Origin of the sequence: Propylenella binzhouense (assembly GCF_009866965.1) — a bacterium.
GTDB lineage: Bacteria > Pseudomonadota > Alphaproteobacteria > Rhizobiales > Afifellaceae > Propylenella > Propylenella binzhouense.
On the sequence record NZ_SPKJ01000026.1, the window covers coordinates 1 to 45111 of the forward strand.

47 protein-coding genes are annotated in these 45111 nt (G+C 70.4%); 27 read left to right on the top strand and 20 right to left on the bottom strand.

Annotated features, from left to right (window positions below; all coding sequences use genetic code 11):
- From E4O86_RS09640 to E4O86_RS09655, 4 genes are all read left to right on the top strand, one after another.
- Window positions 1-181 (top strand): hypothetical protein (locus E4O86_RS09640; RefSeq protein ID WP_161140324.1); only part of this gene is annotated, 181 nt, incomplete at its 5' end.
- Complete coding sequence (locus tag E4O86_RS09645; RefSeq protein ID WP_161140325.1) at window positions 178-630, top strand: periplasmic heavy metal sensor; 453 nt, start codon at window positions 178-180, stop codon at window positions 628-630. The genes E4O86_RS09640 and E4O86_RS09645, both read left to right, overlap by 4 nt.
- A gap of 100 nt (window positions 631-730) precedes the next feature.
- On the top strand, window positions 731-1543 hold the full coding sequence (locus E4O86_RS09650; protein WP_246206321.1) for a glycosyltransferase: 813 nt from the start codon (window positions 731-733) through the stop codon (window positions 1541-1543).
- Window positions 1540-2475, top strand: a complete 936-nt coding sequence (locus E4O86_RS09655; RefSeq protein ID WP_161140327.1) for an NAD-dependent epimerase/dehydratase family protein — start codon at window positions 1540-1542, stop codon at window positions 2473-2475. Before E4O86_RS09650 ends, E4O86_RS09655 begins: the two co-directional genes overlap by 4 nt.
- On the opposite strand, the gene E4O86_RS09660 is transcribed toward E4O86_RS09655, so the two are convergent.
- Window positions 2456-3175 carry a helix-turn-helix domain-containing protein gene (locus tag E4O86_RS09660; protein WP_161140328.1) on the bottom strand — a complete coding sequence of 240 codons (720 nt, stop codon included), beginning with the start codon at window positions 3173-3175 and terminating at the stop codon, window positions 2456-2458. The two genes, E4O86_RS09655 and E4O86_RS09660, sit on opposite strands and share 20 nt — an antisense overlap.
- 137 nt (window positions 3176-3312) lie before the next feature.
- Between E4O86_RS09660 and E4O86_RS09665 the strand changes: the two genes are divergently transcribed.
- Window positions 3313-4059, top strand: a complete 747-nt coding sequence (locus E4O86_RS09665) for a response regulator (RefSeq protein WP_161140329.1) — start codon at window positions 3313-3315, stop codon at window positions 4057-4059.
- Between the two features lie 13 nt (window positions 4060-4072).
- Here the strand turns inward: E4O86_RS09665 and E4O86_RS09670 are convergent, their stop codons facing one another.
- Window positions 4073-6283 carry a PAS domain S-box protein gene (locus tag E4O86_RS09670; RefSeq protein ID WP_161140330.1) on the bottom strand — a complete coding sequence of 737 codons (2211 nt, stop codon included), beginning with the start codon at window positions 6281-6283 and terminating at the stop codon, window positions 4073-4075.
- A 286-nt stretch (window positions 6284-6569) separates the two neighbouring features.
- Between E4O86_RS09670 and arfB the strand changes: the two genes are divergently transcribed.
- Both arfB and E4O86_RS09680 read left to right on the top strand, forming a co-directional pair.
- The gene (arfB, locus tag E4O86_RS09675) at window positions 6570-6995 is read left to right on the top strand and encodes an alternative ribosome rescue aminoacyl-tRNA hydrolase ArfB (protein ID WP_161140331.1); all 426 of its coding nucleotides are present in this window, start codon (window positions 6570-6572) and stop codon (window positions 6993-6995) included.
- A 51-nt stretch (window positions 6996-7046) separates the two neighbouring features.
- On the top strand, window positions 7047-8471 hold the full coding sequence (locus E4O86_RS09680; RefSeq protein WP_161140332.1) for an MATE family efflux transporter: 1425 nt from the start codon (window positions 7047-7049) through the stop codon (window positions 8469-8471).
- On the opposite strand, the gene E4O86_RS09685 is transcribed toward E4O86_RS09680, so the two are convergent.
- A complete protein-coding gene (locus E4O86_RS09685; protein WP_161140333.1) occupies window positions 8431-9276 on the bottom strand; it encodes an alpha/beta fold hydrolase in 846 nt (281 codons plus the stop codon). The genes E4O86_RS09680 and E4O86_RS09685 overlap by 41 nt on opposite strands.
- A gap of 141 nt (window positions 9277-9417) precedes the next feature.
- Between E4O86_RS09685 and E4O86_RS09690 the strand changes: the two genes are divergently transcribed.
- The 5 genes from E4O86_RS09690 (at window position 9418) to E4O86_RS09710 (ending at window position 12220) form a co-directional block, all read left to right on the top strand.
- The gene (locus tag E4O86_RS09690) at window positions 9418-9693 is read left to right on the top strand and encodes a metal/formaldehyde-sensitive transcriptional repressor (RefSeq protein ID WP_161140334.1); all 276 of its coding nucleotides are present in this window, start codon (window positions 9418-9420) and stop codon (window positions 9691-9693) included.
- 11 nt (window positions 9694-9704) lie between these two features.
- Entirely contained in the window at window positions 9705-10640 is a 936-nt protein-coding gene (dmeF, locus tag E4O86_RS09695; protein ID WP_161140335.1) for a CDF family Co(II)/Ni(II) efflux transporter DmeF, read from the top strand.
- Window positions 10641-10760: 120 nt separating this feature from the next.
- A complete protein-coding gene (locus tag E4O86_RS09700) occupies window positions 10761-11129 on the top strand; it encodes a hypothetical protein (RefSeq protein WP_161140336.1) in 369 nt (122 codons plus the stop codon).
- 364 nt (window positions 11130-11493) lie between these two features.
- Window positions 11494-11778 carry a hypothetical protein gene (locus E4O86_RS09705; protein ID WP_161140337.1) on the top strand — a complete coding sequence of 95 codons (285 nt, stop codon included), beginning with the start codon at window positions 11494-11496 and terminating at the stop codon, window positions 11776-11778.
- Window positions 11779-11824: 46 nt separating this feature from the next.
- Window positions 11825-12220, top strand: coding sequence for a retroviral-like aspartic protease family protein (locus tag E4O86_RS09710; RefSeq protein WP_161140338.1), 396 nt, complete (start codon window positions 11825-11827; stop codon window positions 12218-12220).
- A 32-nt stretch (window positions 12221-12252) separates the two neighbouring features.
- On the opposite strand, the gene E4O86_RS09715 is transcribed toward E4O86_RS09710, so the two are convergent.
- Complete coding sequence (locus tag E4O86_RS09715; protein ID WP_161140339.1) at window positions 12253-12759, bottom strand: secondary thiamine-phosphate synthase enzyme YjbQ; 507 nt, start codon at window positions 12757-12759, stop codon at window positions 12253-12255.
- 53 nt (window positions 12760-12812) lie between these two features.
- Here E4O86_RS09715 and E4O86_RS09720 point away from each other — a divergent pair, with 53 nt between their 5' ends.
- Window positions 12813-13781, top strand: a complete 969-nt coding sequence (locus E4O86_RS09720) for an alpha/beta hydrolase (protein WP_161140340.1) — start codon at window positions 12813-12815, stop codon at window positions 13779-13781.
- Complete coding sequence (locus tag E4O86_RS09725) at window positions 13754-14638, top strand: acyl-CoA thioesterase (RefSeq protein ID WP_161140341.1); 885 nt, start codon at window positions 13754-13756, stop codon at window positions 14636-14638. The genes E4O86_RS09720 and E4O86_RS09725 overlap by 28 nt, the downstream gene beginning before the upstream one ends.
- Here E4O86_RS09725 and E4O86_RS09730 read toward each other — a convergent pair.
- On the bottom strand, window positions 14629-15126 hold the full coding sequence (locus tag E4O86_RS09730; protein ID WP_161140342.1) for a hypothetical protein: 498 nt from the start codon (window positions 15124-15126) through the stop codon (window positions 14629-14631). The two genes, E4O86_RS09725 and E4O86_RS09730, sit on opposite strands and share 10 nt — an antisense overlap.
- A 107-nt stretch (window positions 15127-15233) precedes the next feature.
- Here E4O86_RS09730 and E4O86_RS09735 point away from each other — a divergent pair, with 107 nt between their 5' ends.
- The 4 genes from E4O86_RS09735 (at window position 15234) to E4O86_RS09750 (ending at window position 18072) form a co-directional block, all read left to right on the top strand.
- Window positions 15234-15587, top strand: coding sequence for a DUF952 domain-containing protein (locus E4O86_RS09735; protein ID WP_161140343.1), 354 nt, complete (start codon window positions 15234-15236; stop codon window positions 15585-15587).
- Window positions 15584-16675 carry a quinone-dependent dihydroorotate dehydrogenase gene (locus tag E4O86_RS09740; RefSeq protein ID WP_161140344.1) on the top strand — a complete coding sequence of 364 codons (1092 nt, stop codon included), beginning with the start codon at window positions 15584-15586 and terminating at the stop codon, window positions 16673-16675. Before E4O86_RS09735 ends, E4O86_RS09740 begins: the two co-directional genes overlap by 4 nt.
- Window positions 16676-16750: 75 nt before the next feature.
- A complete protein-coding gene (locus tag E4O86_RS09745; protein WP_161140345.1) occupies window positions 16751-17392 on the top strand; it encodes a dienelactone hydrolase family protein in 642 nt (213 codons plus the stop codon).
- Window positions 17389-18072, top strand: coding sequence for a phosphoribosyltransferase family protein (locus tag E4O86_RS09750; protein ID WP_161140346.1), 684 nt, complete (start codon window positions 17389-17391; stop codon window positions 18070-18072). The genes E4O86_RS09745 and E4O86_RS09750 overlap by 4 nt, the downstream gene beginning before the upstream one ends.
- 6 nt (window positions 18073-18078) lie before the next feature.
- On the opposite strand, the gene ppa is transcribed toward E4O86_RS09750, so the two are convergent.
- Window positions 18079-18609, bottom strand: a complete 531-nt coding sequence (ppa, locus tag E4O86_RS09755; protein ID WP_161140347.1) for an inorganic diphosphatase — start codon at window positions 18607-18609, stop codon at window positions 18079-18081.
- 65 nt (window positions 18610-18674) lie between these two features.
- On the opposite strand from ppa, the gene E4O86_RS09760 reads away from it, so the two are divergent.
- Complete coding sequence (locus tag E4O86_RS09760) at window positions 18675-19706, top strand: LLM class flavin-dependent oxidoreductase (RefSeq protein WP_161140348.1); 1032 nt, start codon at window positions 18675-18677, stop codon at window positions 19704-19706.
- Between the two features lie 3 nt (window positions 19707-19709).
- Here E4O86_RS09760 and E4O86_RS09765 read toward each other — a convergent pair whose 3' ends face one another.
- From E4O86_RS09765 to E4O86_RS09795, 7 genes are all read right to left on the bottom strand, one after another.
- On the bottom strand, window positions 19710-19982 hold the full coding sequence (locus tag E4O86_RS09765) for a DUF1127 domain-containing protein (RefSeq protein ID WP_161140349.1): 273 nt from the start codon (window positions 19980-19982) through the stop codon (window positions 19710-19712).
- Window positions 19983-20188: 206 nt separating this feature from the next.
- The gene (locus tag E4O86_RS09770; protein WP_161140350.1) at window positions 20189-20698 is read right to left on the bottom strand and encodes a GNAT family N-acetyltransferase; all 510 of its coding nucleotides are present in this window, start codon (window positions 20696-20698) and stop codon (window positions 20189-20191) included.
- 109 nt (window positions 20699-20807) lie between these two features.
- The gene (locus E4O86_RS09775; protein ID WP_161140351.1) at window positions 20808-21902 is read right to left on the bottom strand and encodes a TRAP transporter substrate-binding protein; all 1095 of its coding nucleotides are present in this window, start codon (window positions 21900-21902) and stop codon (window positions 20808-20810) included.
- 78 nt (window positions 21903-21980) lie between these two features.
- Complete coding sequence (locus tag E4O86_RS09780; RefSeq protein WP_161140352.1) at window positions 21981-22553, bottom strand: methylated-DNA--[protein]-cysteine S-methyltransferase; 573 nt, start codon at window positions 22551-22553, stop codon at window positions 21981-21983.
- Between the two features lie 89 nt (window positions 22554-22642).
- Window positions 22643-24469: a translational GTPase TypA gene (gene typA, locus E4O86_RS09785; protein WP_161140353.1), complete on the bottom strand. Its 1827-nt coding sequence runs from the start codon at window positions 24467-24469 to the stop codon at window positions 22643-22645.
- Between the two features lie 132 nt (window positions 24470-24601).
- Window positions 24602-25723 (bottom strand): site-2 protease family protein, encoded by a 1122-nt coding sequence (locus E4O86_RS09790; RefSeq protein ID WP_161140354.1) that lies wholly within the window; start codon window positions 25721-25723, stop codon window positions 24602-24604.
- 119 nt (window positions 25724-25842) lie between these two features.
- Entirely contained in the window at window positions 25843-27267 is a 1425-nt protein-coding gene (locus E4O86_RS09795) for a coiled-coil domain-containing protein (RefSeq protein ID WP_161140355.1), read from the bottom strand.
- 227 nt (window positions 27268-27494) lie between these two features.
- Here E4O86_RS09795 and E4O86_RS09800 point away from each other — a divergent pair, with 227 nt between their 5' ends.
- Both E4O86_RS09800 and E4O86_RS09805 read left to right on the top strand, forming a co-directional pair.
- Window positions 27495-27950: a MarR family winged helix-turn-helix transcriptional regulator gene (locus E4O86_RS09800; protein ID WP_161140356.1), complete on the top strand. Its 456-nt coding sequence runs from the start codon at window positions 27495-27497 to the stop codon at window positions 27948-27950.
- Window positions 27951-27967: 17 nt separating this feature from the next.
- Window positions 27968-29179, top strand: a complete 1212-nt coding sequence (locus tag E4O86_RS09805; protein ID WP_246206322.1) for a multidrug effflux MFS transporter — start codon at window positions 27968-27970, stop codon at window positions 29177-29179.
- 24 nt (window positions 29180-29203) lie between these two features.
- Here the strand turns inward: E4O86_RS09805 and E4O86_RS09810 are convergent, their stop codons facing one another.
- A complete protein-coding gene (locus tag E4O86_RS09810) occupies window positions 29204-29659 on the bottom strand; it encodes a PaaI family thioesterase (protein WP_161140358.1) in 456 nt (151 codons plus the stop codon).
- Between the two features lie 276 nt (window positions 29660-29935).
- On the opposite strand from E4O86_RS09810, the gene E4O86_RS09815 reads away from it, so the two are divergent.
- From E4O86_RS09815 to cobM, 6 genes are read left to right on the top strand one after another with little or no spacing between them, the layout of a single operon-like run.
- Window positions 29936-31051 (top strand): sirohydrochlorin chelatase, encoded by a 1116-nt coding sequence (locus E4O86_RS09815; protein ID WP_205520809.1) that lies wholly within the window; start codon window positions 29936-29938, stop codon window positions 31049-31051.
- An 8-nt stretch (window positions 31052-31059) separates the two neighbouring features.
- Window positions 31060-31689, top strand: coding sequence for a precorrin-8X methylmutase (locus E4O86_RS09820; RefSeq protein ID WP_343039137.1), 630 nt, complete (start codon window positions 31060-31062; stop codon window positions 31687-31689).
- Window positions 31686-32885, top strand: coding sequence for a precorrin-6y C5,15-methyltransferase (decarboxylating) subunit CbiE (gene cbiE / locus E4O86_RS09825; protein WP_161140360.1), 1200 nt, complete (start codon window positions 31686-31688; stop codon window positions 32883-32885). The genes E4O86_RS09820 and cbiE overlap by 4 nt, the downstream gene beginning before the upstream one ends.
- Window positions 32882-33574, top strand: coding sequence for a precorrin-2 C(20)-methyltransferase (gene cobI / locus E4O86_RS09830; RefSeq protein WP_161140369.1), 693 nt, complete (start codon window positions 32882-32884; stop codon window positions 33572-33574). The genes cbiE and cobI overlap by 4 nt, the downstream gene beginning before the upstream one ends.
- Window positions 33571-35358 carry a precorrin-3B C(17)-methyltransferase gene (gene cobJ, locus E4O86_RS09835; RefSeq protein ID WP_161140361.1) on the top strand — a complete coding sequence of 596 codons (1788 nt, stop codon included), beginning with the start codon at window positions 33571-33573 and terminating at the stop codon, window positions 35356-35358. The genes cobI and cobJ overlap by 4 nt, the downstream gene beginning before the upstream one ends.
- A 5-nt stretch (window positions 35359-35363) precedes the next feature.
- Window positions 35364-36131 (top strand): precorrin-4 C(11)-methyltransferase, encoded by a 768-nt coding sequence (gene cobM, locus E4O86_RS09840; RefSeq protein WP_161140370.1) that lies wholly within the window; start codon window positions 35364-35366, stop codon window positions 36129-36131.
- A gap of 487 nt (window positions 36132-36618) precedes the next feature.
- Here cobM and acs read toward each other — a convergent pair whose 3' ends face one another.
- The 6 genes from acs to infB form a co-directional block, all read right to left on the bottom strand.
- A complete protein-coding gene (gene acs / locus E4O86_RS09845) occupies window positions 36619-38574 on the bottom strand; it encodes an acetate--CoA ligase (protein ID WP_161140362.1) in 1956 nt (651 codons plus the stop codon).
- A gap of 228 nt (window positions 38575-38802) precedes the next feature.
- A complete protein-coding gene (gene pnp, locus E4O86_RS09850; protein WP_161140363.1) occupies window positions 38803-40932 on the bottom strand; it encodes a polyribonucleotide nucleotidyltransferase in 2130 nt (709 codons plus the stop codon).
- 159 nt (window positions 40933-41091) lie between these two features.
- Window positions 41092-41361, bottom strand: coding sequence for a 30S ribosomal protein S15 (rpsO, locus tag E4O86_RS09855; RefSeq protein WP_161140364.1), 270 nt, complete (start codon window positions 41359-41361; stop codon window positions 41092-41094).
- 32 nt (window positions 41362-41393) lie between these two features.
- Entirely contained in the window at window positions 41394-42332 is a 939-nt protein-coding gene (gene truB, locus E4O86_RS09860) for a tRNA pseudouridine(55) synthase TruB (RefSeq protein ID WP_161140365.1), read from the bottom strand.
- Complete coding sequence (gene rbfA, locus E4O86_RS09865) at window positions 42332-42751, bottom strand: 30S ribosome-binding factor RbfA (RefSeq protein WP_161140366.1); 420 nt, start codon at window positions 42749-42751, stop codon at window positions 42332-42334. Before rbfA ends, truB begins: the two co-directional genes overlap by 1 nt.
- A gap of 322 nt (window positions 42752-43073) precedes the next feature.
- Window positions 43074-45111: translation initiation factor IF-2 (infB, locus tag E4O86_RS09870; RefSeq protein WP_161140367.1), on the bottom strand; the 2038-nt coding region annotated here is incomplete at its 5' end.

Sequence of the window (45111 nt, forward strand, 5' to 3'; positions counted from 1 at the left end):
CGCCGCGCTCGCGCGCACCGTCCGCAGGCTGCGCTGGCCGGTGGCCGCGGCGGCCGTGCTCGCCGGCCTCGTGGTCGGCGGCGCGCTCGACCTGGCGATGGTGCCGACGCCCGCGCCGAACACCGAGATCGTGCTCCTCGATCCGCTGGTCTTCGGGCCCGAGGAGCTGGAGCTCAGATGATCGCGGAGCGCATCGTGCCGAGCCCGGTGAACTGGCCGGCGGTCCTGCTCGCGGCGTCGCTGGCGCTCAACGGGGTGCTCGCCGGCATCCTGGTCACCGGCCAGCTCCGCGCGGAACGGCATGTCGAGGGCGTGTCGAGGCCGCTCCGGCTCGAGCTCAAGGGCTTTGCCGGCCGGCTGCCGGCCGAAAGCCTCGACAAGGTCACGGCCGAGCTCGCGCCGCTGGAGCCCCAGGTCGACCGCCACATTGCGGAGCTCCGGCGGCTCCGTTCGGAAATCACCCGGCTCGCGGCGGCGCCGAGCCCGGACCGGGCCGCCATCGCGGAGCGCTTCGCCGCCATCCGCGCCGAGGTCGCGGCCCTCCAGACGCTTGTCCAGGGCGCCACGCTCGATGCCGTCCTGTCCCTTCCGCCGGAGGTGCGGGCGGAGCTCGCGGAGCCGCCGCGTTGACCGCGGCGCCTTCCGTCCGCAAGAAAGGTCGGGCGATCTGCCGCACGGCTAGGGGGGATTGATGCAACGTGCCGCGCCGAAAGGAACCGCGACGGGCCGCATGGCCTTCGTGACCCTCGTCACGAACGGCGAATACGGGATGGGGGCGCTCGCGCTCCTGCGCTCGCTGAGGCACACCGGCACGCGCGCCGATTTCGTCGTGCTCGCCACCGCCGAGGCCGAACGGCTCGACGAGCTTGCGGCGGAGGGCGCGCGGATCGTGCCGGTCCGCCAGCCGCCCCTCTCGGAAGGCTTCCGCCAGCGCCACAGCCGCGATGCGCTGCATCGGGCCGCGCCCTTCAACAAGGGCAACAAGCCGGCCTTCCACGATCCGATCGACAATTTCTGCAAGCTCGAGCTCTGGAAGCTCGAGGAATACGAGAAGGTGGTGTTCCTCGACGCCGATTCGGTCGTGGTGAAGCCGATCGACATGCTGTTCGGCTTTCCCGAATTCGCCGGCGCGCCGAACCTCTATCAGGAGCTCGCCGATTTCCACCGGTTGAACTCCGGGGTCTTCGTCGCGGCGCCGAGCCGCGCCACCTATGACCGGCTGATCGCGCGCCTCGATACGCCCGGGATCTTCTGGCGGCGCACCGACCAGACCTTCCTCGAGACCTTCTTCCCGGACTGGCACAAGCTGCCCTACACGTTCAACACGATGCAGTACGTCTATTTCGCGCTGCCGGAGCTCTGGGTCTGGAAGAGCATCCGCGTCGTCCACTACCAGTACGAGAAGCCCTGGTCGGAGGCCAACCCGAAGGCCCATCTCCTGAAGCCGCTCGTCGATCTCTGGTGGCGGCTCTATGACGGCGCGCCGCCGCCCGCCGAGCTTCCCGTCAAGACGCCGGAAGAGGTCCGGGACCTCAGGGCGTGATTGCCGCCGTCACGGGCGCGACCGGCTATGTCGGCCAGTTCGTCGTCGGAAGGCTCCTGGCGGAAGGTGTCGCCGTCCGGGCCTGGCATCGCGGGGCCGTGCCGCCGCCGCTCTTCCCCGGGGTCGAATGGCTCGCCGGCAATCTCCGCGACGCGGCCTCGATCGGCCGCCTGGTGGCCGGCGCCGGGATCCTCGTCCATTGCGCGCTCGAGCACGTTCCAGGGCGCTATCGCGGCGGGGAGGGCGGCGATGTCGCCGGATTCTACGAAGCCAATCTCGCCGGCAGCGTGCGGCTCTTGCAGGCTGCGCGCGAGGCGGGGGTCGCGCGTGCGCTCGTCTTGTCGAGCCGCGCCGCGCTCGGCGACAGCCGGCCGGCGGGCCTCCTCGGCGATGACGCCCAGCCGCAGCCGGACAGCCATTACGGCGCCGTGAAGGCGGCTTTGGAGGCCGTCGTCTCGGCCTATGGGCGCGGCGAAGGCTGGCCCGTCGCGGCGCTCCGCCCGACCGGAATCTACGGCCTCGTCCAGCCGGTCGAACGGTCGAAATGGTTCGGGCTCGTTGCCGCCGCGCTCGACGGGGCCGCGGCGCCGGAACCGCGGGCGGGATCGGAAGTCCACGGCGCCGATGTCGCCGAGGCGGTGTGGCGGATCGTGACGGCGGATCCTGCGCTGGTCGCGGGCCGCGCCTTCAACTGCAGCGATCTCGCGGTCGACCGCGCCGATCTGATCGGGATCCTCGAAGGCCTTGCGGGCCGCCCGCTGGCCAGGCCGGCGCGGGCGCCGGCGCCGAGGATCGTGATGTCGTGTCCGGGGCTCGCGGCCCTCGGCGTCGTCTTCGGCGGCCGTCCCCGCCTGGAGGCGACGGTGGCGGAGCTTGCCGCGCAGGTGGAGGCCGGCGGGTGCCGGGCCGGCCTCAGGCAGCGCGGCGCATGAGCGGACGGGCGCACATCTCCTCGTCGACTTCGGCGATCGCGCGCAGCGCGCCCGCATTTCGGCCGCAGATCTGATGGCGTCCGCGCGCGGCGATCAGTCCCTGCCGCGAGAGCTTGGACATGATGCGGCTCACGGTCTCGATCGTGAGGCCGAGATAGTCCGCCATGTCGAGCCGCGTCATGGGCAGGTCGAACACGTCCCCGGACACGTCGTCGAGCCCGGCGCGGCGCATCATCGCGACGAGGAAGCTCGCAACCCGCTCCTCGGCGTTCTTCCGTCCGAGCAGGATCATCTGCTCGTGGGCGGCGCTCAGCTCCTCGCAGATGAGCGCGACATGCGCGCGATTGAGCGCGGGGCTCTGCTCCACGGCGGCCGCGAAGCGGCTCCGCCGCAGGCGGCGGAACGTGACCGGGTTGATCGCCTCGGCCGTCCAGGGGAAGTCCTCGCCCTCGGCAAGCCCGAGGAACTCTCCGGCGAAGACGAAGCGCAGGATCGCGCGGCGGCCGTCCGGCAGGATGCGGCAGAGCCGCAGCGCTCCCCCGCAAATCTCGAAAATGTCGGTTGCCTTGTCGCCTTGCCAGGCCAATGCTTCGCCGGCATCAAGAGACTCGATCGGCTGACCACGGGTGAGGTCCCGGATATCGGCAATGCCGTTCGAGGTGTTGCGGTGGGCGGAGAGCGGAGAGATGGTGGTCGACATGGCGGTTCTCCCGGTTCATTCAGTAGGCGCAATGAACAGGAGCAGCGTCACGGTCGAATGGCGCTTGGTGCTGCGATCGGTGTGATTGCGTCACCGATTGTTACAGCGGCGGGGCACGAGCGGGACTGGCCCGGAGTATGGCGGCGGAGCAGGAATTTCAGAACCACATCCTCGTCGTCGATGACGACCCGCGCATCCGCCAGATGCTTTCCCGCTATTTCGCGGACGAGGGCTTCCGGGTCGGAACGGCGCAGGGCGGCGCGGCGATGCGCGCCTATCTCGACGAGAACGCCGTGGATCTCGTGTTTCTCGATCTCGGCCTGCCGGACGAGGACGGCTTCGCGCTCGCGCGCGACCTGAGGACGCGGAGCCGGGCCGGCGTGATCATGATCACCGGTCGCGGCGACGTGGTCGATCGCATCGTCGGTCTCGAGATCGGCGCCGACGATTACATCACCAAGCCCTTCCATCTGCGCGAGGTGCTGGCGCGGGCGAAGAGCGTGCTCCGCCGCGTGCGGGAGGCGGCGCCCGCGCCCCAGGCTGCGGAGCCGGCCGATCCCGAGGACGAGCGGTTCGGGTTCGAAGGATGGACCCTGGACCTCATGCGGCGCGAGCTCGTGTCGCCCGGCGGCGAGGATGTCCCTCTGACCACGGGCGAGTTCGCGCTTCTCTGCGCCTTCGTCCGGAATGCCGGCCGCGTGCTCGATCGCGACCGTCTCATGGATCTCACGCGCGGGCGCGAATGGCATGCCTATGATCGCGCCATCGACACGCAGATCGCGCGCCTGCGGAAGAAGATCGAGTCCGATCCGCAGAGCCCGGCGCTCATCAAGTCCGTGCGCGGCGTCGGCTACGTCTTCGCCGCCAAGGTCCAGCGGCTTTGAGGGGGCGCCCGGTTCAGCGCTGGAGAAGCTCGCGGAACCTCCGCGCGAGCTCGATCGCCGTATAGGGCTTGCGCAGCCATTCCGTTCCTTCTCCGGCGGCCTGCCGCAGGCTCTCCGGCTCCGCGTAGCCCGTCGTCAGCAGGATCCTTGCCGCGGGCAGGCGCTTGTGGACCTCGCGCGCGAGCTCCATGCCGCTCATGCCGCCCGGCATCACCATGTCGGTGAAGAGGAGGTCGATGTCGGAGCTCTGTTCCAGCACGCGAAGCGCGGAGGGCCCGTCCGCCGCCTCCAGGACCGAATATCCGAGCTCCGTCAGCCGGGCGACCGTGATGCGCCGCAGCCGTGCCTCGTCCTCGACCACGAGCACCGTCTCGCCGTCGCCGGGGAAGGCGGCGGCGGAGGTCCCGCTCGGCGCCTCCAGGGCCGCCGGCTCGTCGGGGGCGGGCGGCAGATAGAGGCGGACGGACGTGCCGTGCTCCGGCTCGCTGTAGAGCTGCACGTGGCCGCCGGACTGCTTCACGAACCCGTAGACCATGCTGAGGCCGAGGCCGGTTCCCGAGCCGACCGGCTTGGTGGTGAAGAAGGGCTCGAAGGCGCGCTCCTGCACCTCGCGGCTCATGCCCCCGCCGGTGTCGGTGACGGTGATGGAGACATAGCGCCCGGCCCGCACTTCCGAATGCGAGCGCGCATAGTCCATGTCCAGCTCCGCATTCGCCACTTCGAAGGTCAGCGTGCCGCCGTTCGGCATGGCGTCGCGCGCATTGATGGCGAGGTTGAGCAGCGCGTTCTGGAGCTGCGACGGGTCGACCTGCGTCTTCAGGATGTGGTCGGCGACCTTGGTCCTGACCTGGATCGTCTCGCCGAGGGTGCGCCTGAAGAGGCCGGAAAGGTCGTTGATCATCGTGCCGACGTCGACGACGCGCGGAACGAGCGGCTGCCGGCGGCCGAAGGCGAGCAGCCGTTCGGTGAGCTGCGCCCCGAGCTGGGCCGTCTCCATCGCCTCGTTGAGGAGCGTGCGCTGCGGCTCGGACCCGTCGAGCTTTCCCTCCAGCATCTCCAGGTTTCCGATGATCACCGTGAGCAGGTTGTTGAAGTCGTGCGCGATGCCGCCGGTGAGCTGTCCGACCGCCTCCATCTTCTGCGACTGTCGGAGCTCCTGCTCGAGCCTCTGGTTGGTCGTGAGGTCGCGCACGAAGCCCGTGAAGAGGCGGAGGTTCGGCGTGTTGACCTCGCCGACGGCGAGCTCCATCGGAAAGGTTCCGCCGTCCTTGCGCTGCCCGGTCACGATCCGGCCGATGCCGATGATGCGGCGTTCGCCGGTGCGGCGGTATCGCTCCATATAGCCGTCGTGCTCGTCCCGGTAGGGGTTCGGCATGAGCATGCTGACATTCTTGCCGATCACCTCGTCGGCGCGGTAGCCGAACAGCGTCTCGGACGACTTGCTGAAGCTCTCGACGACCCCGAACTCGTCGATCGTGATGAGCGCCTCCGGGACGGTGTCGAGGATCGAGCGCAGCCGCGCCTCGCGCTCGGCGAGCGCGGCGTCCGTGCGCCGCAGCTCGGTCACGTCGAGGACGGTCCCGACCAGCCTGCGCGCGTCGCCCTGCCGCTCCCGGCTGGAGCGCATCGTGCAGGCCACGATCCGGCTCTCGCCGTCCGGGCGGACGATGCGGAAGTCGTTCTCGACCGTCTTCGGGGCGGGCAGCCCGTCGGCGAGCTGCTGGGCGAAGCGCTTGCGGTCGTCGGGATGGACCGTGAGGAGCAGCTCCTGCTCGGAGAGCGTCCTCGCCTCCTCGCCGAGCCCGAAGATGCGCACGCACTCGGCCGAGCAGGCGATCTCGCGATTGCCGACCACCCGCTCGAAATGGCCGAGATGGGTGATGCTCTGCGCTTCCTGCAGCGTCGCCTCGCTGCGCTGCACGGCGTTGATCGAGGCGCGGTGCCGGTCGGCGATGATGGCGGTGAGGATGATCGCCAAAGCGGCGACGATGCGGTTGACGATCGTCTCCGGCGTGCCCCAGGCCGGGCTGTCGGGCGAGATCCAGTAGCCGAGCGCGAGCAGGCAGATCGCCGCCGCGGCGAGCCCGGCGATGGACGCGCGCCAGGGCAGCCAGAAGGTCAGCATCATGATGCCGAGATAGACGAGGCCGCTCGCGTACTCGACGGGGAGCAGCGCATCGAGCCCGACGGCGGCGCACAGCAGCGCTATGGCGGCGAGAAGCAAGGCCGTTCCGTTCCTGAGCACCCCGGCGCCGGAGCTTCCGGGAGTGGCGCCCGCCGCGGCGGCAGCTGCGCTTCCGATCTGTCCCCGTGCCTCGTCCACCTTCCGTCCCTTCCGGTCCGCTCGCCTTGATCGGGATCAAACCGCACAGGTCCGCCGGGGCAAGCGCAAAATGCTCCGCTGCGGTCCCATGCCGGCCGCCGCCCGCCGCGCGGCCGTCGATCCGGACTGTTCAAGCGGCCCCGTCGGCGCCATCTGGAGGACGCGCGGGCGGATCCCGCGGGAGCCCATGATGATCAGGATCAACCCGGCGCTCTCAATCGACGAGGGCGAGATCGAGGAGCATTTCGTCCGCGCGTCGGGGCCCGGCGGGCAGAACGTCAACAAGGTGTCGAGCGCGGTCGAGCTCCGCTTCGACGTCCGCCGCTCGCCGAGCCTGCCGGAGCCGGTGCAACTGCGCGCCGAGCGGCTCGCCGGCGCGCGCCTCACCAAGGACGGCGTGATCGTGATCTTCGCCGACCGCTTCCGCACCCAGGAGCGCAACCGCGCCGATGCGCTCGCCCGTCTGGTCGCGCTCCTGAGGGAGGCCGCGATCCAGCCGAAGCCGCGCCGGCCCACCCGGCCGACCGCCGCATCGCGCCGCAGGCGGCTCGCCGAGAAGAAGGAGCGCGGCGCGGTCAAGCGGCTCCGCTCGGACCGGCCGCGCCCGGATTGAGGCGCGCGCCCGCACTGGCCAAGCCGGCCGCCCGGGTCTAGAAGCGCCGCCATGTCGGACATCGCGGTGAGGATCGGGGGCGCGCGGCGCACGTGGGCCCATGAGGCCCGTGCGACCCTTTCGCTCGCCTGGCCGATCATCCTCACCAATCTCGCCCAGACCGGCATGACGGCGACCGACGTCGTGCTGATGGGCTGGCTCGGGCCGGACCGCCTCGCCGCGGGCGCCCTCGCCTCCAACCTCTATTTCGTCTTCCTGATCTTCGGCATCGGCCTTCTCGGCGCGACCGCCGCCATGGTGGCCCGCGAGCTCGGCCGCCGCTTCAACTCGGTGCGGGATGTCCGGCGCACGGTGCGCCAGGGCCTCTGGAGCGCGGCGGCGATTACCGTCCCGGTCTGGCTCGTGCTGTGGAACGCGGAGCCGATCCTGGTCGGGCTGCTCGGCCAGGATCCGGCGCTCGCGCGCCGGGCGGCCGCCTACATGCACGCGCTGCAATGGTCGATGCTGCCCTTCCTCTGCTACATCGTGCTCCGCAGCTTCGTGGCGGCGCTCGAGCGCCCGGTCTGGGCCCTTCTCGTCGGCGCGGTGGCGATCGCGGTCAATGCCGTGCTCGACTGGCTCCTGATGTTCGGCGCGCTCGGGCTGCCGCGGCTCGAACTCGTCGGCGCCGGCCTCGCCACGACGATCTGCAGCACGCTGATGTTCCTCGGGCTCGCGGCGATCGTCTCCCGCGACCGGCGCTTCCGCCGCTACCGCGTCTTCGGCCGGCTCTGGCGCGCCGACTGGCCGCGCCTCGGCCAGCTGTGGGGGCTCGGCCTGCCGATCGCGGCGGCCGTCCTCTTCGAGGTCTCGATCTTCAACGCGGCGGTGTTCCTGATGGGGCTGATCGGGCCGGCGAGCCTCGCCGCCCATTCCATCGCGATCCAGCTCGCCTCGCTCGCCTTCATGGTGCCGATGGGCTTCGGCCAGGCCGCCACGGTGCGGGTGGGGCGCGCCTTCGGAGCCGGCGACGTCGAAGCGATCGGTCGCGCCGGCTGGACGGCCTATGTGCTCGGCGTCGGGTTCATGGCGCTGACGGCGCTCGCGATGGTCACGATACCGCGCCTCCTCGTCGGCGTGTTCCTGGACGTGCGCGACCCCGAGAATGCCGAGGTCGTGGCCCTCGCGGTGACCTTTCTCGGCTTCGCGGCGCTGTTCCAGATCTTCGACGGCGCGCAGGCGGTCGGCTCCGGCATGCTGCGCGGCCTCCACGATACGCGCGTGCCGATGTTCATCGCGCTCTTCGGCTATTGGGGCGTCGGGCTGCCGCTCGGGGCGCTGCTCGCCTTCCGCTTCGGGCTCGCGGGCTCCGGCATCTGGATCGGCCTCGCGAGCGGCCTTGCCGTCGTCGCGCTGCTGATGACGGCGCGCTGGGTCCGGCGCAAGCGGCTCGGCCTCACGCCGCGCCCGGCCGCGGTGGGCAGAGCGGTCGGCTGACCTGCGGGGCCGCGCCGTCGACCTCGCGCAGGAAGCGGAGCGTCTCCGCCGCGCAGAAATCCGGGCTCGTCGCGGCGGTGTGATAGCCGGCGCCCGGAACCGGCACGAAGCGCGCATCGGGGATCTGCCGCAGCCAGCCGGTGATCTGGGCGATCGGCCGGCGCGCGCTGTCGGTCGAGAGCGCGAGCGTCGGCGCGGCGACGCGGCCGAGATCGTCGCGCACGTCGATCTCCGCCACGTGGCGCATGAAGCCGATCATGGTGGATGCCGGCGAGCGCGCGGTGAGCGCGATCCACCACGCCTTCGCGGCCGGCTCCATGTCCGGGCCCATCCGTTCGTCCATGGTCGCCTCGGCCCAGGCCCGGATGCCCTCGCGCGCCATCATATCGGCCGAGGACGTGCCGTCGGGTCCGGTGACGGCGCCCCCGAGCAGCGTCAGGCTGCGGACGAGGCCGGGCCTCCGGGCGGCGGTCCGGATCGCGATCGGGACCGCGATCTTCGCCGCCACGATATGGGCGGGCTCCCCGGCAAGGCCTTCGAGAAGCGCGACCACGTCCTCCGCCATCCCGTCGATCGTCCAGGGATGGTCGAGCGCGGCCGGCGTCGAGGCGCCGAATCCCCGGCGGTCGACGCGGATCACGGGATAGTCCCGGGCGAGATGCGGGACCCAGGCGCGCCAGGCCTCGTGCGATTCGCCGAAGCCGTGGAGCATGAGCACCGGCGGCGCCTTGCGCCAGGGATCGGTGAAGTCGTCGATCCGGTAGAACAGCTCGGCGCCGTCCGGGAGCGGAAACCTGCCCTCCATGTGAAATCCTCCCCCTCTTCGTCTGTTGGCTTGGTCTGTTGGCGTGGCATGGGGCGGGCAAGGTGCCGCCGGCAGGCCGTTCCCGCGCTCTGCAGGCGCCCGGCTTCCCCCGAAGGGCGCCATGGGGTAGGGTCCTACCCTATGACCCACGTAATATCCAACAAGGATCGGCTCCTCGCGCGCGTCCGCCGCATCGCCGGCCAGGTCGCCGCGATCGAGAAGGCGATCGCCGACGAGGCCGGCTGCTCGACCGTCCTTCACCAGGTCGCCGGTGTCCGCGGCGCGGTGGCGGGGCTGATGGACGAGCTGATCGAGGATCATGTGCGCGAGCACGTGGCGCGTCCCGGTCTCACCGATGAAGCCCGTGCCGAAGCCGCCGACGAGCTGGTCGCGGCGGTGCGCAGGTACGCCAAGTGAGGACCTCCTCCATGTCCTTCGATCCCGAGTTCGATGCCCTGACGCACGACCATGTCTTCCTCGGTCACGGTCACGACGAGAACGCCCGGCGCACCTTGTGGGTGGTGGTCCTGACCGCCGTCATGATGGTCGCGGAGATCGTGGCCGGCGCGCTCTTCAACTCGATGGCGCTGCTTGCCGACGGATTCCACATGGCGACCCATGCCGGCGCGCTCGGCGTCTCGGCCGTAGCCTATGCCTATGCAAGAAAGCACGCGCGCAGCCGCCGCTACAGCTTCGGCACGGGGAAGGTCGGCGATCTCGCCGGCTTCGCCTCCGCGCTCGTGCTCGGGATCGTGGCGCTCGGCATCGCGTTCGAGTCCGTCAGCCGCGTCTTCGATCCGCGCACGGTCGCATTCGACGAGGCGACGATCATCGCCGTCGTCGGCCTGCTCGTGAACATTGCGAGCGCCGTCCTGCTCGGCGGCGGGCATCATCACGGGCACGGGGGCCATGACCATGACCATGACCATGACCATGGCGATCATCACCATCATCACCATCATCACGACAACAATCTGCGCTCGGCCTATCTCCACGTCCTCGCCGACGCGCTCACCTCGGTGTTCGCGATCGCGGCGCTCCTCGGCGGCCGCTATCTCGGCTGGGTCTGGCTCGACCCCGTCATGGGCATCGTCGGGGCGGTCGTGATCGCGAGCTGGTCGTGGACGCTCATGCGGGACACGGCCTCCGTGCTCCTCGACAAGTCGGATCCGCATCTCGAGGATGAAATCCGGCACGAGGTCGAGGGACCGGGCGGCGCCCGCATCACCGATCTCCACGTCTGGCGCGTCGGCCCGGGCGCGCACGCGGCGATCGTCAGCGTGACGGGTGCCGATCGCGATGCCGTGCGGCGCCGGCTCGCCCCGCTCCACGCGATCGCGCACCTCACCGTGGAAGCGCGATAGCCCCTGGAGGCTGAAGCAGGCGAAGCGCGCCGCCCGTCTTGTGCCGTTGGTCGCCCGGCGCAGGAACCGTGCTTCTCCGACCGTCATTACCGCTTCGGACGCAATTTTCACGAGGCGGTCATGGATGAAATCAGGAGCCTTGCGGTTCTGGCGGTCGGGCGGGTGGTGTCGGCCTCCCTTCTCGGGCTCGGACTGGTGCTGCTCGTCGCCGATCTCGCGCCGTCATCGGCCCTGGCCGTCGCGGGCACCGGTTCGCTGCTTCTGACCTTGCATCTCCTTGCGCGGGCGAGCCGGATCGGGGAGGCGGATGCCGGCGATTCCGAGCTCTGGTCCATGCTCGCCCCCGAGCGGCGGCCGGCAAAAAGCGACGAGGCCTGGCGCCGGCTGAGCGAGGCCCTGTTCGAGACGCATCTCCGGTTCGCGCGCCGGACGGCGGCTGTCACCGCGATCTTCTTCGCCGCGGCCCTGCTGCTCGATCTCGCGTTCTGACCCCCGTCCGCGTCCGCGGGCGCCGCTCACCGCCCGGCGAAGACGAGATCGACATGCCGGCGGTGCGGCCTGTCCCGGTGCTCGACGAGATAGATCCCCTACCATGTCCCGAAACGGAAGAAGAACCACACGACCGGCGCATGATGTCCGACGTGGTGCGTCGGATCGGCAAGATGCCATGTCGGATGCGGGGAGCCGGCTGGTCGAGCGGGAGAGCAAGAAGGCGATGGGGCGGATGTCTTGGGCCGCGTGCGATTCGCTACAGGGGTTGTGAACTCATTCGTTGCATGCCCATATATGTTGCACTGCACGAAAGGAAACTTTCGGGCGATTTGGTGATCGGGGAAATCATCGGGAGGTACGCATGGCGAAGCTTCTTGAGACGATGACGCATGATTTGGAAGCCAACGCTCGTCGGATCCATGCGAACCTTCGCGACTATGCCGACACTGCGTCAGTGTTTTCGTCCGATTCGCCGCGCTTGATCGATTCTTTTGAAGGCAAGTGGGTTGGGGTGTACCACGGCAAAGTAGCGGCTGCGGCCGATTCTCTGGAGGAAGTAGCCGAAGCTATGGCTGCCAAGGGCATACCGCTCGGAGAGTCAATGATCAGAAGGATTGACAGGGACGAGAAGACGCTGATTCTCTGATCGGATGCTTCTAGGTCGTTTTGGAAACTCGACAGGGCGGCCCTACATGACCGCTCATATCATGGTTCCCTCACTAGGAATCAGGGGCTCTGTCTCGTTTCTGCTTGATACCGGTGCAGATCAGACTGTCTTGATGCCAACCGACGCAATCAGATTAGGTGTGGACACCTCGAAATTGACGACGCCCGCGACAACTTACGGCGTGGGTGGCCGTAGTGATGACTTTCAGGAGAAGGCGCTCATTCTGTTCAGTGACGGGGTGCTCCATGTCTACGAAGTAGACTTGATCCTGATGCAATCAAGGCCTGCTCTGGTAAATGCACCGTCTCTCCTGGGCCGGAACATAATAAACCGCTGGCGGGTCACCTTTGACTATCCAGGAAACATCGTGGCCGCTGAGATCGTCTCCTCGGACCGGCAAATTCCTATTCCGTCGGGCTGAGACCTCTACGCCGTCCTCCGCCGGTACCCAGCTCACGTCCGGCTGACGCCCGAGGCCATCGCAAGCGCAAGCGTCCGCCGTGCCAGCGCACCACTCTCGAGGCGGCGGAAGTCCTCTTTCCAAGCGGCCTCATTGGCGCACTGGAACAGACACCGCGGAGCCGGGCAGGCGTCGGTGATTCTTTTTTGCCTTAGGCGCGCTTTTCGCGCTTCCTCCATAAGGCGGCGCACATGCGCCGGCATGTCGTCGGGCCCCTCGGTGTCGTGGCGCCAGGCGGCGTTCCGCGGCGCCAGCCGGTCGAGTGCCGTCAGGAGGTCGTGCCGGACGTCGGGGTCGGCGTTCTCCTGGATGGCGAGCGACGCCGAAGTGTGGCGGACGAAGAGCGTGAGAAGACCGTCCTCGGCGCCGGCCTCCCGCAGGAAGCGCGCGGCGGCATCCGTGATCTCCTGGAAGCCCTGCCCAAGCGTGTCCACCGTCAGCGCCGACCGCGCGATGCGCTCGAGCGCGAAGGTCTCGACCGGCTCGCCCGCTATCGCCATCTGGACCGCGCCTCCGCCATCTGCTTTCTGGCCCGGCGGAGGACCTAGCATCCATGAGCGGAATTTTCGACCCCGCGCTCTTCGCGGATGCGGCGATCGACGCCGAGACGCGGGCCAGGAACGAGGCGCTCATCGCCGCGGCCCGTGCGGCGCCGGATCGCTGGCGGTTCACCGCCGACGAGCTCCGCGCCGCGCGTCGCGCCGGCTTCAGCCCCTTCCGCCTCGAAAGGCCCAGCCCGCGCGCCGGCATGCTGGCCGCCCCCGGTGTCGGCGGCCGTCCCGACGTGCCGCTGCGGGTCATTCCGCCGCGGGACGGGCCGCCGCGCGGGGCCTATCTCTACATTCACGGCGGCGGCTGGATGCTCAATTCCGCCGACAGCCAGGACGAGCGGCTGGAGCAGCTCGCCGACCGCACCGGGCTCGTCTGCGTCTCCGTCGAGTACCGGCTCGCGCCGGAACATCCCTATCCGGCCGGCCCGGACGATTGCGAGACGGCCGCCTTGTGGCTCACCGGCGCGGGCGCGTCGCGGTTCGGCGTCGAGCGGCTCTTCATCGGCGGCGAATCGGCGGGGGCGCATCTCGCCGCCGTCACGCTGCTCCGGCTCCGGGACAGGCACGGGATGACGCCGTTTCGCGGCGCCAATCTCGTCTGCGGCGCCTTCGATCTCGGCCTGACGCCGTCGATGCGGGCGCAGGAGGTGCCGCTCGTGCTCGCCCGCCGCGATACGGAGGCCTTCGTCGCGCGCTTTCTTCAGAACGGCGAGGACGTCCGCGATCCCGACGTCTCGCCGCTCTATGGCGATCTCGCCGGCATGCCGCCCGCGCTTTTCAGCTGCGGCACGCGCGACGGCCTCCTCGACGACACGCTCTTCATGGCGGCCCGTTGGGCGGCCGCCGGCTCGCAGGCCGAGCTCTCGCTCTGGCCGGGCGGGGCGCATTTCTTTCAAGGAATCCACATGCCGCTCGCCGAGCGGAGCAACCGGGAGATGGACGAATGGCTGAAGCGGATGTGCGACCGGTGATCCCGAGGCTCCGCAACGCCCCGGTCACGCTCCGCTCGTTCGTCAACACCTGGGAATGCGACGAGAACGGTCACATGAACGTGCAGTTCTACGCGGAGCGCTTCGATCAGGCGGCGGTGATGGCGGCGCTCGACGGCGCGCCCGCCGCGCTGCCGATGGTGCGGCACGTCCGCTATCACCGCGAGCTTCATCCCGGCGAGGGGGTCTCCATCCATTCCGCGCTGGTGCTCGGCGGGCCGCATCCCGTGACCATGGTTCACGGGCTCTTCTCGATCGATCGCGACGTCCTGAGCGCGACCGTTCTCGACGGCTTTCCGGAAGGAACCGAGCCGCGCGGCGCGGCCGCCATCCGCTATTCCGACGTGCCCGAAGCGGCGCCGCGGGCCATGCCGGTCGAGCCCGTGCCGCTCGGGGCGAGCATTGCCGGGCTCCTCGCCGAAGGCGCGCGCGAGACCTTCCGGGGGATCGTCCCGGCGCGGCTCTGCAACAGGCAAGGCATCGGCGCGAGCCGCGTCGTGGTCCATTGCATGACGGACGGCGCCGGCCATGCCTGGAGCGAGATCGGGGTCCGGCGCGACTTCTTCGAGGCGAACAATCTCGGCCGCGCGGTGGTCGAATCGAAGCTCACCCTGGCGGCGCCGCTCGAGGCCGACATGCCCGTCGTGATGCTCACCAGCTACGGCGAACCGCTCGGCAAGGTGTTCCTGTATCGCCACCATGTCTTCGACCTCGCGACCGGTCGGCTGATGGCGACCGGCGACATCGGGACGGTCGTGTTCGACATGGCGGCCCGCAAGGCGGTCGATCTCCCGCCCGAGATCCGGGGACGCATCGCCGCGGAGCCGGGTCAGAGCTGATCGGGTGGTGCGCTGCCGCCGTCACCATAGTCGCGCTTGAGCCGCTGCATCATGTCCAGCATGCGGCGGAACGCCCGCTCGGTGAAGTCGAGCGCCTTGTCGAGCTCGTCTTCCGTCGGCATGTCCGGCCCGCGCGGCGCGGCGGCCGCCGGCGGCGGCGCCTGCGGGGTCTGGAGGCCGCGCGCCGCCTCCAGGTCGGAGAGCCGCGCCTCGAGCCGGTCGATGCGGCCGTTCAGGCGGTCGATCTCGTCGAAGAGCGCGTTCCGCTCGTTCGGAAGGAGGCGGCAGCTCGCGCCGGGTCCGGATCCGGAGCAGAGCTCGACCGCTCCGGTCGAACGGTCGACGCGCCAGGCGCCCTCGGGCGCCGGCACGGTCGCGTAGCGGCCTTCGGCGGAGCTCTCCTGGGCACCGGCGCGCGGCGCCGGCGCAACGGCGAGCGTCGCAAGTCCGAAGAGCGCGAGCGCGCCCCATCCCGCAGTCCTACGCATCGTGCGATCTCCTTCGGCGACCGTCTCTCCGCGCGAGAGGATAGGGCAGCCCATCCCGTCTCGAAACCCGCTTGCCCCCCGGGCGGGGCCGGCTATGGTCCGCGCCGATGTCCGAGCTCGTCTACAAGATCTGTCCCGAGGCGCTCTGGCGCGAGGCGGAGGCCGCCGGCCGTTTCGCCGGCGCACCGGTCGACCATGCCGACGGCTTCATCCATTTCTCCACCGCCCGCCAGGCGCCGGAAACGGCGGCCCGCCACTTCGCGGGCGCGCGCGATCTCCTCCTCGTCGCGGTGCGCCCCGGGCCGCTCGGCCCGCTTCTGAAATGGGAGCCCTCGCGGGGCGGCGACCTTTTCCCGCATCTCTACGGGGCGCTTCCCCTTGCGGCCGTCGCCTGGGTGAAGCCGCTGCCGCTCGGCCCGGACGGCCGCCACGTCTTCCCCGATCTCGGCGAGGCCGAATGAGTCTTCTCGACCGCGCCGCCGGCCTCTTCCGTCTGTTCGAGCCGGAAGCCGGGCACGCTCTCGCGATCCGGGCGCTCCGCGCCTGGCACCCGCGCGCGCCGCACGGCGGAGACGATCCGCGCCTTCGGGTGGAACGGCTCGGCCTCCGCTTCCCGAATCCGATCGGGCTTGCCGCCGGCTTCGACAAGGGCGGCGAGGCGACGGACGCCATGCTGGCGCTCGGCTTCGGCTTCGTCGAGGTCGGCACGGTGACGCCGCTGCCGCAGCCGGGCAATCCGAAGCCGCGGCTGTTCCGGCTGCCGGCCGATTACGCCGTCATCAACCGTCTCGGCTTCAACAGCCGCGGCCACGCCGCGCTCGCCGCGAACCTCGCCCGCCGGCGGAACCAAACGGGCCTCGTCGGGATCAATATCGGCGCGAACAAGGAGAGCGCCGACCGCATCGGCGATTATGTCGCCGGCGTGCTCCGCTTCGGTGCGGAGGCCGCCTGGCTCACCGCCAACATCTCCTCGCCGAACACGCCGGGGCTGCGCGACCTGCAGGCCGAGGCGACGCTGCGCGCGCTGCTCTCCCGGCTCGCGGAGGCGCGCGAGCGCGTCGCGGCCGTAAGCGGCAGGCGGACGCCGCTCCTCGTCAAGATCGCGCCGGACCTCGACGACGCCCAACTCCAGGCCGTCATCCAGGCGGTCCGGGATTCCGGCTGCGACGGGCTCGTCATCGGCAACACCACCGTCGAACGCACCGGTCTGCGCGAGACGGGCCTCGCCAATGAATCGGGCGGCGTCTCGGGCCGGCCGCTCTTTCCGCGCTCGACCGCGATGATAGCCCGCGCGCGCGAACTCGCGGGGCCCGGGCTCGTCCTCGTCGGCGCGGGCGGCGTCGAAAGCGCCGGCACGGCCTGGACGAAGATCGCGGCCGGAGCCGATCTCGTGCAGCTCTACACCGCGCTCTTCTACGAGGGGCCGTCGCTCCCCCGCCGCATCGTCGCGGGCCTCAGGGCGCGGCTCGACGCCGCCGGCCTGCCCGCCATCGGAGCGCTCCGCGACAGCGAGACGGCGCGCTGGGCGGCGCTCTGGCCGAAGGGCTGAGCGGGCGGGCCGACCGGATCGCTTCCGCATCGCCTGCGTTCCACGCTAGGATCCCGTGTCGGAGGCGCCGCACTCATGACGGAGCGTCGCGAGGTCGCGATCGGAACGAAGGGCCTGCCCGGCAGTCTGGCGGTGCCTGCGGATGCACGCGGACTCGTGATCTTCGTGCACGGCAGCGGCTCGGGGCGTCGGAGCCCGCGCAATCGATGGGTCGCGGAGCGGCTGGTCGGCGCCGGCCTCGGCACGCTCCTCTTCGATCTCCTCACGGAAGCCGAGGGCGAGGACCGCGCCAACGTCTTCGACATCCCGCTGCTCGGCGTGCGCACCGAGGAGGCGGTCGCCTTCGCCGCCGCCGATCCGGGCCTGGCGCCCCTCCCTGTCGGGCTTTTCGGCGCTTCGACCGGCGCCGCCGCAGCCCTGGTGGCGGCCGCGAACGTTCCGGACCGCGTGGCGGCGGTCGTCTCGCGCGGCGGCAGGCCGGATCTCGCGGCGCCCCGCCTTGCACGCGTGAAGGCGCCGACCCTCCTCATCGTCGGCGGCGAGGACGACGTCGTGATCGACCTCAACCGCGAGGCCCTGGCCATGCTCACCTGCGAGCGCGAGCTCGCGATCGTGGCCGGCGCGACGCACCTCTTCGAGGAGCCGGGTGCGCTCGACGAGGTCTGCGACCTTTCGGTCGCCTGGTTCCGGCGCCATCTTGCGCGGAGCCTCGCGTGAGGAGCAGCGTCTCCTTCGCCGATCGGCGCTCGGCCGGGATCGCGCTCGCCGGCACCCTCAAGGAGAAGGGCTACACCGATCCGGTCGTCCTGGCGCTGCCGCGCGGCGGCGTGCCGGTGGCGCTCGAGATCGCGCGGGCGCTCGAGGCGCCGCTCGACCTCCTGCTCGTGCGCAAGATCGGCGTGCCGTGGCAGCCGGAGCTCGCGGCCGCGGCGATCGTCGACGGTTCGCCGCCGGATGTCGTCAGGAACGAGGAGGTGATCCGCGCCGCGCGCCTCGGCCCGGACGAGATCAAGGAGGGTGCGGAAGCCGAGGCCCGCGAGATCGAGCGGCGGCGCGCCGCCTATCTCGCCGGGCGCGAGCCGCTTCCGGTCGCCGGCCGCACGGTGATCGTCGTGGACGACGGGATCGCCACGGGCACCACGGTGCGGGCGGCGCTCGTCGCGCTCCGCCGGCGCGGGCCTTCGAGGCTCGTCCTCGCGGTGCCGGTGGCGCCGGCCGAGACGCTCGCGGAGCTTGCGCCGCTCGTCGACGAGATCGTCTGCCTCGCCACGCCCGAGCCGTTCTGGGCCATCGGCGCGCATTACGACGATTTCAGCCAGCTCGAGGACGAGGAGGTCGTCGCCATGCTGGCCGAGGCCCGGCGCTTGGCGCCGGGCGGCGATCGGAAACCCGCGTGAGGCCCGTCAGGCCTTTCTGGCCCGCGCGACGGAATCGTTGATGAGCTGCTTCGCCTCGTCGGCATCGCCCCAGCGCACGATCTTCACCCACTTGCCGCGCTCGAGGTCCTTGTAATGCGCGAAGAAGTGCTCGATCTGTTCGGTCGAGATCTGCGGCAGATCCTGGTACGTGCGGACCTTCTCGTAGCGCCGCGTGAGCTTGGTCGACGGCACCGCGATGATCTTCTCGTCCCCGCCGCTCTCGTCCTCCATGATGAGGACGCCGATCGGCCGGCAGTTGATCACGCAGCCGGGCACGAGCCCGCGGGTGGACGCGCACACGACGTCGATCGGATCGCCGTCCCCGCAGAGCGTATGCGGCACGAAGCCGTAATTTCCCGGATAGCGCATCGGCGTGTAGAGGAATCTGTCCACGAAGAGGGTTCCCGATTCCTTGTGGAGCTCATATTTGATGGGCTCGCCGCCGACGGGAACCTCGATGATGACGTTGACGTCCTCCGGCGGGTTGTTTCCGATCGGGATCGCCTCGATGCGCATGAAAGCTCCTTCGCATTGCCTGCTTGTCCCATGACAGGCGCGAGTGACATGAACAAGGCCGCCCGATGAATGGGGGCCATGCGGGAGATCCGGGGCGGCTGCGCCTCGGCGTGCTCGACCAGTCGCCCATCTCCGAAGGCTCCTCCGGGCCCGAAGCGCTCCGCAACACGCTCGGCCTCGCGGCCCTGACGGATCGGCTCGGCTATCATCGCTACTGGATCGCGGAGCATCACGGCACGCCGATGCTCGCTTCGCCCAGCCCGGAGGCGCTGATCGGCCCGGTCGCGATGGCGACGCGCGGCATCCGGGTGGGCAGCGGCGGCATCATGCTGCCGCATTACAGTCCCGTGAAGGTCGCCGAGACCTTCTCCATGCTCGCCGGGCTCTTCCCGGACAGGATCGATCTCGGCATCGGTCGCGCGCCGGGGTCGGATCAGCGGACCGCCTATGCGCTTCAGCGCGACCGCCGGCAGCTCGCGCCGGACGACTTCCCCGACCAGCTCGTCGAGCTTCTCGGCTATCTGGAAGGCACCATCCCGCCCGAGCATCCCTTTGCCGGCGTCGCGCGCCTGCCCGGCCGGCCCTACGCACCGGAGGTCTACCTGCTCGGCTCCTCGCTCCAGAGCGCCCTCTGGGCGGGCCAGCTCGACCTGCCTTACGTCTTCGCCGACTTCATCAATCCGGAAGGCGCGCCGATCGCCGAGCGCTATCGGGCGGAGCTCGCCCGCCACCATCCCGAGGCGCGGCCCCGGATCGCGGTGGCGGTCTGGGCGCTCGCCGCGGAAACGGACGAAGAGGCGGAGCAGCTCTCGGCCAGCCACCGCATGGCGATGACGCTGTTGCGGCGCGGCCAGCTGATCCCCGTTCCGACCGTGGAGACGGCCCTGGAATTCCTGGCGCGGGAGGGCGGGCTGCCGTTCGGTGGCCGGCGCCGCATCGTCGGCACGCCGGAGCGCGTGAAGGACGGGATCGAGGCGGCCGCCGCGGAATATGGCGCGGACGAGGTGATGGTGGTCACCATCACCCATTCGCATGCGGCGCGGCTGCGATCCTACGAGCTCGTGGCCGAGGCCTTCGGGCTCGATCCCCGCGCGTGAGCCTCAGCGGCCGAACGGGTGCGGCGCCCGCCCGCGCGCTCCCGAGGCGAACCAGACCGGCAGGTGGGCGGGGCCGCGTGCGAGGTCCGCGGGCGTGAGGCCGATATCCGCGAGCACCTCGTCCGGCAGGCGGGCGAGGACGGCGTAGGTCCGCCGCCGCGCCCGCCAGGCCGTGAACCGGGTCGCGCCGCTCTCGATGAGGGCGGAAAGGAGCGCGCGGGCGCCGGGCCGGGCATCGGGCCGGGCAGCGGGCCGCGTGAAGGTGATGTCCGACATCGGACGGGTCCTTTCGAGCATTCGGCGCCGGGCCGGAAGGTCGGCCGCGGGCGCGAGGCCGGGCTGATAGACCTCCGGTGTTTCCCTATTGTTTCTCCCGGATCAAAGCCTGTTTCCGCTGGAGCCGTCCCGGCCCGTGCGCGCGCGATCCGGGTGCGCCGGCGAGCGACCGGGCGGCGCCGCTTGTCGGGGAGCTTGCGCCCGGTTCAGAGCCTGAATTCGAACCAGAGGCAGGGAAGCGCCTTGCCGCCGAGCGTCTCTTCGCTGCGGGCGACGAGCCGGCCGCCGCGGCGCTCGTAGAAGGTCACGGCGCGGTCGTTCTCCGCAAGGGCGCGGATCACGAGGCGCACATAGCCCTGCGCCCGGAGCATCTTGACGGCGCCGGCGAAGAGCCGGGCGCCGAGGCCGATGCCCTGATATTCGGGAGCGAGGTAGAATTCCTGCACTTCGGCGACCGTCGCGCTGGTGCGCGTGCGCGCCGCCCCGAAGGTCGTGTACCCGGCGACCTTTCCGCCGACGTCGAGGACGAGAAGGCCCCGCTTCTTCGCCACCGCTTCGCGCCACCACGGCGCCGAGCGCCGGACGATCATCCGCTCCAGCGCGACGGCGGGGATCAGGCCCGAATAGGCCTCGCGCCAGGCGGCCGCGTGAACGTCGGCGATGCCCTCGGCATCCGCCGGACGACCCTTGCGAACATCGATGACGAGCGCGGTCATGAACGGATGCTACGCCGCTTCGGGCCGGCTTGAGAAGCGGAAAAATAGTGTCCGGAAGCGTTCGGGCGCGGCGTTCCGGGCCGCCTCCGAGGCGGCCCCGGCGAGCCGGCTATTTGGTCCGGCTGGCGATCATGTAGCTGTCGAAGGCGTACTCGTTCACCTGCCACCAGAGATAGTTCTGCGTGCGGAAATCGATCATGGATTCGAGCGCGCGCCTGAAGAGGTCGTCCTTCTCCGCCTTCTCGCGATAGAGCTGGTGCGCGGCGTCCCAGGCGGCGTCGAGCACCGCGTTCGGGAAGATCTTCACCTCCGTCCCGCCGGCGACGAGGCGCATCAGCGCCGGGCCGTTGTGCGAATCGTATTTGGCGAGCATCGCGTTCATCGCCGCGTCGCCGGCCTGCCTCAGAATGGCCTGGTAGGACTTCGGCAGCGCGTTCCAGCGCTCCTGGTTGACGACCATGTGGAGAACGGCGCCGCCCTCCCAGAAGCCCGGGGCGTAATAGTACTTGGCGACGCGGGAGAAGCCGAGCTTCTCGTCGTCGTAGGGGCTGACGAACTCCGCGGCGTCGATCGTGCCGCGCTCGAGCGCGGCATAGATGTCGCCGCCGCCGATCTGTTGCGGGACCACGCCGAGCTTCGCCAGCACTTCGCCGCCGAGCCCGCCGATGCGCATCTTCAGGCCCTGCCAGTCCGACGGCTGGTTGATCTCCTTGCGGAACCAGCCGCCCATCTGCGTGCCCGACTGGCCGCACGGGAAGCCGACCACGTTGAACTTGGCGAGCGCCTCGTCCATCAGCGCGTTGCCGCCGCCATTCGTCAGCCAGGCATATTGCAGGCGGGAGTTGAACGAGAACGGCACGCCGGTTCCGAAGGCGAGCGAGGGCTGCTTGCCGATGTAGAAGTAGATCGGCGTGTGCGCGCAATCGACCGAGCCGTTCGACACGACGTCCATCGCCTGGAGCGCCGGAGCGATCTCGCCGGGGCCGAAGCACTGGATCTGGAACCGGTTGTCGGTCGCCTCCGCGACATACTGGGCGAAGGTGAGGGCATTGCCGAAGAGCGCGTCGAGCGGCTTCGGAAAGCTCGAGGTCATGCGCCAGCGGACCTCCGGCATCGATTGTGCGATGGCCGGCGCCGCCAGTGCCGTCGCGCCGGCCGCGGCTCCGCCCGCAAGGCCTCCCTTCAGGAATTCCCGCCGCTTCATGATGATCTCCTCCCTTTCGCCGCGACAATAGCGAGAGCGCGGCCGAACGCTAGTGGCCCCTGCCGGATCCGGCGGCGGTCAGCCCTGGCGGGGAGCTTCGGCCGGTTCCGTCGCAAATGGCAGCAACGGCGCGGCGCCGTGCCGGCTCTCGACGGCGAGGAGGTGCAGCTTCGTCGCAAGTCCGCCGGGTGCGGAGAAGCCGCCCGGCCTGCCGCCGGCACCGAGCACGCGATGGCAGGGCACGACGAGCGGCACGGGGTTCCTCCCGAGCGCCTGTCCCACCGCCCGGGCGAGCGCGATATCGCCGAGCTCCTTCGCGAGGTCGCCATAGGTGCGGGTCGCCCCCGGCGGGATCCGGCGCGCGAGCGCATAGACGGCGCGGTGGAAGTCCGGCTCGCCCGCGAGGTCGATTGCGACGTCTTCGAGGTCCACCGGCTCGCCGGCGAGCAGGCGCCCGATCCGCCCGATCGCATCCCGGACCGGCGGCGGCGGCTCCGTCTCGGCCGGCGCCCCGGACCGGCGGCGGAGCCGCGCGCGGGTCTTCGCCTCGCTCGCATCCGGCAGGCAGAGGGCACGGATGCCGCGCGGGCCCCAGGCGATGCCGCAGCGGCCGATAGCCGTATCGAAGAGCGCGAATCCGGCCCCGTCCATGGCGCGAGCCTAGCACGTACCCTGCCGCGAGCGAAAAGCGCCCGATCGACGGGTTCGATGGTCCCGGTGCGCGGGCGCCCCCGGGGGCGCTAGGCCGCGCTGGCCTTCGCCCGTTCGGCCCGCTTGCGCTCGTGCGGGTCGAGGATCGCCTTCCTGAGCCGGATCGACTTCGGCGTAACCTCGACGAGCTCGTCCTCTTCGATATAGGAGAGCGCGCGTTCCAGGCTGAGCCTCATCGGCGGGGTCAGGATCGTGTTCTCGTCCTTGCCGGCGGCGCGGATATTGGTGAGCTGCTTGCCCTTCAGCACGTTCACCTCGAGGTCGTTGCCGCGGCTGTGCTCGCCGACGATCATGCCGGCATAGACCTTGGCGCCGGGCTCGATCATCATCGGCCCGCGATCCTGCAGGTTGAAGAGCGCATAGGCGACCGCCTCGCCCTGGCCATTCGAGAGGAGCACGCCGGTGCGCCGGCCGGCGATCTCGCCGCGATAGGGCTCGTAGGCGTGGAACACGCGGTTCAGCACCGCGGTGCCGCGCGTGTCGGAGAGAAGTTCCGGCTGGTAGCCGATGAGGCCGCGGGTCGGCACGTAGAAGACGAGCCGCGTGCGGCCGCCGCCGGACGGCCGCATCTCGATCATCTCGCCCTTGCGCGTCGCGAGCTTCTCGATCACCGCGCCGGTGTGCTCGTCGTCGACGTCGACGATCACCTCCTCGATCGGCTCGAGCCGCTCGCCCTCCGGACCGTAGCGGAAGACGACGCGCGGCTTGCCGATGGTGAGCTCGAAGCCCTCGCGGCGCATCGTCTCGATCAGGATGCCGAGCTGCAGCTCGCCCCGCCCGGCGACCTCGAAGGCGTCCTTGTCGTCGCCCTCCGTGATCCGGAGCGCGACGTTGCCCTCCGCCTCGCGGAGCAGCCGGTCGCGGATGACGCGGCTCTGGACCTTGTCGCCTTCGGTGCCGGCAAGCGGTCCGTCATTGATGCGGAACGTCATGGAGAGCGTCGGCGGGTCGATCGGATGCGCCGGGATCGGCTCCGTCACGGACGGGTCGCAGAGCGTGTGGGACACGGTCGAATCGGAAAGGCCGGCGAGCGCGACGATGTCGCCGGCTTCGCCGAGATCGATCGGCTGCCGTTCCAGCCCGCGGAAGGCGAGCACCTTGGAGACGCGGAAGCTCTCGACCAGCTCGCCGTCGCGGGTGAGGGCCTTCACGGTCTGGCCGGCCTTCACCGAGCCGGAGCGGATCCGGCCGGTCAGGATGCGGCCGAGGAAGGGATCGGCCTCGAGCGTCGTGGCGAGCATGCGGAAGGGCCCGGGCTCGGTCCGCGGCGCCGGCACGTGCCGGAGCACCATGTCGAGGAGCGGGCCGACGGTCTCGCGCGGGTCGCCGGGATCCTCGGCCATCCAGCCCTGCTTGGCGGAGCCGTAGAGGACGGGGAAGTCGAGCTGCTCATCGCTCGCATCGAGCGCCGCGAAGAGGTCGAAGACGGCGTTCAGCACGAAGTCCGGCCGGGCGTCCGGCTTGTCCACCTTGTTGATGACCACGATCGGCTTCAGCCCGATCGCGAGCGCCTTGGACAGCACGAACTTCGTCTGCGGCATCGGCCCTTCCGCCGCGTCGACGAGCAGGATCGCGCCGTCCACCATGTTGAGGATGCGCTCCACCTCGCCGCCGAAATCGGCGTGGCCGGGCGTATCGACGATGTTGATGCGCGCATCCTTCCAGTTGAGGGAGGTCACCTTGGCGAGGATGGTGATGCCGCGCTCCTTCTCGAGCGCGTTCGAATCCATCGCGCGCTCGGCCACCTGCTGGCCGGTGCGGAACGCGCCGGAGGCGCGCAGCAGCACGTCGATAAGGGTCGTCTTGCCATGATCGACATGCGCGATGATGGCGACGTTGCGGAGTGTCGCTGTCATGAATCTCTGCCGGGCCGGAATTCGCGGCCGCTATAGCCGATTATTGCATTGCAAGATAGGGAGGGGCGGGCCCGGCTGCCACCCGCCTTCGCATGACGCCGATGGTCCGCTCCCGTTCGGCCCGGCGGGCGCCTATTGCGGCAGGAGCGGTCCGGTCGGACGCCGGGGCGGCCTTCTCAATCCGCCCGCCGCCTGGATCATCATCAGCTCGCCGATATTCTCCGGCGTCAGGTAGCCGACGAGCCGCCCGTCCGGCTCGATGACGGCCACCGCCGGCGCGCCGCCGCCCTGGAGATGCCGCAGGGCCGCCTCGAGCCGGGCATGCGGGTCGACCGACGGCACCTGCACGATCGCCTCGAGCGCGGGCGTCGCCGGCCCGGTCTTGTTGAGGGCATGGATCATGGCGGTGCGGGTCAGGATGCCCCGCAGCCTGCCGCCCCCGTCGACGACCGGGAACTCGTGCTGCGTGGTGTGGAGGAGCTGCTCCGCGGCCTCGCCGATCGTCGATCCCGGGCCGAGCGGGACGAACTGCGTGATCATCGCGTCGGCGACGCCGAGGCTGCGCGAGACGTCGACGAGGCTTGTCGACTGCGCCTCCGCCGTTGCGGCGAGATAGACGAAGATCGCCACGAAGATCAGCAGCGGGTTGCCGCCGACAAGGCCGAGAAAGCCGAACACGAAGGCGAGCGCCTGTCCGATTCGCGCCGCTATCTCGGTCGCCTGGGTGCGCGGATAGCGCAAAGCGAGCAGGGCGCGGAGCACCCGGCCTCCATCCATGGGGAAGGCCGGGATGAGGTTGAAGAGCGCCAGGAAGATGTTGACGGAGGCGAGCCGGACGGCGAAGCCGATCGCCGGGCTGTCGATCTGTTCCATCGCCGTCATGTCGACCCGCGCGCCGAGAATCAGGATCAGCACCATTGCGATCACGAGGTTCACGGCCGGACCGGCAAGGGCGACCAGGATCTCCTGGCCGGGCCGTTCCGGCATGCGCTGCAGCCGCGCGACGCCGCCGATCGGCAGGAGCGTGATGTCGGGCGTCATGATCCCGTAGCGGCGCGCGGTCAGCACGTGGCCGAATTCGTGCGCCACCACGCAGGCGAAGAGCGCCAGGATGAAGAGCACGCCCTGCACCGCCGCCTCGGTGCCGCCCTGCTGGTAATAGGCGATCCCGATCCAGGCGAGGAGCAGCAGGAAGGTGACGTGGATGCGGATCTCGCTTCCGAAGATCCGCGCGATCGGGAATGACCAGCTCATGGCGAACTCATCTCGAAGCGCGACGCGACGGCGGGCACGCGGCCCGCAGCGGGGAGGATGAGGCCCCGGCTCGCGCCGATGCCCTTCGTCGACGCCAGTCTGGACGAGCGGCGCGGCTGTTACCAGCCCGGCCGGAAGGTGACGTCCCGAAACTCCTGGCAGGTGCCCCCGACCGGCGCCAGCCTGAATCCGTCCTCGGTCTTCTGGATGTCGCAGGTCATCGGGAATGTCGCCGAACCGGTGGCGCCTGAGGCGTCGAACAGGTTCAGGTGGCCGCCGTCGAAGGCATATCTTCCTTCCACGGTGCGATTGCCGCTGCTGTCCGTCATGCGGAACGTGCCGCCCGTCTGGAACAGGACGCGCGCCGGGCCGGCGCTGTAGGGGCCCGGCTGGATCGGCTGGTCGGCCGCCGCCGGGCCGCGCCCCTGGGCGGCCTGGATCCGGCGCTCCAGTTCGGCGAGCTCGTCGCTGCGCTGAGCGAGCGTGCCGGCGATGCCGGTGAGCTGCGCCTGGACGGTGTCCCGCTGCTTGGTCGCCTCCGCGACGTCGGCGGTCAGCTGCTCCCGCTGCTGCGCGAGCTCGCCCACCGCCTGCTTCAGCTCGGTCTGGCGCTGCGCGAGCTGGTCGACGTTTCGGCGGAGCGTCTCCGCCTCGCTGCGCGCTGCGGCCTCGGCCTTCCTGGCCTCCTCCAGCTTCCGTTCCGCCTCGGTGACCTGCTTCGAAAGCGCCGCCGCCTGCTCGGAGAGCCGACCGACCGATTGCCGCGTCTCGTTCTCCCGCTGCTGGAGCGACCGGTACTGATCCTCCGCCTTCGCCACCTCCGACTGCATCTGCTGCCGGCGCGCCGTCATGTCGTTGATGCTCTTCTCGATCTCGGCCCGCTGCCGGGTGAGGGAGGCGAGCGCCTCGCGCGTCTGGTCGGCATTGGCTTGGGCGGCCGCCTCCGCCTCCCGCGCCTGCTGCGCGCGCTGCTCCGCCTCCGCGACCTGCCGGGAGAGGCCCGAGGCCTCGTCGGACAGCTTGGAGACGCTCTCGCGCGTCTCCGCCTCCTGCCTGCGCGCGGCCTCGAGCCGCTCGCCCACCGCGGCGAGCTCGGCGGTGCGGGCCGCGAGGCTGTCCTGGATCGCCTTCGTCTCGTTCTGGGCCGCGGTGAGCTGCTGGCCCGCCGTCTCCGCCTGCTTCTGGAGGTCTTGGACCTGGGCGGTGCGCTGTTCCAGCTCCTGCTGGGCGCTCTGGAGCCGGGGCTGCAGGGTGCCGAGCTCCGCCTGGAGGGCGTCCCGCTGCTGCGTCAGCCGGCCGATCTGGTCCTGTGCCGAAGCGATCCGCGTCTGGATCTGCTGGAGGTCGCCGGAAGCCTGCGTCTGGCTCCGGAGCTGGGCGGCGCTCTGGTCGCGCGCGGTCTCGGCCGCGCTCAGCCGGTCCCGCAGCTCTCCCTCGGAAGATGCGTTTGCGACGAAGAGATAGATGACGAGGAGCCATCCGATCACCGCCAGCGCGGCCAGCGCCATAGGTACCGGCCGCCGCATCTCAGCCTTCACGTCCATCTCATCCTCGCCGTTCGATCGCGCCTGCTTTGTAGCCTGCAAACGAAATCCGGGACGCCGCGTTCCGAGAGCCCGGACAGGGACGGCGCGCGGTCGCAGGGATGTACGCCGATGTCCGGTCCGTCCCGGTCCGAGAGCAGGGAAGGGCTGCACCGGACGCATGGCTCGGCCGCTTGATACGTCCTTCGCATAGGCATTAATAAGGGGAACATACTATCAGGTGACCAATGGATCACGATCAGGTGAGCGACAGCGTGTCGAACCTGGTGGTCGACCTTGCGCGGCTGTTCCGGCAGCGGATGGACGAGGCCTTCGCGGCAGAGGGGCTCGACCTGACGCCCGGCGAAGGGCGCACATTGCTTCGGATCGCGCGCAACGAGCCGATACGCCAGAACGTGTTGGCGGAGCGCCTCGGGATCGAGCCGATGACGGTGTCGGGCTTTGTCGACCGGCTCGAGCGGCGCGGCCTTGTCGCGCGCGAGACCGACCCGGCCGACCGCCGCGCAAAGCTCGTACGCAGCCTCCCCGCCGCCGCCCCGCTCGTTGCGCATCTCGACGCCGTTGTGGCCGGGCTCCGCGAGCGGGCCCTCAGCGGCTTCTCGCGGGCCGAGGGCGAGGCCGTCCGCCGCGCCCTCGTCCGGATGCGGGCCAATCTCGCCACGGAGGCGCTGGCGCCGGCATGAGCGTTCAGAACCCCGTGATGAGCGAACGTATGGTCGCGCTCGTCGGCGCGCTCCTGGTCGGCCTCGGACCGGTGTCGATGGCCCTCTACACGCCGGCCATGCCGACCCTCGTGGAAGCGTTCGGAACGACGATCTCCGCCGTCAAGCTGACGCTCACCGTCTATTTCGCCGGCTTCACCGCGGCCCAGCTCGTCTGCGGTCCGCTTTCCGACGGCTTCGGCCGGCGGCCCGTGGTGATCGGCTTCTCCGCGCTCTATCTCGCCGCGAGCGCGATGGCCGCACTCGCGCCCGGCATCGAACTGCTGATGGTGGCGAGGCTGCTGCAGGGTGTCGGCGCGGCCGCCGGCATCGCGATCTCGCGGGCGATCGTGCGCGACCTCTTCACGGGGCAGGATTCGGCGCGGGTCATGAACCTGATCGGGATCGTCCTCTCGGTGGCGCCCTCGCTCTCGCCGACGATCGGCGGCATCACGCTCGAGCTGTTCGGCTGGCACGCGATCTTCCTCCTGATGGTGGTCTACGGCTTCGCCATCCTGCTGATCTTCCTGACGGTCGTCCCGGAGACGCTGGCGCCGCATGATTCCGCGGCGATCCGCTTCGGCCCGCTCTTCGGAAGCTACGGCACGCTCATCAGGGACGTGCGCTTCCTGAGGCCGAGCATCATTCTCGGCTGCACCAACGGGGCGCTCTATACGCTCGCCACCATCCTGCCCTTCATCCTCATCGACGTGGTCGGCCTGACGCCGGCCGTCTTCGGCGTGGGCATGCTCTTCCAGTCGTTCTCGTTCACCATCGGAGCGCTCATCGTGAGGCGTCTTCTCGCGAAGGTCGGCGCACGGAAGCTCGTTCCGGTCGGGCTCACGCTGGTCGGGCTCGGGGGCCTCCTGATGGCGGTGCTCACGCGCGTCGTGGAGCCGTCCTTCCTCGTGGTGATGGGGCCGGTCGGGCTCTACGCCTTCGGAATTTCCTTCACGATGCCGGTGCTGATGACCGATTCGCTGGCGCCGTTCGGACGGATAGCGGGCGCGGCTTCGGCGCTCACCGGCTTCTTCCAGATGGGTATCGGCCTGCTCGGTTCGGCCGTCGTGGCGCTGGTGGGCAATCCCGTGGCCGCGCTCGGCACCGTCATTCCGACGATGGCGGTGATCGCCATCGCGACGCAGATCGTGCTCGGACGGCGGGTGGCGGCGCTGGCGGGCCGCGCCGGGAGCGACGAGCCGGCCGAATAGGACCAGCCGTCCGAAGGCGGAGGCTCAGGCGGGCGATTGCCTGGACGCGGCGGCGGGCTCCCGCATCGCTTTCCAGATGCCGTTGCCGGTCGCGATGATGCGGGATCCCGCGACAAGCGTGCCGCGTACGAAGACGAGCGAGTTGGTCTTGCGGACGACCTCTCCGCGTGCCTCGACGAATTCGCCGATCTCCGCGGCCGAAACGAAATGCACGTCGAGCTGGACCGTGACCTGCGACTGGTTGCCGGTCACGGCGCGGGAGGCCATTCCCATCGCGCGGTCGGCGAGCGTCATCAGCATCCCGCCCTGCACCACGCCGCGCTTGTTGTGATGGCGCGGCTCGGCCAGAAGCCCGAACCGGATCCCGTCCGCGTCCGCGATCCGCCACATCGGGCCGATCAGCGCGAGGAAGCCCTCGTCCGGCATCTGTTCCCAGCCCATCGCGCGCAGGTCGTCGGGTGTCACGGACCTCTGCCGCATGCGATCCCTCTCCGGATGTCGCACCCTGGAGCGGGCGCAGCACCGATTAGCCGCGCAAACGGGCGGCCCGCAACAGCGGAGCGAACGCGGACGCCTCGTCCGTCGCGATTGACCCTGGCGGGTGCCCGGCGTATCCCCCGTCCGGATGGTCGTCCCTCGAGGGGCTGGAACGATCCCGCTGAGACCGACCCAAACCGGGGGTCGAACCGGGGCCGTCTTGGAAAGCCGCGGCAGTCCCGCCGCCGGCGAGCCTCGCGTGCGGACAGGAGGCTCGCCATGACGATCGCACACGAGGTGCAGCCCGGCAGCGACGTCCGCTCCGGCTCGGCCGAGCGGATCGGCGTGATGGTCTGCGGCCACGGCAGCCGCGATGCCAAGGCCGTCGCCGAGTTCGCCGCCCTCGCGACCCTCCTTGAGGACCGCTTCCCGGACTGGCCGGTCGATTACGGCTATCTCGAGTTCGCGCGCCCGGTCATCCGCGACGGGCTCGACCGGCTCGCCGCCGCGGGTGTGACCCGCATCCTCGCCGTTCCCGGGATGCTCTTCGCGGCCGGCCACGCCAAGAACGACATTCCCTCCGTGCTCAACACCTATGCGGCGGGACGGCCCGGCCTCTCCGTCGAGTACGGACGCGAGCTCGGCATCGACCCGAAGATGCTGCAGGCGGCCGCCGACCGCATCCGGGAGACGCTCGCCGCCGCGCCCGATCTGCCGGCCCACGAGACCCTGCTCGTCGTGGTCGGCCGCGGCGCGTCCGATCCGGACGCCAACTCGAACGTGGCGAAGGTCACGCGCATGCTCTGGGAAGGCTTCGGCTTCGGCTGGGCGGAAACGGCCTATTCCGGCGTCACCTTCCCGCTCGTCGCGCCGGCGCTGGAGAAGGCCGCCCGGCTCGGCTTCCGCAGGATCGTGGTCTTTCCGTATTTCCTCTTCACGGGGATCCTGGTCGACCGGATCTACGCCGCGGCGGACGAGGCGGCCGCGCGCCATCCGGGGATCGAATTCCTGAAGGCGCCCTATCTCGCCGGCCATCCGCTCGTCATCGACACCTTCGTCGAGCGCGTCCGCGAAATCCTGACGGGCGACAACCGGATGAATTGCGGGCTCTGCAAGTACCGCACCCAGGTGCTCGGCTTCGAGGCGGAGGTCGGGCTGCCGCAGGAGAGCCATCACCACCATGTCGAGGGGATCGGCACGGGGCAGGGCGCCCCCCGGCACGGGCATGCGCACGATCACGCGCCGGGGCACCGGCACGACCACGATCACGACCATCACCATCACCATGACGATGGTCACGATCACCTTCATGCGGGGGCGGGCGGTCACGGCCACCATCATCCCTATCCCCATGCCGACCATCCGCTCGGACCGCGCACGCTGAAGCGGGGCTGAGGCGGATCGTGTCCCCTTACGACTATCTTTGCGATCCGGCGGCGATCGGCCGCCGCTCCTTCGAGATCATCCGGACGGAGTGCGATTTCTCCCGTCTTACGCCGGTCCTGGCGAGCGTCGCGGAGCGCGTCGTCCACGCCTCGGGCATGCCGGACGTCGTCTCCGATCTCCGCTTCTCTCCGGGAGCGGCGGAAGCCGGCCGGGAAGCGCTTCTCTCCGGCGCCGCGATCGTCGCGGACGTGCGCATGGTCGCCGCCGGCGTGACCCGGAGCCTGCTGCCGGCCGGGAACGAGGTGCTTGTCGCGCTCGATGCCTGCCCCCCGGGCGAGGCTCTTTCGGGCACGCGCTCGGCCGCCGGAATGGAGCGGCTTTCCGGGCGGATCGGCGGCGCCGTAATCGCCATCGGAAATGCCCCGACCGCGCTATTCCGCCTCCTCGAAATGGTCGCGGCGGGCGCGCCGAAGCCCGCGCTCGTGCTCGGCTTTCCCGTCGGCTTCGTCGGCGCGGCGGAATCGAAGGAAGCCCTCGTCGCGAACGGCCTCGGCATTCCCTATGTGGCGCTCTCGGGCCGCCGCGGCGGCAGCGCCATGGCCGCCGCCGCCGTCAACGCGCTCGCGCTCGGCCGGAACGCGCCGTGACGCCCTGGCTTTCCGTCGTCGGCATCGGCGAGGACGGCCTCGCCGGCCTTTCGCAAGCCGCGCTCCGGCTCGTGGAGGATGCCGAGATCCTGATCGGCGGCGAGCGGCACCTCGCCATGGTGCCCCCGGACGGACGCGAGCGGATCGCCTGGCCGAGTCCCCTTTCCGTTCTCGTGGAACGAATCGCGACTCTCCGCGGCCACCGAATCGCGGTGCTGGCGACCGGGGATCCGATGCATTTCGGCATCGGGACGACGCTCGCGCGGCACGTGTCCGCGGCCGAGATGACGGTGATTCCCGGGATTTCCGCCTTCTCGCTGGCAGCGGCGCGGCTCGGCTGGCCCCTTGACAGGACAGCCATGTTGACCCTTCACGGCCGACCGATCGACTCGCTCGCCCTCCATGTCCATCCCGGCGCCCGCCTCCTGATCCTGGCGCACGACCGGACGAGCCCGGCCGCCGTCGCCGCGTGGCTCACCGCCCGCGGCTTCGGCGCGAGCCGCATGGCGGCCCTTGCCCATATGGGCGGCGCGCGCGAGGCGAGGATGGAGGGGCGGGCGGACGGCTGGTCGGAGGAGGTGCCGGATTTCCATACGCTCGCCGTCGACTGCGTGGCAGGGCCCGGCGCGGCGTGGCATCCGCGCTCCGCCGGCCTGCCCGACGACGCTTTCCGGCACGACGGCAAGATCACCAAGCGCGAGGCGCGCGCGCTCGCGCTCGCCAAGCTCGCGCCCCATCCCGGCGCGCGGCTCTGGGATGTCGGCGCCGGCTGCGGCTCGATCGCGATCGAATGGATGCGCGCCGCCGACCGGGCCGAGGCGATCGCACTCGAGCCGCGTGCCGACCGCCGTGCGCTCGCGGCGCTGAATGCGGCGCATCTCGGCGTTCCGGGCCTCAGGATCGTCGACGGCGCGGCGCCCGAGGCGCTGGCCGGCCTCGACGAGCCCGACGCCGTGTTCCTCGGCGGCGGCATCGCGCGGGAGACGATCGCCGCCGTCTGCCGGGCGCTGCCGAGCGGCGGGCGCCTCGTCGCCCATGCCGTGACGCTCGAGAGCGAGGCGGAGCTCCTCGCCGCCCGCGCCGGACATGGCGGCGATCTCGTCCGTCTCTCCGTGGCGCGTGCGGAAGCCGTCGGCCCGTTCACGGGCTGGCGTCCGGCCATGCCGGTGACGCAATGGGCCTGGCAGAAGCCATGACGGGACGGCTCTATGGCATCGGGGTCGGGCCCGGCGATCCGGAACTGATGACGCTGAAGGCGGTGCGCGTTCTCGCCGCCGTTCCGGTCGTGGCCTATCCCGCCGCGAATGACGGCCCGAGCCTTGCGCGCTCCATCGCCGCCGCGCACATCCCGGCCGGGCGGACGGAGATCGCGATCCGGGTTCCGATGCGCGCGGGCGAGCCGCCCGAAAGCGTCTACGACGCGGCGGCGGATGCGATCGCGGCGCATCTTGAGGCCGACCGCGATGTCGCCGTCCTCTGCGAAGGCGACCCGCTCTTCTACGGCTCCTTCGCCTACCTGCACGACCGGCTCTCCGCCTTTCCCGCCACGATCGTGCCCGGCGTGACGTCGCTTTCGGCCTGTGCGGCGGCGGCCGCACGGGCGCTCGCCAGGCGCGAGGAGATGCTCGCTGTCCTTCCCGCCACGCTGCCGGATGCCGCGCTGGAGGCCCGGCTCGCGGAGGGTGGGGCAGCCGCGATCATGAAGGTCGGACGGCATCTGCCCCGCATCGCGGCGCTCCTCGTCCGGATGGGGCTCGCCGGCGACGCGCTCTACGTCGCGCAGGCGAGCCGGCCGGAGGAGGCCGTCCTGCCGCTCGCGGCCGCGCTCGAAGAGGGCCGGAGCGGCTATTTCGCGACGATTCTGGTCGGGGGAGGCGGCGCGTGAGGCCGGCGGTCCTCGCTCTCACCGAAGCCGGCCTCGCCACCGGCCGGCGCGTCTCGGCGCTTCTCGGCGGCGAACTCCACGCCCGGGAGCCGCTTGCGGGCGACGTCCCGTTCCGGGATTTCGCCGCCCACCTGCGGTCGCTCTTCGCGGCGGGCCGGCCGATCGTGGGGCTCTGCGCCGCCGGGATCCTCGTCCGCGTGCTCGCGCCGCTCCTCGCGGACAAGCGTGCCGAACCGCCGGTCCTCGCAATCTCCGAGGACGGGGCTTCGATCGTGCCGCTCCTTGGCGGCCATTGCGGCGCGAACGATCTCGCGCGCCGGCTCGCCGCCGGCCTCGGCGGCCATGCCGCGATCACCACGGCGGGCGATGCGCGCTTCGGCGTCGCGCTCGATGCGCCGCCGCCGGGCTGGGTGATCGCCAACCCGCACGATGCCAAGCCGGTCATGGCGTCGCTTCTCGCCGGGGCTTCGGCCAGGCTCGAAGGCGACGCGCCCTGGCTCGCGGAGAGCGGCATTCCCGTCGCGGACGACGGAGCCGTCCGTCTGGTCGCAACGGTCGCGGCGCAGGCGGGCGACGCCGCGACGCTCGTCTACCACCCGAAGCGGCTCGTCGTCGGCCTCGGCTCGGAGCGCGGCGCCGCTCCGGCCGAGATCGCCGGCCTGGTCTTTGATGCGCTCGCTTCCGCCGGCCTTGCCGCCGGTGCGGTCGCCTGCGTCGCCTCCGTCGATCTCAAGGCCGACGAGCCGGGGATCCTCGCCGCGGCGGATACGCTTGGCGTGCCGGCGCGCTTCTTCGCGGCCGCCCGGCTCGAGGCCGAGACGCCGCGCCTCGCCAATCCCTCCGGGGTCGTCTTCGCCGAGATCGGCTGCCACGGCGTGGCCGAGGCGGCGGCGCTCGCGGCGGCGGGACCGGCAGGCGAGCTCGTCGTCCCGAAGCGGAAGAGCGCACGGGCGACCTGCGCCGTCGCGCTCGCGCCCGCGCCGGTCGATCCTCGTGCCGTCGGCCGGGCGCGCGGCCGTCTGGCGGTGGTCGGGATCGGTCCCGGCTCTGCGGACTGGCTCACCCCCGAGGCGCGGCGGCTCCTCGAGGAGGCCGATGCGCTGGTCGGCTACGGGCTCTATCTCGACCTGATCGCAGGCGTGAACCAGGCGGCCGAGCGGTTCACCTCCGATCTCGGCGCCGAGGAGGCGCGCGTCCGCCAGGCGCTGCTCCTCGCCGGCGCGGGGAGGTCCGTCGCCCTGGTCTCCTCCGGCGATGCGGGCATCTATGCGCTCGCGACCCTCGTCTTCGAATGCCTGGAGCGCGGCGGCCTGCCGGACGGCGCGCGGCGCGCGGAGGTGATGGTTTCGCCCGGCATCTCCGCCATGCAGGCGGCGGCGGCACGGATCGGCGCGCCGCTCGGCCACGATTTCTGCGCGATCTCGCTCTCCGACCTCCTGACCGACTGGGCGGCGATCGAGGCGCGCATCCGCGCGGCCGCGGAGGCGGATTTCGTGGTCGCCTTCTACAATCCGGTCTCGCGCCGCCGGCGGACCCAGCTCGCCGCCGCCAAAGCGATCCTCCTGGAACGCCGGCCGCCCGGAACGCCCGTCGTGATCGCCCGCAATCTCGGGCGGGACGGCGAGCGGGTCGAGGCCGTCACCCTCGCCGATCTCGATCCCGAGCGGATCGACATGCTGACCCTCGTCCTCGTCGGCGCGTCGTCATCGCGCCGGATCGAGGCCGCGGGCCGGAGCTGGATCTATACGCCGCGCGGCTATGCGAAGAAGAGAGGCGCCGAATGAGCGCGATGGTACACTTCATCGGCGCCGGGCCCGGCGCGCCGGACCTCATAACCGTGCGCGGGCTGCGGCTGATCGAGCGCTGCCCGGTCTGCCTCTATGCGGGCTCGCTCGTGCCGGCGGAGGTGGTGGCGGCGGCCCCGGCGGGTGCGCGCGTGCTCGACACCGCGCCCATGACGCTCGACGAGATCATGGCCGAGATCGGGCGGGCGATCGGGGAGGGCAAGGAGGTCGCGCGCGTCCATTCGGGCGATCCCTCGCTCTACGGCGCGGTCGCCGAGCAGATCCGCCGGCTCCGGGCCGCGGGGATCGCCTACGACATCACGCCCGGCGTGCCGGCCTTTGCCGCCGCCGCCGCCGCGCTCGGCCGGGAGCTGACGATCCCGGAGGTGAGCCAGACGGTGATCCTCACGCGGACCGCGATGAAATCCTCGGCGATGCCCGCCGGCGAGGACCTTCCGACGCTCGCGCAGTCCCGCGCGCTGCTGGTGATCCATCTCTCGGTGCGGAACCTGCTCGAGGTCGAGCGGCAGCTCTCGCCCGCCTACGGCGCGGATTGCCCGGTGATCGTCGCCTATCGCGTCGGCTGGCCGGACGAGGCCTACATCCGCGGCACGCTCGCTGACATCCGCGAGAAGGTGCGCGCGGCGAAGATCACCCGCACCGCGCTGATCTTCGTCGGGCGCGCCCTTTCCGACGCGGATTTCCGCGATTCCGCCCTCTACGACGCGGCCCATGTCCACGTGCTTCGGCCGAAGCGCAAGGCGCCGGGCTGAAGCCCGTCACGTTGTGCCACGGCAGGCGCCGCCGCGGCACGGCCTGCAACCTCCCCCTTGCGGGCAGGTCGAAAGCGGCGTCAGCCGCTTTCGGGAGGGGGCCTGACCGCTGCAACCGGCTCGGCCCGACCGGCAGGACCGGGCATCCGTTCGCGCGCCGCGGCAAGAATGGTGGCGCACACCCCGCGCACATCGCGAAAAATCGAGCGCCGTCCGGTCCATGCGGTCCGGCCCCCCTCCCGAGATTTCCGTCGCGTTCCGCTTGGAAATCTCGACCTCCCCGCAAGGGGGAGGTTGACGCAGCGGCAGTCGGCTCTGGTTCGAGGGGGCGTCTGGGTCCGGTTTGGCGGCGCGGATCGCGCTTTGGTGTTGGAAGATCCGGAAGGCCGAGCGCCGGTCAGTCTCCGCGGGCGTTGCGAGGCGCCGCCGCGGTACGGCTTCCAACCTCCCCCTTGCGGGGAGGCCGAGGCTGTGGCGGCGGGTCGGCTCACCGTTTGTTCTGGCGGTTCTCCACAAGGTTGTCCACGACGGTCGGGTCGGCCAGCGTGGAGGTGTCGCCGAGATTGGAGAAGTCGTCCTCGGCGATCTTGCGGAGGATCCGGCGCATGATCTTGCCCGACCGGGTCTTCGGCAGGCCGGGCGCGAACTGGATGAGGTCGGGCGAGGCGATCGGCCCGATCTCGGAGCGGACCCAGTTCCGGAGCTCCTTGCGCAGGTCGTCCGTCGGCTCCTCGCCCGCCATCAGCGTCACGTAGCAATAGATGCCCTGGCCCTTGAGGTCGTGCGGATAGCCGACCACCGCCGCCTCCGAGACCTTCGGATGGGCGACGAGCGCCGATTCGACCTCGGCCGTGCCCATGCGGTGGCCGGAGACGTTTATGACGTCGTCGACGCGGCCGGTGATCCAGTAATAGCCGTCCTCGTCGCGCCGGCAGCCGTCGCCGGTGAAGTACTTGCCGAGATAGGTCGAGAAGTAGGTCTGCACGAAGCGCTCGTGGTCGCCGAAGACGGTGCGCATCTGGCCCGGCCAGGAATCGGCGATGACGAGATTGCCGGTCGCCGGACCCTCGAGCGCCGTGCCCTCCGCGTCGACGATCTCCGGCTGCACGCCGAAGAAGGGCAGGGTGGCGGATCCCGGCTTCTGGGCGATCGCACCCGGCAGCGGCGTGATCATGATGCCGCCCGTCTCGGTCTGCCACCAGGTGTCGACGACCGGGCATCGGCCGTCCCCGACCACCCGGTGGTACCATTCCCACGCCTCCGGGTTGATCGGCTCGCCGACCGAGCCGAGGAGCCGAAGGCTCTTGCGCGAGGTGCGCTGCACGTTGCCGTCGCCGGCGCCCATCAGCGCGCGGATCGCCGTCGGCGCGGTGTAGAAGATGTTGACGCCGTGCTTGTCGATCACCTCCCAGAAGCGCGACGCGGTGGGATAGTTCGGCACGCCTTCGAAGATGAGCGTGGTGGCGCCGTTCGCGAGCGGGCCGTAGACGATGTAGCTGTGCCCGGTGACCCAGCCCACGTCCGCCGTGCACCAGTAGATGTCGCCGTCGTGATAGTCGAAGACGTATTGGTGCGTCATCGAGGTCCAGACGAGATAGCCGCCCGACGTGTGGAGGACGCCCTTGGGCCTGCCGGTCGAGCCTGACGTGTAGAGGATGAAGAGCGGGTCCTCCGCGGCCATTTCCTCCGCCGGGCATTCGGCCGGAACCTTCGCGATCTCGTCCTCGTACCAGAAGTCGCGGCCGTCCCGCATCGCGACCTTGCCGCCGGTGCGCCGGACGACGAGGACGGTGCGCACCGTCGCGCCGGCCTGCTCCGCCCGTTCGATCGCCTTGTCCGTGTTCGCCTTGAGCGGGATCGGCCGGCCGCCGCGCAGCCCCTCGTCGGCGGTGATGACGAATTCGGAGCGGCAGTCCTCGATCCGGTTGGCGAGCGAATCCGGCGAGAAGCCGCCGAAGACGACCGAATGGATCGCCCCGATCCGCGCGCAGGCGAGCATGGCATAGGCCGCCTCGGGAATCATCGGCATGTAGATCGTGACGCGATCGCCCTTCTTCACGCCGTGCGCCTTCAGCACGTTGGCGAGCCGGCAGACATGGCCGTGGAGCTCGGAATAGGTGATCGCCTTCGATTCCGACGGGTCGTCGCCCTCCCACAGGATCGCCACCTGTCCGGCGCGATCCTTGAGGTGCCGGTCGATGCAGTTCGCCGAGATGTTGAGGGTGCCGTCCTCGAACCATTTGATCGAGACGTTGTGCGGATCGAAGGAGGTGTCCTTCACCTTGGTGAAGGGCTTCATCCAGTCGATGCGCCTGCCGTGCTCCGCCCAGAAGCCGTTCGGGTCGTCGATGCTCCTGCGGTACCAGTCGCGGTAGCGCGCCTCGTCGATGAAGGCGCGGGACTTCCATTCCTCGCTCACGCCGAACAGTTTCGCCTCGGACATCGGAGCGGCCTCCTCACATGTTTGCGGCGGGCCTCCGCGGGCCCGTTTCCGCCCTTCATTATGCCGAGCGCGGCCGGAGCGTCCACACCTGCCGCCGGCTCGCGCTCGGCCTTTGGTTGCGGATCCCGCGCGGGGGGCGCGCCGAAACGGAAGAAGCCTCCGGCGTCGGCCGGAGGCTCCTCTTGGTAGGGGCTGAAGGGGCGGGGGCCGCCCCGGCCTTGCTGCGCGTCAGGCCGCCTCGCCGGCGCCGGCGAGCTCCTTGCCGGTCTGCTGGTCGACGGTCTTCATCGAGAGCCGCACCTTGCCGCGCTCGTCGAAGCCCATCAGCTTCACGTAGACCTTGTCGCCTTCCTTCACGACCTCGGTGACCTTCTCGGGCCGGCGCTCGCTCGTCAGCTGCGAAATGTGCACGAGGCCGTCGCGGGATCCGAAGAAGTTCACGAAGGCGCCGAAATCGACGACCTTCACGACCGTGCCCTGGTAGATCTGGCCGACCTCGGGCTCCGCCGCGATGCCCTGGATCCACTTCAGCGCGGCGCGGATCTTCTCGCCGTCGGCGGAGGAGATCTTCACCGTGCCGTCGTCGGAAATGTCGACCTTGGCGCCGGTCTTCTCGACGATCTCGCGGATCACCTTGCCGCCGGAGCCGATCACTTCGCGGATCTTGTCGACCGGGATCTTGATGACCTCGATCCTCGGCGCGTGCTCGCCGAGATCCGGACGGGCCTCTCCGAGCGCCTTGGCCATCTCGCCGAGAATGTGCATGCGGCCGGCCTTCGCCTGGTCGAGCGCGGTGCGCATGATCTCTTCGTTGATGCCCTGGATCTTGATGTCCATCTGCAGCGAGGTGACGCCGTTCGCGCTGCCGGCGACCTTGAAGTCCATGTCGCCGAGATGGTCCTCGTCCCCGAGGATGTCGGAGAGCACGGCGAAGCGGTCGCCCTCCTTGATGAGGCCCATCGCGATGCCCGCGACCGGCGCCTTGAGCGGCACGCCCGCATCCATCAAAGCGAGCGAGGAGCCGCACACCGTCGCCATCGAGGACGAGCCGTTCGATTCCGTGATCTCGGAGACGACGCGGAGCGTGTAGGGGAACTCGTGGGCGGCCGGGAGCATCGGATGCACGGCGCGCCAGGCGAGCTTGCCATGGCCGATCTCGCGCCGGCCAGGCGAGCCCATGCGGCCCGTCTCGCCGACCGAATAGGGCGGGAAGTTGTAGTGCAGCATGAAGCGCTCCTTGAAGGTGCCCTCCAGGCTGTCGATCATCTGCTCGTCCTCGCCGGTGCCGAGGGTCGCGACCACCAGCGCCTGCGTCTCGCCGCGCGTGAAGAGCGCGGAACCGTGCGTGCGCGGCAGCACGCCCACCTCGCAGAGGATCGGGCGGACCGTCGTCAGGTCGCGGCCGTCGATGCGGCGGCCCTCGTCGAGGATGCGGCCGCGGACGATCTCGCTCTCGAGCTTCTTGAAGAGATCGGAGACGAGCTGGGCGGAGGGCGCATCGGCGACCTCGGGGCCGCAGAGCGCCTCCTTGACCTTCGTCTTGGCGGCGTCGATCGCATCGCGGCGCTCGGCCTTGGCGGTGATCGAATAAGCGCGCCCGAGCTCGTCCGCGGCGAGCTCGCGGATGCGGCCGTAGAGCTCCGCCTGGTCGTCGGCCCCGTGCTCGCGCGGCTCCTTGGCCGCGCGCTCCGCGAGCCGGATGATCGCGTCGATGACCGGCTGGAAGCCGGCGTGGCCGAACATGACGGCGCCGAGCATGACATCCTCGGGAAGCTCGTCCGCCTCGGACTCGACCATGAGGACGGCATCGGCCGTGCCTGCGACGACGAGGTCGAGTTTCGATTCCTTCACCTCGTCCGTGGTCGGGTTGAGGACGAAGCTACCATTGATGTAGCCGACGCGCGCGCCGCCGATCGGGCCCATGAAGGGGACGCCCGAAAGGGTCAGCGCGGCCGAGGCCGCCACCATCGCCACCATGTCCGGGTCGTTCTCGAGGTCGTGCGAGAGCACGGTCACCACGACCTGCGTGTCGTTCTTGTAGCCTTCGGCGAAGAGGGGGCGGATCGGCCGGTCGATGAGGCGCGAGGTCAGCGTCTCCTTCTCGGTCGGACGGCCCTCGCGCTTGAAGAAGCCGCCCGGAATGCGGCCGGCGGCGTAGTACCGCTCCTGGTAGTTCACGGTGAGCGGGAAGAAGTCCTGGCCGGGCTTCGGCTCGCGCATCGAGACGACGGTGGCGAGCACGGTGGTTTCGCCGTAGGTGGCAAGCACCGCGCCGTCGGCCTGGCGGGCGATCTTGCCGGTTTCGAGGACGAGCGGCCGCCCGCCCCATTCGATTTCCACGCGCTGGTGGTCAAACATGGCCTATCCTTTCATGTGGAAAGCAGGATCGGCCATGCGCAAGACAGCCGGGCGCTCCGACGGAACTCAATCCGGAGCGACCGGCAATCCTGCCATGGCGGATCCTCGCCTTCATGGAAAAACGGCGGAACGGCCCTGCCGCTCCGCCGCGGGAAGCCTCTATCGGCGCAGTCCGAGCCGGCCGATGAGCGCCTGGTAGCGCGCCTCGTCGCGCGACTTCAGATAGTCGAGCAGACGGCGGCGCTGCGAGACGAGCTTCAGGAGACCACGACGCGAATGGTTGTCCTTGGCGTGGGTCTTGAAATGCTCGGTAAGATTGGTGATGCGCTCGGAAAGCAGCGCGACCTGCACCTCGGGCGAGCCGGTGTCGCCCGCCTGGGTGGCGTATTCCTTGATCAGTTCCTGCTTGCGATCTGCAGTGATCGACATGCTCGGTCATCCTCGTCTTCGAATGCCGGCGCTCACGGCTGGCCGGCCAGATTGAACACACGCTTCGGATTGAACGCGCCCTTCTCGACCTCGCCGAGCGCGACGGGAATACCGCCGGCAATCGCATAAGCGGGACCTGACATGACGGGCGCATCCCGTCCTCGCAGGATCACGGCCTGGCCTCGTCTCAGGCGCGCCGCGTCCAGATCGGTCATCTTGAGGGCCGGGATGCCGTCCAGCGCCGTTTCGACCGATCGCAACGCCCGGGCGGCGGAAAGGCCGCCAGGACCGGCGGGGTTATGGCGCAACTCCTCCAGCATTTCCAGCGAAATCATGTGGGACTCGTCGAACGGCCCGACGACGAGCCGCCTGAGGCCCACCACGTGACCGCGGGTCCCGAGCCGGCGGCCCATGTCGCGGGCAAGCGCGCGGACATAGGTGCCCTTGCCGCATTCGGCGAGGAACACCGCCGTGTCGGCGTTCGGGCATTCGACGAGGTCGAGCCGGTGCACCACGATCTCGCGGGCGTCGAGGCTGACGGTCTCGCCGTCGCGGGCGAGATCGTAGGCGCGCTCGCCGGCGATCTTCACCGCGGAATAGCGCGGCGGCACCTGCATGATCCGCCCGGTGAATTCCGGCAGCACGGCGCCGATCGCGGCCGGGTCGGGCCGCACGTCCGAGGTCGCGCAGACGGCGCCCTCGGTGTCGTCCGTTTCCGTCTCGGCGCCCCAGCGGACGGTGAAGCGGTAGACCTTGCGCCCGTCCATGACGAAGGACACCGTCTTCGTGGCCTCCCCGAGCGCGATCGGCAGGCAGCCGGAGGCGAGCGGGTCGAGCGTTCCCGCATGGCCGGCCTTCTGGGCGTCGAAGATGCGCTTCACGCGGGCGACCGCTTCCGTGGAGGTCATGCCGACGGGCTTGTCGAGCACGATCCAGCCGTCGACCTTCCGGCCTCGCTCACGACGTCCCATCAGTTCCCGTCCCCTTCGTCCCTGCGACCGAGATCGCGCGCCACCTCGGGCGAATTCAAGATCCTGTCGATGCGCATGTCGTCCTCGAACCGGGTGTCGAGGCGGAACGCGAGGTCCGGAATGACCCGCATCTGGCGGATCGCCGGCGAGATGCGGCCGCGCAGAAGCCGGGCGTTGCGGTTGAGCGCCGCCAACACCTTCTCGGTATCATGCATGCCGAGCGGCGCGACGAGCGCGGTCGCGTGCCTGAGGTCGGGCGACATGCGCACTTCGGAGATCGAGACGATCGCGCCGTCGAGCGCGGGATCGCCGATCGAGCCGCGCGTCAGCGCCTCGGCGAGCGCGTGCCGGACGAGCTCTCCGACCCGCAGCTGCCGCTGCGACGGCTGGCCGGATCTGTGTGTTTCGAAACGGGGCATTCTCGTCGGACAATTGGCGTTGGAGGTGGAGGCGGATTTCCGCCGGCAATCGCGCCCTTCGCGGTCTGCGGCAGGCGCGGTTGCCCAGATCTCAGCCGCTCTCAGCCGCGCAGGCGCCGAGGCCGCTGCTCCCGCCCGCCGCGCCGCCGGGGCGGCAAACGGAGACCGGCGCCGGCGGCGAGGGGGACCGGAAGCGGGACATTGAGCGCACAAAACTGCAAGCCGGTCATCCGGAAAGTCTCCCGAGCATGGCGCGTCCGGAAACACCGGCCGCGAGCCCGTCTGCTCTCCGGCGATCCCGCCCGAGGCGGGACCGCGCGGGCTAGAGCGTCCGCGCGATCTCCTCGACCCGGAAGCACTCGATGACGTCGCCCGGCCGCATGTCGTCGTACTTCTCGAAGGACATGCCGCATTCCTGCCCGACCTGCACCTCGCGGACATCGTCCTTGAAGCGCTTGAGCGTTGCGAGCTTGCCCTCGTGGATGACGACGTTGTCGCGGATGAGGCGGACGCCTGCCCCGCGCTCCACCTTGCCCTCGGTGACGCGGCAGCCCGCGACCTTGCCGACCTTCGTGATGTTGAACACCTCGAGGATCTCGGCATTGCCGAGGAAGGTCTCGCGCCGCTCCGGCGAGAGCAGGCCGGACATCGCCGCTTTGATGTCATCCACGAGGTCGTAGATGATGTTGTAGTAGCGGATCTCGATGCCGTCCCGTTCGGCCGCGGCGCGCGCCTGCGCATTGGCGCGGACGTTGAAGCCGATGATCGCCGCCTCCGAGGCCGCCGCCAGGCTGACGTCGGATTCGGTGATCCCGCCGACGCCCGAATGGACGACCTGGGCTCCGACCTCCTCGGTGCCGAGCTTGTCCAGAGCGCCGAGGATCGCTTCGACGGAGCCCTGCACGTCGCCCTTGATGAGGAGCGGGAAGTACTTCTTCCCGGCCGTCTGCAGCTGGTTCATCATCTGCTCGAGCGAGCCGCGGGCGCCGGCGATCCGGGCCGCGGTCCGCTCGCGCTTCAGGCGCTGGCGGTATTCGGTGATCTCGCGGGCCCTCGCCTCGCTGTCGACCACGCCGAGCCGGTCGCCGGCCTCCGGCGTCGCCTGGAAGCCGAGGACCTCCACCGGCATGGACGGGCCGGCCGACTTCACCTGCTCGCCCCGGTCGTCGAGAAGCGCGCGCACCTTGCCCCATTCCGCGCCGGCCACGATGATGTCGCCGACATTGAGCGTGCCGCGCTGCACGAGCACCGTCGCCACGGCGCCGCGTCCGCGGTCGAGCTTGGCCTCGATCACCACGCCCTCGGCCGGCCGCTTCGGGTTGGCGCGGAGGTTCAGCACCTCGGCCTGCAGCAGGATCGCCTCGAGCAGCCCGTCGAGGTTGGTGTGCTTCAGGGCGGAGACCTCGACCTCCTGGGTGTCGCCGCCCATCGATTCCACCACCACCTCGTGCTGGAGGAGCTCGGTGCGCACCCGGTTGGGATTGGCGTCCGGCTTGTCCATCTTGTTGATGGCGACGATGATCGGGACGCCGGCGGCGCGGGCGTGATTGATGGCCTCGACCGTCTGCGGCATGACGCCGTCATCCGCCGCCACCACGAGCACCACGATGTCGGTCGCCTGCGCGCCGCGGGCCCGCATCGCCGTGAAGGCGGCGTGGCCCGGGGTGTCGATGAAGGTGATCTTCTGACCGTCCTGCTCGACCTGGTAGGCGCCGATATGCTGCGTGATGCCGCCGGCCTCGCCGGAGACCACGTTGGCATGCCGGATGGCGTCGAGCAGCGACGTCTTGCCGTGGTCGACATGGCCCATGATGGTGACGACCGGCGGGCGCGGCTCGAGGTTCTCCTCGACGTCCTCGGCGCCGAAGAGGCCCTCCTCGACGTCGGAGGCCGCAACGCGCCGGACCCGATGGCCCATGTCCTCGGCCACGATCTGCGCCGTGTCGGCGTCGAGGATGTCCGTGATCTTCACCATCGTGCCCTGCTTCATCAGCAGGCGGATGACGTCGACGGCGCGCTCGGCCATGCGGTTGGCGAGCTCCTGGACGGAGATCGCCTCCGGGATAACAACGTCGCGGACGATCTTCTCCTGGTTCGGGTTGAAGCCGTGCGTCTGGCGCCGCTCCTTCTCGCGCTTGCGGCGGACGGAGGCGAGCGAACGCTCGCGCTCGTCCTCGAGCGCGTTGGTCACGGTGAGCCTGCCGCGGCGGCGGTCCTCGCCGACGGCCTTCTTGGCCGGCTTCGGAATCTCGATGCGCTTCGGCCGGGCGAGCGGCATGAGCGGCTTCGCCTCGGTCGTCGCCGGCTCGCGCGCGGCCGGTGCCGCGGTGGCGGGCGCGGCCGGGGCGCCCGCGGGCTTG

Excerpts from the sequence above, each read along its gene's own strand:
- E4O86_RS09645 (WP_161140325.1), top strand. The coding sequence starts at position 178 with ATGATCGCGGAGCGCATCGTGCCGAGCCCGGTGAACTGGCCGGCGGTC.
- E4O86_RS09650 (WP_246206321.1), top strand. The coding sequence starts at position 731 with ATGGCCTTCGTGACCCTCGTCACGAACGGCGAATACGGGATGGGGGCG.
- E4O86_RS09660 (WP_161140328.1), bottom strand. The coding sequence starts at position 3,175 with ATGTCGACCACCATCTCTCCGCTCTCCGCCCACCGCAACACCTCGAAC.
- E4O86_RS09665 (WP_161140329.1), top strand. The coding sequence starts at position 3,313 with ATGGCGGCGGAGCAGGAATTTCAGAACCACATCCTCGTCGTCGATGAC.
- arfB (WP_161140331.1), top strand. The coding sequence starts at position 6,570 with ATGATGATCAGGATCAACCCGGCGCTCTCAATCGACGAGGGCGAGATC.
- E4O86_RS09680 (WP_161140332.1), top strand. The coding sequence starts at position 7,047 with ATGTCGGACATCGCGGTGAGGATCGGGGGCGCGCGGCGCACGTGGGCC.
- E4O86_RS09685 (WP_161140333.1), bottom strand. The coding sequence starts at position 9,276 with ATGGAGGGCAGGTTTCCGCTCCCGGACGGCGCCGAGCTGTTCTACCGG.
- E4O86_RS09690 (WP_161140334.1), top strand. The coding sequence starts at position 9,418 with ATGACCCACGTAATATCCAACAAGGATCGGCTCCTCGCGCGCGTCCGC.
- dmeF (WP_161140335.1), top strand. The coding sequence starts at position 9,705 with ATGTCCTTCGATCCCGAGTTCGATGCCCTGACGCACGACCATGTCTTC.
- E4O86_RS09700 (WP_161140336.1), top strand. The coding sequence starts at position 10,761 with ATGGATGAAATCAGGAGCCTTGCGGTTCTGGCGGTCGGGCGGGTGGTG.
- E4O86_RS09705 (WP_161140337.1), top strand. The coding sequence starts at position 11,494 with ATGGCGAAGCTTCTTGAGACGATGACGCATGATTTGGAAGCCAACGCT.
- E4O86_RS09710 (WP_161140338.1), top strand. The coding sequence starts at position 11,825 with ATGACCGCTCATATCATGGTTCCCTCACTAGGAATCAGGGGCTCTGTC.
- E4O86_RS09715 (WP_161140339.1), bottom strand. The coding sequence starts at position 12,759 with ATGGCGATAGCGGGCGAGCCGGTCGAGACCTTCGCGCTCGAGCGCATC.
- E4O86_RS09720 (WP_161140340.1), top strand. The coding sequence starts at position 12,813 with ATGAGCGGAATTTTCGACCCCGCGCTCTTCGCGGATGCGGCGATCGAC.
- E4O86_RS09725 (WP_161140341.1), top strand. The coding sequence starts at position 13,754 with ATGGCTGAAGCGGATGTGCGACCGGTGATCCCGAGGCTCCGCAACGCC.
- E4O86_RS09730 (WP_161140342.1), bottom strand. The coding sequence starts at position 15,126 with ATGCGTAGGACTGCGGGATGGGGCGCGCTCGCGCTCTTCGGACTTGCG.
- E4O86_RS09735 (WP_161140343.1), top strand. The coding sequence starts at position 15,234 with ATGTCCGAGCTCGTCTACAAGATCTGTCCCGAGGCGCTCTGGCGCGAG.
- E4O86_RS09740 (WP_161140344.1), top strand. The coding sequence starts at position 15,584 with ATGAGTCTTCTCGACCGCGCCGCCGGCCTCTTCCGTCTGTTCGAGCCG.
- E4O86_RS09745 (WP_161140345.1), top strand. The coding sequence starts at position 16,751 with ATGACGGAGCGTCGCGAGGTCGCGATCGGAACGAAGGGCCTGCCCGGC.
- ppa (WP_161140347.1), bottom strand. The coding sequence starts at position 18,609 with ATGCGCATCGAGGCGATCCCGATCGGAAACAACCCGCCGGAGGACGTC.
- E4O86_RS09760 (WP_161140348.1), top strand. The coding sequence starts at position 18,675 with ATGAATGGGGGCCATGCGGGAGATCCGGGGCGGCTGCGCCTCGGCGTG.
- E4O86_RS09765 (WP_161140349.1), bottom strand. The coding sequence starts at position 19,982 with ATGTCGGACATCACCTTCACGCGGCCCGCTGCCCGGCCCGATGCCCGG.
- E4O86_RS09770 (WP_161140350.1), bottom strand. The coding sequence starts at position 20,698 with ATGACCGCGCTCGTCATCGATGTTCGCAAGGGTCGTCCGGCGGATGCC.
- E4O86_RS09775 (WP_161140351.1), bottom strand. The coding sequence starts at position 21,902 with ATGAAGCGGCGGGAATTCCTGAAGGGAGGCCTTGCGGGCGGAGCCGCG.
- E4O86_RS09780 (WP_161140352.1), bottom strand. The coding sequence starts at position 22,553 with ATGGACGGGGCCGGATTCGCGCTCTTCGATACGGCTATCGGCCGCTGC.
- typA (WP_161140353.1), bottom strand. The coding sequence starts at position 24,469 with ATGACAGCGACACTCCGCAACGTCGCCATCATCGCGCATGTCGATCAT.
- E4O86_RS09790 (WP_161140354.1), bottom strand. The coding sequence starts at position 25,723 with ATGAGCTGGTCATTCCCGATCGCGCGGATCTTCGGAAGCGAGATCCGC.
- E4O86_RS09795 (WP_161140355.1), bottom strand. The coding sequence starts at position 27,267 with ATGGACGTGAAGGCTGAGATGCGGCGGCCGGTACCTATGGCGCTGGCC.
- E4O86_RS09800 (WP_161140356.1), top strand. The coding sequence starts at position 27,495 with ATGGATCACGATCAGGTGAGCGACAGCGTGTCGAACCTGGTGGTCGAC.
- E4O86_RS09805 (WP_246206322.1), top strand. The coding sequence starts at position 27,968 with ATGAGCGAACGTATGGTCGCGCTCGTCGGCGCGCTCCTGGTCGGCCTC.
- E4O86_RS09810 (WP_161140358.1), bottom strand. The coding sequence starts at position 29,659 with ATGCGGCAGAGGTCCGTGACACCCGACGACCTGCGCGCGATGGGCTGG.
- E4O86_RS09815 (WP_205520809.1), top strand. The coding sequence starts at position 29,936 with ATGACGATCGCACACGAGGTGCAGCCCGGCAGCGACGTCCGCTCCGGC.
- cobI (WP_161140369.1), top strand. The coding sequence starts at position 32,882 with ATGACGGGACGGCTCTATGGCATCGGGGTCGGGCCCGGCGATCCGGAA.
- cobM (WP_161140370.1), top strand. The coding sequence starts at position 35,364 with ATGGTACACTTCATCGGCGCCGGGCCCGGCGCGCCGGACCTCATAACC.
- acs (WP_161140362.1), bottom strand. The coding sequence starts at position 38,574 with ATGTCCGAGGCGAAACTGTTCGGCGTGAGCGAGGAATGGAAGTCCCGC.
- pnp (WP_161140363.1), bottom strand. The coding sequence starts at position 40,932 with ATGTTTGACCACCAGCGCGTGGAAATCGAATGGGGCGGGCGGCCGCTC.
- rpsO (WP_161140364.1), bottom strand. The coding sequence starts at position 41,361 with ATGTCGATCACTGCAGATCGCAAGCAGGAACTGATCAAGGAATACGCC.
- truB (WP_161140365.1), bottom strand. The coding sequence starts at position 42,332 with ATGGGACGTCGTGAGCGAGGCCGGAAGGTCGACGGCTGGATCGTGCTC.
- rbfA (WP_161140366.1), bottom strand. The coding sequence starts at position 42,751 with ATGCCCCGTTTCGAAACACACAGATCCGGCCAGCCGTCGCAGCGGCAG.